Source organism: Rhodococcus sp. C1 (assembly GCF_020809065.1).
Lineage (GTDB): Bacteria > Actinomycetota > Actinomycetes > Mycobacteriales > Mycobacteriaceae > Rhodococcus_F > Rhodococcus_F qingshengii.
Window position 1 is genome coordinate 5,402,886 of record NZ_CP078080.1, and the last position, 54,519, is coordinate 5,457,404.

Below are 54,519 nucleotides of genomic sequence, written 5' to 3' on the forward strand. Positions count from 1 at the left end.
TGCGAATGCTTCCTGCGCTTCATCGTGAGCAACCGAACTCCCGGTGCGTGCTCCTCGATCCGAACAGTCATCCGTACCTCCGTCGTGGCCGAGAGTCTCGATTCAAGCTACTCGGTCGGGAGTTCAGCGTTCATAGCCCTTGCGCATATCGTCGACGATGCGTGGCCGGTCGAGCGTCGAGGGTTCCAACTCCCGCCTCGGGCGATCGCGAGGAAACACCGAGGCCGACGCCAGCGTCGGCTCGTCGAGGAACCGTAGTTCCGGCACATCAGCGGGCAGACGAAGCTCGGGCGGCGTGGAACCTCTTTGCGCGAGCACATATCCCCAGTCACCGAAGCTCGGCACGAAAACGTGATAGGGCGAGACGCTCAGTCCGACAGCCGATACCGTCGACACCGTTCTCCAGTACGCATCCGGTGTCGAGTACGGGCTGCCGGACTGGACGACCATCAGCCCGCCCGGATTCATCGCGGCAGCGGCAAGTCCGTAGAACTCCATCGAATACAAGCGGCCGAGTGCGGGGGTGTCGGGATCTGGGAGGTCGACGATCACCGCATCGAAACCCGGTTCCGGACGCTCTCGCAGCCACCGAAACGCGTCGTCGAGTACGACGTCCACCCGTGGATCCTCGAGCGCTCCCTCGTTCAGATCACGAAGACGCGTGTTGGCCAACTCGATGACTGCCGGATCGAGTTCCACTTGAACGATCTGCTCGACGCTGTTCATTCGCAGCACTTCCCGTGCAGCGAGGCCGTCACCGCCGCCCAGAATCAGCACGCGCCGGGGGTCGTTCACCAGGGCCGGATACACCAGCGACTCCGTGTACCGATGCTCGTCGACACTGGAGAACTGCAGGTCTCCGTCGAGGAACAGGCGCACGTCGTTCCCCCGCTCGGTGACGACGATTTCCTGGTACACCGATCGCTCGGCGGCCACCACGGGATCGGTGTAGAGCCGCTGCCTCGACGTGGTCTCGATGTCCGACGCTGCGATCAGCAACCATCCGATCAAACTTGCTGCCAACAGCATTGCGACGACGGCGATCGATCGTGCGCGCAGGCTGAGCTGCCACCGAAGGAGTATCAGCGCGACCACTGCCGCAGCCACGAGATTGATCATGCCGGTGAGTGCGGCACCGCGAATCATTCCCGCCCACGGCAACAGTACGAACGGCCACAGCAGACCACCGATCAATGCGCCGAGGTAGTCGGCGGCATTGAGGTTGGCCAGTACCTTTCCGGTGCTCTGTGCGTCGTTGTCGCTGCGACCGGACTGCAAGAGCGTCATCAGCAGAGGCACTTCGGCACCGACGAGGATGCCGATCAGCGCGGTCGCCGCCACCAGAACTGCTGCGCTGGAACCGAAGAACGTGAAGGTCACGTACAGCGTGACGGCACTGAATCCGCCGATCAGCCCGAGCAGTATCTCGACCGTCACGAACGAAACGGCAGCGTGTCCCAGCAGAGGTTTGGCGGCCAGCGCTCCGATACCCAGAGCCGCAACAAATCCCGCGACGATCAACGACGTCTGGGTGATGCCGCCGCCGGTCAGACTCACGCTGAGTGTCAACAGGGCCAGCTCGTAGATCAGGCCACACGCAGCGCACGCCGCAACAGCCGCAAGGAGAAGGACGCGTGCGCGCGGGCCGAGCATCGTCGAACGCTCGTCAACTGTCACATCGGGATCAGCGGCAACCATCAGGTGAGCGCTGCGGCGTTCACCAAACCGATGGACAGCAAGCTCACACCCACAGCCCACGCGGCGCCACACATCTTCGGATCCTGCACCAGCGCAACCAACTTGCCGGGAAGGAATGCGTTCATCAATCGCAGCGCGATCGCTTGCAACACGATCGCGAACAGTCCGTACACCGCGGAGTCGGCGAGTCCCTGAGCAAAGCCGTCCGAACTGGTCAGGATTGCCGTCACCACGATGATCGCCAGCGCAAGATGATTGGAGGCCAACAGAATCGCAGCGTTCGGGTTCTTGTCGACGTAAACCTGGTGGCGGAGATTTCCGGGTGTCATGAGGTCGAGGACCAGGAATCCCGTCGCCAGAACCGCTGCACCGACGACGAAGTAGGCGAGGGTGCCGAGAACGCCCCCGACGAGCAATGCCGGATCCACCGTTCCGATCTCGACGGAAGTGGATGCAAAGATGTTCGTCACGCCGTTCTCCTTCTCATTGAGCATTACCGTCATTTGGCACTACCCGAGCCGCCGCTGCCACTGCTTCCACCCGCCGGGGATCCCGGGTTGAAGCCCGGTCCCAGGTACGCGTATCCGCCGCTGCGATACGTGCCGTCGATGTCCTCTACCTTGATGGTGCTGCCACCGCCCGAAGCCGAACTGACAGTGACGATGTCGTCGTCGTAGCGCAGGTATTCGTTGCCGCCGTCAGCACTTCGCGCCGCTGGTTCGTCCGCGTCGACAATCCGTGAGACGGTCGTGCCCACTGGATCTTTCGACGAGTACAACACGACGTCGCCATCCTGGGACGTCTTGGAATAGTTGTCCGCGATGAAGTCTTTGGCTCCACCACCGCACGCCGACAACATAATTGCGGCCGCCAGCATCACCGGAGCAAACCACGTCCGCCCCCTCACGGGCGCCACCTACTGCGCGTCTTCACGATCACTCCTGTCCCCTCCCCCGGGTACAAATGCCAACTCTGCCAACTCCACCCCTGGCGGTCTCGCACGCCACACAACGCGGTCAACGCTGTGTCGTCGCCGGGAAAGGATCCGCAGATCCAACCGTCCTGGCCGGCGGACTCTCTCAACGATGCAGCTTCCGAATCGAATTCGACTCGGTCCAGGATCAGCGAGGAAGACTCGAACCGGTAGTTTTCCGTGGACTCCACTGCCGGCAAGGGTTCACCGCCGGCGGCAAGAGCATCGCACGAAACCTGCTCGGTCAGTTCCTTTCCCGACGCCCAGGCCGTCACCACGTGCGAAGCCCCGAGCACTCCGAGTGTCAGCGTCGCGTCGGAAGTTCCGATCACCAACTCGGCGAGGGTCGGTGGCGCAGGAGCTCCCAGTACCAACCCCAGTGCCGAGGCATCCACGTCGGTCGGCTCCACGTCGAGTAGATACAGGCTCATTCCGGGGGGCCCGAGTGGATGACAGTGAGTTCGCTGCGAGTGACCGCCCGTCCCGTGGAAACCTCCCACGACTGTCCGCGCGCCCACTTCTCGAATGCAATCAGGCCGGTCTTGTCGGCGGTCGCATAGTCCGCGTATTCCATCGAGCCGGAAGGGGCCGTACCCGTCGTACCCTCGGCCGTGAACTTCGCCGTTCCACTTTCGATCTTGCGGTGAACCTTGTCGTCGAGAATGACGTCGCCGTTCGGGACCAGGTTGGTTCCTTCTCGACGCATCCAGAGAGTCATCTCCAATTCGCCCTCGTCGTCCTCGACCGTCAACCAACGACGACCGGTCGAACCGTCGAGAAGGTGCTCACGCCAGATGTACCCCTCTTCGTCGAGCGTGATGGTCCCTCGAACAACATGGTCGATACCCGCGTACGTGATGATGTCGCCGACCCCGATCTTGTGGGGGTCGTACACCTCGGGATAGTCGGCGAGCGGGTCGACGCGAGCATTCGGCTTACCCTGGCGTCCACGCAGGACCACAAACACGACGGCAGCGATCACTACGAGTATCAGGACAACTATCAGCACGTTGGTCAACGGTTTCTCCGAAATCGTCTCGGCAGGGTTGCCGCGGGCCATACCCTACCGATCCGTTCTCAGCCTTTTCGGATGAGACTGCCGGCAATCCGGCCTGTCGCCGACCGGACAGGTCTCCAGCGCCGCGGGCAGATCGAAAGACTGCCCCGGCGCACCTTTGCGTTTACGCTCAGCCCGAGGAACTCCGCGCGAACGAAAGCCGGTCGACTGACGATGAGCAAGAACACGGAGCCGTCTGCCCGCACCGTCATGCACACACCACGATTCTGGTTGACACCATTGATAGTGGTCACCCTGTTGATGTCTGCGCTGGCAGCGTTGTACATGGGCGGAATACTCGACCCCAAGAAACACCTGGACCAGTTCCCGATCGCCCTGGTCAACCAGGACGAGGGCGACACCCTCCCCGGTGGCGACCCCGCCGACCGCAAGAACTTCGGAAACGACATCGTCGCCGGCCTCGAAAGCGGAATCGACCACCAGAAGATCGACCTGCAGCAGATCGGTATCGCCGAAGCCCAATCGCGGTTGAACTCCGGCACGCTGTACGGCGCGATCGTGATTCCCAGTGATTTCACGAAGAGGACGATCATCCTGGCGGAGGCCAGCGTCGTCGCCGGTGAAGTAGAGCAACCGATCATCACGATCTACACCAATCCTCGCGCCGGTTCCGTCTCGGCATCGCTGGTCCAGTCGATCGGAACCACAGCCCTCGCCTCGGTCAACAAGAACATGGGCGAGCAACTCACCGCCCTTGTCACCGCGCAGTTGGAAGCGGGAGGCACCGGAACCCAGATCTCCGGAGCGAGCCGCCTGCTGCTCGAAAACCCGGTGAACGTACTCACGGTTGCCCACGATCCGCTTCCCGACGGAACCGGATTCGGTTTGGTGGCATTCTATTTCGCGCTGCTGTTGGTCCTTGCGGGATTCACCGGAGCAACCGTGGTCAATTCCTTGGTGGACGGCATGCTCGGATACGCGCCTACCGAATTCGGTCCACTCTTCGTTCAGAACGACGTTGTGGGTATCAACAGGTTTCGAACGCTGCTCGTCAAATGGGCATTCATGATCGTGTTGTCCGGCATAGTCTCCGCGTTGTTCCAGTGGATCAGTCGCGCCCTCGGAATGCCGGTCACTCACGGGCTTGCATTGTGGGAGTACGGCGCGCTGGTCATCACAGCGGTGGGCATCACGGCGATGTCGGTGATGGCCGCGTTCGGCTCGTTGGGCATGTTGATCAACCTGTTCGTGTTCGTCATTCTCGCGCTGCCCTCGTCCGGTGGCACCATCCCCCTCGAAGCCAGCCCCAGGTTGTATGCCTGGCTGGCGCAATTCGAGCCGATGCACCAGATCTACATGGGCACGCGATCGATCCTGTTCTTCGGCGCACGCGGTGAGGCAGGCCTGCTGCATGCCGTCTGGATGACGTTGGTGGGTCTACTGATCGGCGTCGTACTCGGCATCGTGACCACCCGTTTCTACGACCGCAAGGGCTACGAGCGCACCCATCGCCGCAAGGTGGCGTGACATAGTACCCAGCCGGGATTTGATCGAAACCTGTTGAGCCGATTCAATGTGATTGCGCGTTTCGGGAATCTTCGAGCCCCTTCCGCACGTTGTACAACTATGGCTAATTACAAAACAGTCAATCCCGCGACAGGTGAAACCGTCAGGGAATTCGATACTTTGGATGACGCCGGAGTTGAAGCCGCACTTGCGAACACGCATCGCGGCTACTTGACCTGGCGCAACAGTGCGCCACAGCAGCGTGCGGCAGTCCTGAGCAAGACCGCCGAACTGTACACAGAGCGCGCAGACGAACTGGCCCGAATGATCTCCTTGGAGATGGGTAAGCCGGTCCGCGAGGCCAAGGGCGAAGTACAACTCTCGGCCGCGATCTATCAGTGGTATGCAGACCACGGTCCGGCACTGCTCGAGGAAGAACGACTCGACGTTCCCGGGGCCGAGGAGTCGGTTGTGTACCGGCGACCGATCGGCGCTCTCATCGGCGTCATGCCGTGGAACTTCCCGTACTACCAGGTCGCCCGCTTCGCGGCACCGAATCTGATGCTCGGTAACACGATCATTCTCAAGCACGCATCGAACTGTCCGCAGTCGGCGCTGCTGATGGAAGAGATTCTGCGACAAGCCGGATTGCCGGACGACGCCTACGTCAACGTCTTCGCGACCAACGAGCAGATCGCGGACATGATCGCCGATCCCCGAGTTCAAGGTGTGTCACTGACCGGCAGCGAACGCGCCGGAACCAGCGTCGCCGAAACTGCCGGACGCAATCTCAAGAAGGTCGTCCTCGAACTCGGCGGATCAGACGTGTTCATCGTCCTCGATTCCGACGACATGGATGCCACCGTCAAGTCCGCAACCAAGGCACGTCTGTCCAATGCCGGCCAGGCCTGCAACGCGGCCAAGCGTTTCATCGTCACCGAAGATTTCTACGACGACTTCACCGACAAGTTGGCGACGTCCTTCGAATCCGTCACTGCCGGTGACCCGTTGGACGAATCCACAGTCTTGGGTCCGCTCTCTTCGCAGGGCGCGGCAGACACTCTGATCGAGCAGATCGACGACGCTGTGTCCAAGGGTGCCACGCTGCTGACCGGTGGAAAGAAGATCGACGGCCCGGGCGCCTACGTTCAACCGACATTGCTCGCAGACGTGACACCGGACATGCGGGCCTACAGCGAAGAACTGTTCGGACCTGCCGGAGTCGTCTACAAGGTCAAGTCGGCCAGCGAGGCTGTGGAACTTGCCAATTCGTCGGTCTACGGTCTGAGCGGATCCGTCTGGAGCAGCGATCTCGATTCCGCCCGGTCGGTCGCTGCAGATCTCGACGTGGGAATGGCGTTCGTCAACGAGCACGGAACGACGTTGCCCGGTCTGCCCTTCGGCGGAGTCAAGCGCTCCGGAGTCGGCCGCGAGCTGGGTCCGTGGGGAATGGACGAGTTCGTCAACAAGAAGCTGCTCCGCGTCTCGAAGAAGTAGTTCGACACAGAAGTAGCGCAATACAAAGGAAGGCCCTGATCTCTGTTGAGGTCGGGGCCTTTCCTCATATCCCACGAACCAGCAAGAGCAATGCCCTGGTCACTCGCTTGCCGGAGTGACACTCCCACGAGTGAGGCTCCACCCGAACCTCGTCGCGATGACAGCTGACAGCCAGCCCAACAGCGCACCCACCAGTGGAGCAGCGATCGCGGTGTAGATCGCCTCGTTGGAAACACCAACCGACACGGCGGAGTCACCGACGAAGGCGAAATCGGTTCGGGAGGCGAAGGACGCCCACTCGATCAGGCCGGAGACAACAATAATCAGGAACCCCAGCAGGAAGCCGAAGCCGGCCAGCAGAACGTGAAGTGCGCGCATCCGGTCAGTCTGCCTGTAACACCCACCCAGATAAAACCGACCTGCTGGTATGACACTTTCACGTATCGCTCGCACTTCCGTGATCGCCGCCGCCCTCTGCGCGGGCGCAGCCATCTGTTCCGCGACGTCAGCTTCCGCGGACGTAGTCGACGTCACGATCCTTCCGGGTCTCAGCAGCGGACCGACGACGCCGTACGGAGCGGGCTGCACGTATCTGGTGGTTGCCAGGACAGCAGCGTTGAACGAGCCGAACGTCTCGATTGTCGACATGAACCGGGCGTCGACCATGTTCCCGCAGGAACTGATCTGGGACACCGTCAATCCCTACTTCACCTTGCCGGTTGTACTCGGCCACGCCATCACGCTGTGGACTCCGACTGCACCGGGCGAACACTCTCTGATGGCCTACCAGACGTCCGCGGGCGGGCCGGTCACAACGGTCGATGTCAATCCGGCGACACCGATCGGTCCGGGGTGCGTCGTCGCACCCTGATCCGCTAGCCCTCCAAGAAGTCGACGAGCACCCGGTTGATTTCATCGGCGGGAACCATCGGAATGCTGTGATGCGAAGAAGCTTTCAGAACCTCGACACGCGCTGCGGGAAACCTCTCCCGCACTGACTTCGACACGGTTTCCGCATCATGCACCCGCCCGTCTTGTGCGAGGACCACCAGCAACTCGACATCCAGTGCGCTCAAGGCATCCTTCGAAGGACGTCGAGGCACTACGAGATCGGGTCGCGGTAGATCCGAAGTGCCCACTTCCACAAGAGACAGCCAGTCGGAGTCGATACTCAACTCGCCTGTCTCCCATTCCAACAGTCGGCGTCGGCGTGCTCGCGACGGGGAGAGCAACAGCGGAAGCGCACGCAGAAGGTAGCCCGCCTTCATGCCGGAGAAACTCGAATTGGGGTCGAGCAGAACAAGTTTGCCGAGACGATCCGGTCGATGCAGCGCAAAGGCCAACGCAATCATCGCGCCGTAGGAATGTCCGATCACATCGACGGTGTCGGCCCCGGTGCAATCGACTATCGAATCCATCCACTCGATCAGATCGTCGACGGACTTCATCCGATCGCCATTCGGAACGCTGAGTCCGGCATCACCCAGCGTGTCGACGGCAAAAACACGCCGGGATTTCGACAGCGCCCCAACGTTGTCGAACCACACCGTCGAAGTGGCACCTCCCCCGGGCAGAAGGATCAACGGCCGCGAGTCTGCAGGTCCACAGACGTTCACGTGAGTGCTACCGAACCGCCCCGCGAGATCCACACCCAGCGGTTTCTGCGGCCATTTGGTCAGTACAGCGTCGTATGCGCGATTGAAGTCCATCCCCTACCCCCATTTCTCTCGATTATCGAGATAGTAGACAATCAAGAGACAACACATCAGGGCTGGAGGCATCCTTGAGCGTCGGCGATGCAGAAGACGAAGCGATGGCGATCGTCCACTCGCTTCGCGCACTTACCGTCGACTTGAACGTGGCGGTTTCCGGCTTTGCGAACAAGTACAAAATGCACTCCACCGACGTGCGCGCGTTGATCTGCCTTCTCGATGCCGAGCGCTCGGACACACCGGCGACACCAGGCTGGCTCGGCGCACAGCTGGGTATCAACTCGGCGTCGGTGACCGCGCTCGTCGACCGGATGGTCAAAGCGGGCCACGTAGCTCGGGAGCGGGACTCAGCAGACCGCAGGCGGGTGCTCTTGCAGGTCACACCAACCGCAGCCGCACTCGGCGAGAGTTACTTCGGCCCACTCATTTCACGGGCGGTGAGCACCCTCGGCAATTACACCGCCACAGAGCGAGCCACCATCGCGAGTTTCATCGCCGCGATGCGAGCGGACGTGGAGCGGACTCGAGTCGATAGGGAGCCCTCCCTGTGACTCGCATACTTCCCGCGGGAGAACGCGCATTGCTCGTGGACTTCGATTCCGAAGCTGGCGTTCTCGCGTTCACCGAAGCACTGACGCGTAACACCCCGGTCGGGGTCGAAGACTTCCTCCCCGCAGCTCGCACGGTCCTGGTCACGTGCACCCCGGCGGCAGATCTCACGTACGTCCGGAAGCGCTTGAACGATCTCGAGCAGACCGATTCTGCCGCGACCACAGACGAACATTTCGAGACGGATGCACTCACCATCGCCGTCAGGTACGACGGGCCCGACCTCGACGACGTCGCACAGTCACTTGGTATGAGCCGATCCGAGGTGGTTGCGGCCCACACCGGGGCAATGTGGCGTTGCGCCTTCATCGGATTCGCACCCGGCTTCGCCTACCTGACTTCAGGCGACACTCGGCTCGACGTTCCGCGTCGAACGCAATCACGAACCGCTGTGCCTGCCGGTTCCGTCGCCCTGGCCGCTGGATACAGCGCGGTCTACCCGCGTGCATCACCGGGTGGCTGGCAGATCATCGGGAGCACCGATGCCGTGATGTGGGATCTGAACGCCACACCACCGGCCACCGTTCATCCCGGCAGACGCGTGCGCTTCGTGAACGAGGAACAACGATGAACAGTCTGGAGATACTCGACACCGGGCCGCTGAGCCTGATCCAGGACCTCGGACGGATAGGTCATCTTCGCTCGGGTGTCGGGGTTTCCGGTGCGGCGGACAGGCGATCTCTCAGGCTTGGCAATCGGCTCGTCGGCAACAACGAGGGCGCAGCCGGTGTCGAGGTCCTCCTGGGTGGGCTGAGTCTTCGGGCGCAGCAACCGACAACGATCGCGTTCACCGGTGCGCCGGCACAGGCCTACCGCGACGGCATTCCGGTCGGGCATTCGAGCGTGATCGATCTGCGGGCTGGCCAGACCGTCCGCCTGGACTACGCACCGAGCGGACTGCGGACGTATTTGACCGTCCGAGGCGGCATTGTGGTTCCCGAGATCCTGGGATCGCGCAGCACCGACACGATGTCCGGGATCGGTCCGGCGCCTCTCGAGCCTGGTGTTTTTCTCCCGATCGGGCCATCGCCGACCACGTTCTCAGCCGTCGACCTCGCACCGGTGCCGCCGATGGCAAACGAGACTCTCGCCATTCGAGTGGTGTTCGGTCCTCGCGCAGATCGATTCACCAACCCCGAAACACTCCTCCATGGCCGATGGGCGATCTCGACCGACTCGGACCGAATCGGCGCACGCGTCGATCGCGTCGGCGCCGACGAACTACTTCGAAGAACAGACGACACCGAACTGCCCACCGAAGGCGTAGCACTCGGATCGATCCAGGTCCCACCCAGCGGCCAACCTGTCGTGTTCCTCGCCGATCACCCCATCACCGGCGGCTATCCGGTGGTGGGAGTGGTCGCGGACGCAGATATCGACCGACTCGGCCAAGCCCGCCCGGGTCAACACATCCGGTTCGTCAGGGCCTGAGCACGCCGAGCGATGGCGTGTCGGCCCCAGCCGTCACACTGATGTCGTGCGAGTTGTCCTGGTCCCCGGTAGTACGACGTCCACGGGAGGTGTGACGGCAACTGTCCTACGGACCGATCCCGCTGGAACGCCGCTCGCCGATCCCGTCGAATACCCCGACCTGATCGCAGCGGTACGCACCATCGAGGAAGCCGAGCACCCGCGGTGGGTGTGGCCGAGTACGGCGACCGTGTACCCACCTCTACTGCGGGCAGGCGTACGGGTTCAGCGGTGCCACGACATCTCACTGACCCGCGCGATACTCGGAATGCGCGCCGGCAAACCGTCACCGCCCGCCGAGGAGTTCGACGACGATCGACTCGGACTCTTCGACACTGCACCCGTTCTCGATCCCCTCGCCGTCGTCACCGAATTCGCCGAGCAGCGCGCAACCATCGGCGCGGACGCTCGACTGGACTTGTTGATCGCAGCAGAATCGGCCGGCGCTCTCAGCGCCGCCGAGATGACGCACACGGGCCTTCCGTTCTCGACGCAGAAGCATCGCGAACTCCTCGAAGAACGGCTGGGGCCGCGGCCGACGGGATACGACCTCCCCGCTCGTATGCAGGAACTTGCCGCACAGATCAGTGAGGTCTTCGGGCGCACCGTCAATCCTTCGTCTTCGGTGGAGATCACCGAGGCGTTCGGTCGTCAGGGCATCGAACTTCCGTCGACGCGCAAGTGGTTTCTGCAGGAGATCGATCATCCGGCTGTGCCGCTACTCCTTCGTCATCGCGAACTCGCCAAGCTGTACAGCACCAACGGTTGGCAGTGGATGGACAGTTGGGTGCGGGGAGATCGATTCCGTCCGATCTACGTTCCCGGTGGTGTCGTGTCCGGCAGGTGGGCGAGTCGAGGCGGCGGGGCCCTCCAGATTCCGAAGACAATGCGCTCGAGCGTCGTCGCCGATCCGGGCCACGTGTTCGTCGTCGCCGACGCCGGTCAGCTCGAACCCCGAATTCTGGCCGCCATGTCCGGCGACCGCCGCATGATGGCTGCCGCCGGCGACGACGATCTGTACGCACTTGTCGGTGCAGAAGCCTTCGGCGGGGATCGCGCAAAAGCCAAGGTCGCAATCCTCGGAGTCCTGTACGGGGCGACGGCGGGTGAAGCCAAAGCACTGCTCATCTTGTTGCGGAAGCGATTCCCGGTCGCCGTCGAGTACGTCGAGCAAGCTGCCAAGGCAGGTGAGCGCGGCGAGGTGGTGAAGTCACTGCTCGGCCGGGCCTGTCCCCCACCGTCTCCCGACTTCTACTCCCACGGCGACGCTCACGCCCGCGGTCGTTTCACGCGCAACTTCGTCGTGCAGGCGACTGCGTCCGAGTGGGCGCTGTGCCTCCTGGCCGACCTCAGGCGCCGCCTCGCCGAAGATCCGGACGGCGAGTTGGTCTTCTTCCAGCACGACGAGGTAGTCGTGCATACCCGCAACCCCGAAACCGGTACCGCGCACGTGCTGGCCGCCGCTGCTTCGGCAACTCGATTGTTGTTCGGCGACACAGTCGTCCGTTTTCCCATGGACGTCGCAGCCCGCGAGACATACGGCAAAGGCACTTCGTAGCGTCGTCAATTCCACGCCAAGTGGTTCCACCGCGCCCGTATTGCGTGTTCTACTGGAAAACGTTGCTTTGTTGGTGCTGGTCGACTGCGTTCGAGGAGAACCATGACCAAGCTGGACACAACTGACGCAGAACGGAACGACAGCGGAGCCGTGAAGCGCCTTCGCGTGCCGATCTTCACCGTGATCGCCCTTGCGATCTTCGCCTTCGTCGCAGGCGGATTCGGCGGTTCTTTCCAGGGCAAACTCGCCGAGGTTCAAAAGAACGACAACGCCTCGTACCTCCCGAGTTCCGCCGAATCGACAATCGTCAGCAACCAATCCGCGAACTTCCTCGCAGTCGAGACGATCCCTGGATTTGTTCTGTTCCATAGAGATTCGGCCCTCACCGAGGCGGACAAATCTGCAATCAACTCGGCCTACGGCGCCATTGTCGGCATCTCCGGGGTAGACGCCGACGGTATGCAGCCCACTCAGTACTCCGCCGACGGCACAACTGCGTCGATCTTCGTGCCACTCGTCGCCAAGGACGGAGACACATCCGTGGCAGGCGATGTCCTGGCGACCACCGAGCAGAACGTCATCGACGCAGCAAAACAAGCAGCTGGTGATGTCGAGGTACTCCCAGCCGGGCCAGGTGGGCTACTCGTTGCGTTCATCGACGCCTTTGCCGGTCTGGACGGAGCGCTCCTTGGCGCGGCACTCCTGGTCGTGATCCTCATCCTGCTTGTCGTGTACCGATCGCCGGTGTTGTGGTTCTTCCCGCTGTTCTCCGCGCTCCTCGCCATCGGCTTGTCGTCGATGGTGATCTATTTTCTCGCGAAAGCCGAATTACTCACTCTGACCGGACAATCTCAAGGCATCCTTTTCGTGTTGGTGATCGGTGCCGGTACCGACTACGCCCTACTCTTGATTTCTCGCTACCGCGAAGAACTGCACACGTATCCCAACCGCTTCGACGCGATGATCAAGGCCTGGCGCGAGTCTGCGCCGGCCATCACCGCTTCGGCTGTCACCGTGATTCTCGGTCTGCTTTGCCTGACGTTCTCTCAACTCAACTCCAACAAGAGCCTCGGACCCGTCGCCGCCATCGGGATCGCCTGCACCTATCTGGTGATGATGACGTTCATGCCGGTCGCTCTGGCCGCCACCGGACGGTGGGTCTTCTGGCCGCGCAAGCCCAAGGTCGATCACGCCGCAGACCTTACGACGCACGGGATGTGGGGCAAGATCGCCGAGGCCGTCGGTAGCAAGGACCGCCCACTGTGGATCGGCGCCACAGTGTTGTTGATCATCCTGTTCGCGGCCGGGATCGGCAGTCTCAAAACCGATGGCCTGACATCCACCGAAAGCTTCACCAATCGTCCCGACGCCGTTGTCGGACAAGAACTCTACGACTCGAAGTTCGATCCCGGAGCCGGCGCACCGGCCGTGATCACCGCAAACGCCGACCAGGCCGACGCCGTCATCAAAGCAGCCAGCGGCGTCGAAGGTATCTCGCAGGATCCCGGCGCCGTCTGCACCCAGGTGGACGTCGCGAAGGTCAGCGATTTGATCAAGACCAACCCCGCTGCCGTCGCACAAGCCGCCGCTGCGGGTTGCGCCCCTGCGGCTTTCACCGTTGCACCGATCGACGGCCGAACCATGATCAATGCAACCCTCGCCGACTCCTACGATTCGCCGCAGGCACTCGAAACTGTCAAGCGACTGCGGACTGCCGTCCACGACGTGCCCGGCGCCGACGCGCTCGTCGGCGGCAGCACGGCCACCACCCTTGATGTCCAGGCGGCCTCGGTCCGCGACAGAAACCTGATCATCCCGATCGTGCTGGTGGTGATCTTCCTGGTTCTGGCCGCTTTGCTCCGCGCTCTGCTGATCCCGGTGATTCTCATTGTCACCGTGGTGCTTTCATTCGCGGCGACCCTCGGTGTGAGCGGATTCTTCTTCACACACGTATTCGGGTTCGCCGGGGCGGATCAATCGTTCCCGCTGTTCGCCTTCGTCTTCCTCGTCGCGCTGGGTATCGACTACAACATCTTCCTGATGACCAGAGTCCGGGAGGAGACCGGAGAATTCGGCACCCGTGCAGGTGTACTGCGCGGTCTTGCGGTGACGGGCGGTGTGATCACGTCAGCCGGAATCGTCTTGGCCGCAACATTTGCCGTACTGGGCATCCTGCCACTGGTCTTCCTCGCCGAGATCGGATTTGCCGTGGCCTTCGGCGTGCTGCTCGATACGATCATCGTGCGCAGCGTCCTGGTGCCGGCACTCTCTCACGACATCGGGAAACGTATTTGGTGGCCGTCCGAACTGGCGCGCGCGAAAGACTGACCGACTACAGAAACGCTTCCTTGGTCCACAGATGAAAGAGCGCGTAGGCTCGCCAGGGTCGCCAGCGCTCGGACAACGCTGCGGCTTCTTTGGCCGTCGAGACCCCCAGCGCACGTTTCAACACCAGATCATCGGGCACGAATGCGTCGCGATCACCGAGAATCCGGACGGTGAGATAGTCAGCGGTCCACGGTCCGATCCCCTTTAGCGCCAACAGCTCTCGCCGAAATTGGACAGGATCCGCATTCCAGGAGAGGTCGAGGCCGTTCGCTGCCGCAGTTGCCAGCGTGTGCACTGTTCTTGCGCGCGCTGTGGTCAATCCGACGGCTTTCTGTATGCCCTCGGTTGATTGCGCTGCAACCACGTCCGGATCAGGGAAGGCAAGAAAATCCCCTTGCACCGGCGCTCCGAATGCGCTGACAAAACGACCACCGAACGTCCTCGCCGCGCCGAGCGAAACCTGTTGTCCCAGAACAGTGAGCACTGCGGTCTCGAACCCGTCCACCGAACCGAGCACACGCAATCCTGGACGGGCGGCAACAAGTGGGGCCAACAACTCATCACTACCGAACGCCGCTTCGACAGCAGTGTGATCGGCGTCGAGGTCGAGCCAACGGCGCACGATCACCTCCAGCACTGCGGAACCCGCTACCGGCACATCGGAATCCACGACGACACCGTCGTCGGTCCACGACACCGACACGACAACGGGTCCGGAAGGCAACGGTACGACTCTGGTGTGAACACCGTCGTCGTGACGCTCGAGGCCTGCGACGCAGTGAGCCCGCAGGGCACCGGTGAGCGGTTCGACTGCATAGGGCGCCTGAAAGCGCAGCGTCACTGCGCTCACCGGCCGGCTTCCAGATCCAGCAGAATCGCTTTCAGTTCGGGGCCACCCGCGTACTGCCCGAGGCTGCCGTCGCTGCGCACCACCCGGTGACACGGGACCACCAACGGCAGCGGGTTCTTTGCACATGCGGTCCCTACGGCACGCACCGCACGTGGGCTTCCCGATGCTGCCGCGACCACCGAATAGCTTGCAGTGTGGCCGTATTCGATCTCGGGAAGATGACGCAACACTTCGCGTCGGAACCCCTTCGCGAGTTGGAAGTCCAAGCGCAGATCGAATTCTCGACGCGCACCGGCAAAGTACTCGTCCAACTCGCGAGCGACAGTGTCCAGCCTGCGCGGGTAATGAAGCACACGGGGGCTGACGGTGTCCGCCAAACGTTCCAGAACGAGGTCGTGCCCTTCGACGGCAAAGGCAACCCGCACCAGGCCGACATCAGTTGCCGCCAGCAGCAGCTTTCCGACCGGCGAATCGACGGTTCGATATGCCACGTCGATCAATTCGGCTTCGGACGCCTGCGCAGCCAGGCGCGCCCGTAGGCGGATCATGGCGTCGGCGTCAACGGCTGGAAGTGCCTCGAACACATCGTTACTCATGAGTGACTCCCTTCCGCAGCGGTAGCGGACAAGTAGGTTCTTCGTAGGGTGGCGATACCGTCCGCACCCGCGCGTCTGGCGGCTGCCGGCGTGTTGCCGAGGATGTCCGCGATCTCTGCGTACGGCAGCCCACACAGAAAGTGATAGGCGACCGCCGCACGTTGTTTGAGTGGTAGTTGTTCGAGTGCGTCCCAGAGTTCGTGATCCCACGTGCCCGGCACGCCGATTCGCGTCGGCAACTCCGGAACGTCGTCTGTCGGCACGGCCACGCGGGCACGCACTCGGGTGATGTCGATCGCCTTGCGGTGCGCGATGGTGACCAGCCAGGCTTCGATGTTCGCGTCCGGGTTCAGATCCGGGTATGCCCGCATCGCCGCGATGAACGTCTCGGACCACGCGTCCTCGGCGTCGACGGGCCCGACCACCGCGCGGCAGACACGGAGGACCACTGCACCGTATTCGGTCACGACGTCTTCGAACGGTTTGAGTGTCACGACCGGTAGACGTTCCCGATCACCGAATTGTGAGCCGAGCGCATCAGAAGAGGACATCCGATTCGCCGCCGTGCTCGCGGTCGAGCAGGAACCGCTTACGTTCGAGGCCGCCGGCGAAACCGGTCAGACTTCCGTCGCTACCGACCACGCGATGACAGGGAACGATGATGCTGATCGGATTCTTGCCGTTTGCCGCGGCGGCAGCACGGATCGCAAGCGGGTTACCCAAAGTTTGCGCGAGCTCCATGTAGGTCCAGGTTTCGCCGTACGGGATCGTTCGCAAGGTGTCCCACACCCGCTTCTGGAACTCGGTACCCACGGGCGCCAGCGGCACGGAGAACTCCGTGCGATCACCCTCGAAGTACTCGGTGAGCTGCGATTCGACTTCACCGAAGACCGCCGAGGAACGATCACCGAACGTGGACTCGTCCGGCTTGTGGCGATGCTCCGCCATGTACAGACCGCAGAGGTCGTCACCTGCTGCTACCAGCGTCAACGCTCCGATCGGCGAGTCGATCACAGTGTGCGTACGGATAGCCGTCATGTCTCGATCCTTCCAGGTTGCGCGGTGCGGCAGGCAGCGGGTGAATTGATTGTCCGCGCCGGCACCGACACCTCGAAGACGCCGCGGGCCTCGTGAATGTGAGATTTACCTGTACTTTGACGTCACATCAGGCAGTATCGAGGGATGGCTCTAGTTTTGCCCGGCAGCTCCACCGTCGTCCGCTCCGTCGGCGACGTGGTGCACTGGTCCCTGTCCACGGTCGCTTTTGCGGTCACCCTGCCCACTCGACTCGAGGCGCTCCTCTTCTCGGTCGAGAGGTTGGTGGCACGCATCAACCAGATCGCCGACAACGCCGACCGCGTCGTCATCGGAGCTGCCGCCGTGACCGTTCGCGCTGAGACACTGGTCGAGGCCGTCGAGCAGACGTCGGACATCGCGGGTCAACTCCTCGAGATCTACGAGCCCATCGCCCTACAGCTCGCGCCGCTGGCCGCCAGGTTCGCCGACGACCTTTCCGAGGCAGAGGTCAGCGCCGCGATCAAGCTGATCGACCAACTACCGGAGCTCACCGACCGGGTGGCCGCGGTGTTGCCCATCCTCGGAACCTTGGACTCCGTCTCGCCCGAGATCCACGAACTCCTCGGAGTGGTCAAGGACCTGCGGCAGGCGATCGTCGGGGTGCCTGGCTTTCACTTCTTTCGCAAGCGGGGCGAAGCCAAGCTGGATTGAAATTTCAGGCGGAGTAGCCGTTGGTCCCGGCCCGCGCCATGACGACCTTCGGAACGACCGCTCGAGACGAGAGCTTGAGCAGACCGTCCACCAACTCCACGATGTCGTCGACCTTGATCATGGTGTCCGGTGTGATCCGATCGTGTGTCCATGCCGACATGTCGGTGTCGACGTAACCGGGAGCGATGGCCGTCGCACTGACGCCGTTTCCGGATTCCTCGGCGTTGAGTGCCTCGACCATCGAAATCAGCGCAGCTTTGGTGGCTCCGTAGACGGCCAGGCCGCTCTCGGCATACACACCGGCCATCGAGGCGAGAGCGATCACCTTTGCTCCGCCGGCGAGGTCCGCGTCCGCCGCTGTACGCAGGAGCGGCAGCGACGCTTGCAATAGCGCGAACGGTGTCCGGAGATTGACGGCAACGGTCTTGTCGAAACGTCGCATCGGGTAATCCGCCACTCGCCCACTGGTTCCCACTCCGGCGTTGAGGACGAGAGCCCTCATGGAGCCGAATCGCTCACTGTGTGTGGCGACGAGTGCTGCGGCGAAGTTCTCGTCCGCCATGTCGCCGGCCGAGACGACGACGTCCGGCGATCCGGCGCGGGTAAGTTCTTCGGCGACAACGGCGAGCCGCTCGGTATCACGCGCCGTGATGGTCAGCCCGTACCCTTGCGAAGCCAAGCGTGTTGCGATGCCGAGCCCGATTCCCTTGGAGGCGCCGGTGACCAGTGCTGATCGAGTCATTCGAATTTCCCTTGCAGTGCGTTGAGTCCGGCCGAGATCAGTTCCGGCACAGAAGATCCAGCCTTGTCGAATCCCCCGCCGACGGTGGCTCCTGCTCGGAATCGGTGATCGATGCCCTGCGCCACGACGGCGAGTTTGAAGAACCCGAGCGCCATGTAGAAGTTCCAATGCGCCAGTTCACGACCCGAAACGGACGAATACCGTTGCGCCAGATCGACAACGGACGGTAGCGACGGGCTCGTCCACGCAGCAGGCTCACCCAGAACCAGATCCAGCGCGGGATGCCGATAGACGCACATCATCGCGATGTCCGCCAGCGGATCTCCCAGCGTCGACAGTTCCCAGTCCACCACTGCGGCAACCTTGGTGACGTCGTTCGCCGCGAGAATCGTGTTGTCGATCCGGTAGTCGCCGTGCACGATCGACGAGGCTGATTCCGCCGGAATCAATTCCGCGAGGCTCGACGCCAACCTGTCCACGTCGGCCGAGTCCTCGGTCTTGACGCGTGACCATTGACCGGCCCACAACTTCACCTGGCGGGCTACGTAACCGTCTGGTCTGCCGAGTTCGCCGAGACCCACTGCGGTGTAGTCGACGTCGTGCAGTGCAGCGAGAACACGCACCAACTCGTCGGTGCACTGCGTGACCTGCGCTGCCGGAACAGCTTCCAACTCGGTTTTGGTCCGGATCACTTGACCGGTGACGAACTCGACCACCGTGAACGACGCACCCATCACCGAGGCGTCCTCGCACAGCACGACGGTCGGCGCGACCGGCACGGCGGTGTTCTGCAACGCCGAGGTGATTCGGAACTCGCGCGCAACATCGTGCGCCGACGGCGTGAGGCCGGCCGTGGGTGGACGACGGAGAATCCACTTCGAGTTGTCGTCGAAGATACCGTAGGTGAGATTGGATTTGCCGCCTGAAATCAGTTCGGCTCGCAACTCACCGCTCACCTCGACGCCAGCGGCTTGCAGATACTTGTGGAGCGCCGCGAGATCGAGTCCTGGAAAGTCCGTCACTTCGACTCCTCCCGAGCAGCGCGCTTCGCAGCTCCGACAACACGTTTCGCAATTGCCCAGCGATGAACCTCGGACGGGCCGTCGTAGACGCGGAAGGGACGCACTTCGCGGGACAAGCGTGCCAGCGGCAGATCGCCGGACACGCCCATTCCGCCACACATCTGAATGGAGCGGTCCACGATCCGGAAGATCGCCTCGGCAGCGTAGGTCTTGGCGATGGACGTCGCGTTGCTCGCGTGCCCGCCCTGATCGAGTTCGAAGCAGGCCTGCACCAGAAGTGCGCGGCTGGCTGCGATGTCGATCTCGTTGTCGGCGACCATCTTCTGGATCATTCCGAGATCACCGAGTTTCGAGCCGAAGCCTTCTCGTTCGGCAACTCTGGCCACGGCGACGTCGTGGCCGCGGCGCGCTGCACCGAGCCAGCGCATCACGTGCGTCATGCGGGCGGGACCGAGGCGAACCTGCGCGTAGGCGAAACCTTGATCGACCTCACCGAGAACGGCCTCGTCGGGTACGAAGAGATCCTCGAACGTGACCTCGCAGTGCCCACCGATCATGGCCTTGTCGAGGGTGTCGATGTGTCGACCCACTACCAGGCCGGGAGTGTCCGTCGGCGCCAAGAACATGGTCGCTCCGCCGCGCTGCCCGGGCTCGCCGGACGTGCGCGCCATGATGATGAAGAACCCGGCGCCGTCGGCGCCGGTGATGAACCATTTCTTACCGTTGATCTTCCAGCCACCGGGGACTTTTTCGGCGCGGGTGTTCAAAGCCGAGGGATCGGATCCCGCTCCGGGCGCGGGTTCGGTCATGGCGAATGCCGACCGCATGTCCCCGCTTGCGAGCGGCGCGAGGAACTGCTGCTTCTGTGCTTCGTTCGCCACGTGGGCCAGCATGTGAACGTTGCCCTCGTCCGGCGCCGCGATGTTGAGCGCCGTCGGCCCGAAGAGGGAGTAGCCGGCTTCCTCGAAGACCGGCGCGCGATCACTCATGTTGAGTCCGTGTCCGCCGTACTCGATCGGCGCATGCGGGGCGAAGACACCGGCTTCTTTTGCTGCCGACTGCATCTCGATGCGGATTGCATCGCCACCCGCTACAGCGATGTCACCGGCGTGTTCGTCTTCGATGGGGAGCACTACGTTGCGCGTGAAGTCGCGCGTCTTCTCGATCAGCGCCACCACCTCGGGCGCGTACGTCAGATCGATTGCCACCAGCCACCTCCGAAAGAACATCCCGACCGAGCGATCGCTCGGTATCAGCACTCTCGCACACGCCGACGCGTCGGGTCAACAATCCTCGAGCATTGCCTCGCCCTGATCGAGCCGGCCGGCAACCACCATGTCGCGGTACAGATCGTCCTTGTCCATGAGCTCGTCATGGTTGCCGATGTTGCGGATCCGACCGTCTTCCATGACCACGATCCAGTCGGCGTCACGCACCGTCGAGAGCCGGTGAGCGATAGTCACCACGGCCCCGGTGCGCGCACGTTCGTTGATCGCGTCGACAATCGCGGCTTCGGTGAGCGTGTCGACCTGGGCAGTGGCTTCGTCGAGCAGAAGCAAAGCACTCGGCCGCAGAACTGCGCGCGCCATCGCGATCCGCTGACGTTGGCCGCCCGACAGCGAAGTGGCCGTCAGAGCGGTGTCGAGTCCGTTGGGCAGGGCCTCGATCGCGTCGTCGAGCCGGAGCAAGCGCAGAACGGCCTGGACTTCTTCGTCCGTCGCATCGGGATGGCTGAAGACGACGTTCTCCCGAATCGTTCCGGGCACCACCGGTGTCTCCTGCTCCACGTATGCGAGACTCTCGCGCACAGCGCGGTGATCGAGCGCGTCGTAACCGACTCCATGCAGGAGAACCTCACCCGATCGCGGTTCGACAAATCGCAGCACGGTCGAGAGCAAGGTCGTCTTTCCTGCACCCGACGGGCCGACGATGGCCATGTGCCCACGCGTCGGAATGACCAGCGAGACATCGCGCAACGCCGGCTGGTTCGATCCGTGGTAGCTCACGGTGACGTCGCGCAACTCGATCAGCGGCGCGGCAGCGTTTGTTTTCGCGACCACGTCCACGACCTCGTCGTACTGCTCGGTGGGCAACGACTGCATCTCGCGAATCCGGATAGCTGCCGCGATTCCCGACTGAACGGAGGTCACGTTCTGCGCAAGCTCCGACACCGGCCCCATCAGGGTGAAGGCGTAGAGCAGAAACGCGATGAGCGTCGAGACTGCCATTTCGCCGTCGGCGACTCGCCAGGCACCGAAGCCGAGGATGGCAATGATCGATCCTTGAATGGCGGTCCACGCGACAGTCCACGCGGTTGCCGACACTCGAACTGCCGTGATCGCATGCTTTTTCGCCTCGGACGCATTGTTCGTCACCAGAGCGCCGACGCGATCCTCGGCGAGGGAAACTTTGACCGTCCGGATCGCACGCAAGCCACCCTCGAGTACGCCGCCGAGCTGACCGAGCGATTCCTGGGTTCGCGCTTCGGCTGCGGAAATCCGAGGCATCAGAACGGCAAAGAGTATGGAGGCGAACACGATTGCCACCATGGTGACGCCCAACAACGGCAGATCCAGTACGCCCATCAGAACAATCGTTCCGATGGTCAACGCGGCTGCGTTCAGAATATTCACCGCGGCCGACGACGCAGCCTCCCGCAGCAGCAAGGTGTCAGACGTGACCCGGGTGACCAATTCACCCACGGATCGCGATTGCAGCGAAGGTACGGTCGCCGCCAGGAATCGCTTCACCAGCGACGACCTGGCGTCGAAGACAACCTTCTCGGCGGCGGTTCCGAGAACGATCCACTGAGCACAACCGAGCACGGCACCGACGATCAGAAGGACGACGAGCGTGAGGATAGGTCCTTTCAGCGACGCACCGGTATCGAGGGTGTCGAGAACCCACTTGGTGACCATGGGCGTTGCCAGCGTCGCCGCGGAGCCGCACAGCGCCAGTACCAATCCGAGGAGGAGCGACGGCAGATGCGGTCGAGCGAACTCCGAGAGGACGCGGAGATTGCTCCATTTCGGTGCGGGCTGAGAAGCGTCGGATTCAAGCATGAATTTATGGAACACGAATGTTCCATAAAGGGCAAGAGAAATTCCGATTCGGAAACACTGGATACCGAAACCGGACACGGCTACGCTTCGAATTCGTGACAACGATCCACAGCGCACCAGAACAAAGCGCGACCCGCGAGCGCACACGGAAGGCCATCCTCGATGCTGCCGTTTCGGTGTTCGCATCCAAGCCTGCTGCGACCCTCAGCGAGATCGCTTCGGCCGCAAAGGTCGGCCGGACCACTTTGCACCGCTACTTTCCCGAACGGTCAGACCTGGTCGACGCAGTCGCGGCCGAGGCCACCCGCGCCGTCGGAGAGGCAGCAGCAGCAGCTCGACTCGGCGAGGGTACGGGAGCCGAAGCGCTGGTTCGCCTGTGCCATGAATACTTCGAACTGGCCGACCTCTTGACGGTCCTGTTCTTCACTCCCGGTGTGTATCAAGAAGATTCGTTTGCCGAGTCCGCGTCGAACGACGACTCAGTCACCGATGCCATCGAGCGCGGACACTCCGACGGTTCCATCGACCCCGACATGGGTTCGGACTGGGTGCAGAACCTGCTGTGGTCACTGCTCTACACGTCGATGGACTACGTGAACCGCGGTTCCGGGACGCGCCTACAAGCCTTGGACCTGACGGTTCGCAGCCTCCGCCGCGGAATCGCCCCCGATCCCGCGGTCTAGGTTGTCGGCTGCTTGAACAGCGGCACGCCGTTTGGTCACGCCTAGTTTGCGGTAGATCGAGCGAATGTGAGTCTTCACAGTGGGATAGGCGATGCCGAGGTGCGCAGCGATCTCGTCTGCAGTCATCGTAGTTCGCAGAAAAGTGAGGATCTCTTTCTCACGTTCCGTCAGGACTCCGGCGAGTTTGGCAGAGAGCTGGCCCCGTTTTTCCAGAATCGTGCGCAGGAGCTCCTGGTGTCTCGACCCCCGGACCGCGTGCGCTGTCAGGAGGTCGACAACTACCGGATCGCCGCTCAGAAATGGGGCGAGAATGCGCTCGGGGATTGCTTCCGCCAGCGCACGATCCAACTGCTCGTGTGCCTGCGGTCCACGCCCGGCGACGGAGCTCAGGGCGGCAGACGTGACAAGGGTGCTCACCAGCGCATATCGCGGCAGCGCGGCCGAGGTTGCCAAGCGAAGCGCTTGAGCCGACGGTTCCGGATCCCCCATGACTCGGTAGAGCTCCGCGAGAAGCGCGTGAGCGACCGCAGCACCTGTTCTGGTCAGCGTGGGCATTGCGATGCGGCGAGCTTGCTCGTCCTGTCCTTGAGTGTGGGCGAGCCAGGCCGTGGTGACGCGCCGCAGCGTATCCCAAGGAATGCCGTGCTTGTCCGCAGTGCTCACGCCTCGCAGCAGACGAGCGGCGTTGTGGTACCGGTCTTCCCGGTTCAGAGCGATCAGGCTCATCACCAGGTACAGACGGGCGAGCGCCTCGAAATTGGTTCCGGGACTGCCCTCCACGATGATCGAGTCGAACTGAGCGATCGCCTCCTCGAAGTCGCCACGCCAGTAAGCGATGCACCCTCGATTCGACTGTGGGAGACCACCTTCGAAGCGTTCCCAATCGGACGCCACATCTCGCGCAGGAAGGCCGTCGAGGATCTGTTCGGCTTCGGTGAATGCTCCCGCGTGGGTCAGCGCAAAGGCCAAGTTGGACTGTGCAAGACGCAATGTCTCCGTGCGCGACTGCAACTGCGCCTCGTCGCCGGCGGAGCGAAGTAGCGCGATGGCACGAGGAAGGTCACGACGAAGCCTGACCTCGGTCCATCCGAGGAGGAAAAGCGCGGAGGGGTAATCGTCCTCGGGCTCGCACTGGGCGAGCGCGTGACGCGCGCGATCGGCGATGACGGCCTTGGTCGAGGTGTCCGGAGCGAGCAGCAGGTCGGTGAAGCAGACGACAAAATCGTCGGACGCCACCCGCAGACCCTGCCCGCGGAGAAACTCAGCGCCGTACGGATCACCGCTGAGATCGCGGCAGCACGCCCGTATCAGCAGGATGTGCGGATCGTGGGGATCGGGATGAGCAAGGCAGAGCTGCTCGAGTTCCCTGGTGTGAGATTCGAGAATCAAACGAAGCCAGTTTTTCCGCAGGACTCGTCGAGCCTGCTCCGCCTCACCAGAGGCGAGTGCGTCACGCACGGCTTCGATCATGTGTCGAAGATACTCGAGACGTTCGATGTCCGTGGAAATCCGGTCTCATCCGCTTCGGATGAGACCGCGATCGAAGCCTGCGGAAACCAGTGAGAATTGCCGGAATCAACCGAAATGCGCTAGTCGGCGGAATCCCGGTGCGCAGGCCTGACACGAAACGGATAAGACACATGAGCTTCTGGGAAAGCCTCGGCTGGATGCTGTGGGCAACCGTCTTCATCGGATATCTCTTCGCGCTGTTCGCGATCATCGCCGACCTGTTCCGCGACCACAAGCTCAGCGGTTGGTTGAAGGCCGTCTGGGTGTTCTTCCTACTCTTCCTGCCCATCCTCACCGCGCTCGTCTATCTCGTCGCCCGCGGCGAAGGGATGACGGAACGCAGCAACAAGGCCGCACGCGACGCCGAGAAGGCCGCCGAATCGTATATCCGCGAGGTCGCGGGGAAGAGCCCCAGCGAGGAGATCGCCGCAGCCGCAGCACTGCTCGAAGCCGGAGCGATCAGCGAGGACGAGTTCGCCGCACTCAAGCTGAAGGTCCTCTCGTGAGTGCCGCGCGTTTCGGCCCCGTCGACTTCTACCTTCTCGGCCTGCCTGGGCAGAGCCTCGACCCGGCCGCGCTCTCCGCACTGACCGACCTTACGGATACCGGCCTGGTGCGGCTGCTCGATCTGATCGTCATCTCCAAGTCCGAGGACGATGAACTCACCCTCATCGAAGTCGAGGAGTTGCCGAACGGCTTCGAGATCAACGTCGAGATGCTCGGCGCGTCCGGTCTGCTCGGGCATGAGGACATCACCGAACTCGCGGCAGCCATTCCCACCGGTGCCACAGCGCTGCTGGTCGCGCTCGAGCTGGTCTATCAGCGCGAACTCGCCGCACGCACCGCTGCGTCAGGCGCGGTGCTACTGGGTTACGAGCGGATACCCGCACCCGTCGTCAATGCCCTCATGGACACGATCATCCCGAGATTGGAGGTCTGACATGCCGTACATCCCGAGACGAGGCCGCCCCGGACTGCTGGGCCTCGCCGCCCGCACCGCGGTCGTCACCGGTACCGCGACCGCCGTCAGCGACGGTATGGCCACCCGCCGGCAAAGGAGAGCTCAGGCCGACTACGAGCAGGCGCAGTACGAATTTGCCCAGCAGCATGCCGCACTCCCGATGCCCACACCCGCACCCGCGGCCCCGGTCGATCTCGTCGCCGAGTTGCAGAAACTCGGCGACCTCAAATCACAAGGCCTGCTGAGCGACGCCGAGTTCCAAGCCGCGAAAGCGCGACTGCTCGGCTGATTCACCCCGACGGGCCATGGATTACCGCGCCCGCTTCCGTACCCCGACACCGATTGGAACCCACTATGTCCACGATCGCCGTCAACGTCCTGAACTTCAATCGGGCAGAGTCCGATCTCATGTTCGCTCGCCTGGCCGCGGGCGTCGGCCTGGGCACGTGGAACCACACTCGTGATCTCGGGTCACTCGACAACCAGCCGATCATCCGCCAGAACCGCGACACTCTGTACAGCAGCGCGATCATCGACGTGCGCGAGAACGTCACCATCACGGTGCCCGATACCGGCGAGCGCTACATCTCCGTGTGGGTGGTCAGTCAAGATCACTTCGGTCCCGTCATCCTGCGCGACCCGGGAGAGCACCTGCTCACGCGTGAATTGGTCGGGACCGACTACGCCGCACTGATCGTGCGCATCCTCGTCGATCCGAACAGCCCCGAAGACGTCGCCGAGGTGAACCGGTTGCAAGACGCCCTCAACATCGACGGCGGCGGAACGGGAGAGTTCCCGTTGCCCGACTACGACGAGCAATCGCAGACCGAGACCCGCGACGCACTCCTCGCACTCGCGCGAGGCATCACCACGTACGACCATTCATTCGGTACCGCTGCGGAAGTCGATCCGATCAGGCACCTGCTCGGTACCGCATCCGGCTGGGGTGGCCTTCCCGAGTACGAGGCCACCTACGTCAACTTCGACGAACGTCTCCCGGTCGGGGAATACCGTCTCCGCCTGAACGATGTTCCCGTGGATGCGTTCTGGTCGGTCTCGCTGTACAACGCGGCCGGATACTTCGAAGAGAACGCCCTGGGCGTCAACAGCATCAACAGCCTCACGGCCACCCCAGACTCCGACGGCAGCACCACCATCCGCTTCGGGGTCCATCTCGACGGCGTCGCGAACGCACTGCCCATCATGCCCGGGTGGAACTACGTACTGCGCCTGTACCGCCCCCGTCCCTCCGTGCTCGACGGCACCTGGACGGCGCCTCGTCCCGAAGCCCTGCAGCAAAGCGTTCCCCACGCACACACCACTCTCGGGTGACTCGACCTGATCACGGAGGTACAAGCCATGCGTCTGTTATTTCAGCTCGTTTCGCAATGTGTTCTCGGCGCGATCGCGCTGATCGTCGTGCATTTTGCTCTTCCTGGGGTCAGCCTGAGCGTGAACGGCTTCTTGGCCGCTATCGGTGTATTCACCCTCGCACACATGATTCTCGGCCCATTCGTGCTCAGCGTGGCACTGCACTACGCAGCTCCGCTCGCGGGTGGTGTCGGCTTGGTCGCCACACTGCTCGCGCTCTGGGTTGCGACCCTGGTCCCCGACGGTATCGAGATCAGCGGCGTCGGGTCCTGGATCCTCGCCCCGATCATCGTGTGGGTGATCACGGCATTGGGAGGGTGGATCTTCATGGCTCTCGTCATCGACAAGTGGATCAAGAGACGCAATGCCGAAAAGCTCGTGCGCAGTGTGCAGAAGGCATGAATGATCAGTTCGGAAACGGAACCCACAAGGAGTCAGCCATGCCAACTCACCCGCTCGATCGCCGCGTTCTCCTGAAGACCGCTCCGAACTTCCGGGACCTCGGTGGCATTCCTGTTGCAGACGGCACCGTCCGCGCGGGCGCGCTCTACCGTTCAGCGACTCTGGCGAAACTCGACGGCGACGACCTTGCCGCGGTCGCCGACTTGGACGTCCGGACGGTATACGACCTGAGGACCGCCGCCGAGCGCGACGGCGCACTCGACAATCTCCCTGACTCGACGCGCACAGTCTGGCTCGACGTACTTGCCGACAATGCCCAAAACGCCGCGGCCACTGGACTACTCATGACGGACCCGGTCGCATACGCCGAGACCATCAGCGACGGACGTGGGATCGCACAGATGGAGGAAGCCAACCGCAACTTCGTCAGCCTGCCGTCCGCTCTCGACGCCTATCGCACGTTCTACCTCGACCTCATCGACGAAAAACGCACCGGGGCAGCACTTTTCCACTGCACCACCGGCAAGGATCGAACCGGGTGGGCCGCGACCTCTTTCCTACTCCTCCTCGGGGCCGACGAAGCCGATGTACGCGCCGACTACCTGGAGACGAACACCGATCTGGCTCCCATGACAGAACCGATCCTCGACTTCGCCGCGAGCAAAGGCGTTGACGCAGAAGTGCTACGACCCCTCCTCGGAGTCCGTGACAGCTATTTCGACGCAGCTCTCGACGAAATGCGCACGCACTTCGGCACCGTCGAGGACTACGCAATCAACGGACTGAAGCTCACCGCAGAGCAACTCACCGCGCTCCGCGAGCGGTTCACATCCAGGTCGGGAGTCATCAGCGCGAAGTGATCGGAGCCCTTACCGAACAGGCATTTTGGCCCTCTCCCCGCTTTTTCTGGTGATTGTCCGCCCGGGTGACCACGACGACGGCGAGGATCCCCACCGCCAAGCCGAGCGCGGTGAACGCAGTGAACGATTCTCCGAACATCAACGCGCCCCAGACCGCGGTGACGGGGGCGATCAAGAACATCAAGGTGTTGACGGACGTGATGCCGATGCGACGGAGCAGTAACCAGTACAGCCCGTAACCACCGAACGTGGACAGCACGACTGACCAGAGCAATGCGATCCAGAATGTGTTGACGCTTGGTGGTACGGCGACACCTGAGGCCACCGCCAGTGTCGTGAAAACTATTGCGCTGGTAGAGCAGTGGATGGCCAGAGCCTGCAGAGGTGGCGTGGACGTGTGAGCGCGTTGTTGGACGAAGGTGGATGCAACCAGGCTGAGCATCCCCAGGAACGGAATCGCGTACGCCCACCACGGCGCCGATGTACCGGCCCCGGCATCGGCTGCCGTGACCATCGCGACGCCGCCCATTCCGATCGCCAACCCGATCCACTGCATACGCGGGACTGCGACACCGAGGACCGGACCGAGCAGCGCGGCAGCCACCAGCGGCTGAATACCGTCGATCAGCGCAGTTGTTCCGGTGTTCACGCCGAGATCGACTGCCCAGTACACCGACAACAGGTAGCCACTCTGGGAGAGCATCCCGATCACCACCTGCCTGCCGAGAGCCCGTGGTGTCGGCATCGTGTTCTGGCGCCGGGCGGAGAACCAGACAATCGGGAGCAGTACCACCGCGAGCGGGAGAAAACGCCACATCAGCAGCGTGGGGACCCCGGCACTGTCGGCGCCTAGTTTGGCTCCGATGAATCCCGAACTCCAGCACGCGACGAACAGGACCGACAAGGTAGCCGTCACGGCAGATCTCGAGGTCACGATCCGAGGTATACCGATCTGTTTACTCATGAGCCCGACTATACAGATCGGTATACTTTTGTCCATGGCAGAGGAATCCACACCCGAATTGACTCCGAAAGCGCGTCGCATTCTGGAGTCTGCGTCGAAGCTGTTCTACGAAAAGGGGATTCATGCCGTAGGCGTGGATACCGTCGCACTGGACGCCGGGGTCACGAAGAAGACTTTGTACGAACGGTTCGGCTCGAAAGACGGTCTCGTCGTTGAATACCTGAGGGCTCGAGATCGGCGGTGGCGAATCTTTCGCGACGAGAAGCTCGCATCAGCCGGAGCTAGCCGCGCCGAACAGTTGAGTGCGGTATTCGACGCTTCCGCCTCCTGGTCCAAGGCGAGCGGAGGCAAAGGGTGCAGCATGATCAACGCGCACGCCGAGTTCAGCGATCACTCACATCCGGTGTTCGCTGTCATCGCCGAACAAAAGCGGGAGATGTCAGACCTTTTCCGGCGCGTTCTGGCGACGGACGGACTAGCCGACGAACGTCTCGTCGAGGCAATCATGCTGCTTCACGAAGGTGCCCTCGTCGCAGACGGGATCGGTATCGGCACCGACCCCTTCGGCGCCGGCCGGGACGCGGCGCTCGAATTGCTCAAAAATTCAGACTGATTCGCGCAGTTGCCCCCACAGTCACTCCCCCACCCGCTTCGCCCCCACAGTCACTCCCCCACCCGCTTCGCCCCCACAGTCACTCCCCCACCCGCTTCGCCCCCACCATGCGCCTCGCTATCTCCAAATACCTCTCCACCAACTCGTCCGGAGACAACTCACCGTCCGGTCGGTACCAGACCGCGACGGCGACGCACATCGTCACCACGGCTCTGCTGGCGTCCTCGGGATGGTCGGCTTCGAACACGCCCGAGGCGACGCCGTCGAGGACGATCCGGTCCACCTGCTTCTGCTGTTCGTCGCGCTGGGCGATGTAACCAGCCCGGCTGTCGGGCTCCATGCTGCGGATCTCGGAGGAGGCGACGAACGACTGCTCGCGTCGAAACATGTGGAACCGCAACAGAGATTCGATCACCGCGTCGAAGCGATCGGAGGGATCGTCCCCGGCATCGAGTTCGGCGGCGCGGCTTCGCTCCAACAACTCCGTCATCACAACGGTCGCCAGACCGATCAGCAGAGCTTGCTTGGACGGGTAGTGGTGGTAGAGCCCCGGCACCGACAGCCCGGACCGCGACGCGACGTCACGGATCGAAGTCCCGTGATAGCCCTGCTCGACGAACGCCTCCAACGCCGCAGCGAGCGGTTTCGGTAGTCCCAGGTCTTCGTAATCGCGCCAGGACCCGCGTACCGGAAGCTCGTTCGTCATACCGATACCGTAGATCGCTCTTGCGCCGCCGCCGAACACGTCGGAGCCATTGGTTAGAGTCGGTGTTCACCGAAAGACAGGGACCAGTCATGATCCATGTTCGCCACACCGCGGTTGCTGCCGTGCCGGTTGATGTCGCCTTCGACTACATCGACAACTACCGCAATGTCCCGACGTGGATGTTCGGTGTTTCCGAGTTCACCCCGTTCGGAGAGTTCGATCAGGGACTCGGCGCCACGTTCGACGCGGCCATGCAGATCGGGCCGAGCACGTTGCGCTCCAAACTCGAGGTCACCGAGTGGGAGAAGAATCGGATCATCAAGCTGTCTTCGCTCGGCGGTGTATCCAACTCGTCCACGTGGGAGTTCGCTGCGATCGACGATTCCAAGACCGAGCTTTCCGTCGACTTCGCCTACAAACTGCCCGGCGGCATTGCCGGCAAGGCACTCGGCCGATTGATCGGGCCGTTCGTCGAAAACGCTGTCAAGAACAGCGAGGAAACACTGCGCCACAGCCTCGAGGAGCAGTTCGCGGCCCGCGGCGAAGGCTGAAACTACCCGCGGTCGCCTTCGAGTCCCAGCGCGTTGGCCCACACCTGAGTAGCCGTCTTGACGACGTCCTCGAACGGGACGGGGTTGCCGTCGGCGCCAGGTTCCTCGGAGACGAATGAACTGTAGGCAAGACGGCTCACCATCGCCGACAGTGCTCGGGAAGCCAACAGCGGGTCCAACGAGGCGTCTGCCTTGCCAGCTGCTTGCAAGCGTTCGATGGCTCGGGCATTGCGAGAAATGAAGGTCTCGGCTCGGTCCCGACGCAGTTTCGCGAAGGCCGGGTCGATGTGCGATACCTGCTCGAGTAGGCCCATGAGTTTGGCGTTGCGGCGAAAAGCCGTCAGGTAGGCACGGTTGCTCGATTCGAGGACCGCATACGGATTGTCGACGTCGCGGACCCGTCCCATGCCTGGGTGCAGCATGTCTTCCTGCGCGACGTCGAGAACTGCGGCGAAGATCTGCTCTTTGTTGTCGAAGTAGGTGTAGAACGTGCCGGTGGAGCAGTTCGCTTCCTTGGTGATGTCCGTGAGACGGGCGTCGAGATACCCTGCGCGCTCGAACACCGTTCGAGCCGCTGCGACCAGAGAAGCCCTGGTCCGGACGCCGCGGGCAGTCACCGGCAGGTCACGCAGAAGCTCCGTCGCAGCCATGGATGGTGGCGGACGGTCTTCCCAGTTCTCCTGAGGTTCGGCGCGAGAGGTCACCAGCTACTTATACGGCAAAGCCGGCGACATCTCGGCATCGGCGTCAGGTGATGGTGATTCCTCCGTCGACGGCGATGGTCTGACCGGTGACGTATCCGCCGGCCTCGGACGCGAGCCACACCATGGTGGCCGCGAGCTCTTCAGGATCGCCCATGCGGCCGAGGATCAGGCGCGGAGCCATCGCGTCCAAGTAACCGTCGTTGTATTGGTCCGTCATTTCCGACTTGAAGAAGCCGGGCGCGATCGCGTTGACGCGAATGCCCTTGCGCGTTCCCCACTGCTGTGCGAGGTCGCGGGTCAATCCGACGACGCCTGCCTTGCTCGCCGCATAGGCGGCCTGCGGGAGTCCGGCGGTCGTCAATCCGAGAATGCTCGAGATGTTGACGATGGAGCTGCCCGGGAGCATGACGCGGCCGCAGGCCTGCGCTGCCCAGTAGGACCCATTGAGGTTGATGTCGATGACGGCGCGGAACTGGTCCGGGGTCTCGCGGGTCGCCGGAACGGCAGTTCCGACGCCGGCATTGTTGACCAGCACGTCCACGCGGCCGAACTTCTCCATCGCGGCGTCGACCATGTTCTGAGCCTGAGCCGGATCGACGATGTCGGTGGCCACGCACAATGCTTCGCGGCCTGCGTCACGCACGAGCTTGGCCGTGTCTTCGAGCTTGTCGACGCGGCGAGCAGCGAGGACGACGTCCGCGCCGGCCTCTGCTGCGGCTTTCGCAAACGCCACCCCGAGGCCCGACGACGCACCGGTCACGATGACCACTCGATCGGTCAGAGAGAACTTGTCGAGAACAGACATGCGCGGTGATGCTCCTGTGTCGTCGGGTTCGGGAAGTGGCGGTTGCAGTGACGTATCGACTGCAGTTGCGAAATTACAGGCCGAGATCGCGGCCGATGAGTTCCTTCATGATCTCGTTGGATCCGGCCCAGATCTTGGTGACGCGGGCGTCCATCCACGCGCGAGCGGCGCGGTACTCGGTCATGAAGCCGTAGCCACCGTGCAACTGAACGCAGTGATCGAGGACCTCGTTCTGCACCTGCGCGGTCCACCACTTAGCCTTGGCGGCGTCGATGGCGGTCAGCTCGCCGGCAGCGTGTGCCGCGACGCAGTTGTCGACGTAGGCCTGGGTGACCTCGATGCGGGTGACGAGATCCGCGAGAAGGAATTTGTTCCACTGCAACGAGCCGATCGGCTGACCGAAAGCCTTGCGGTCCTTGGCATATTGCAGCGTCTCTTCGAGGATCGGAGCGGCGTGCGCGATGTTGGACACCGCAGCGCCGACGCGCTCCTGCGGCAGCATTTCCATCATGTGGATGAAGCCGCGGTCGATCTCACCGATGATGTTGGTGGACGGCACGCGAACGTTCTCGAAGAACAGTTCGGCGGTATCGGACTCGTGCTGGCCGACCTTGTCGAGCTTGCGTCCGCGCTCGAAGCCTTCCATGCCGGTCTCGACGGCAAAGAGGGTGATGCCCTTGGACTTCTTCTCGGGACTGGTCCGAGCCGCCACGATCACAAGGTCGGCGTTGTAGCCGTTGGTGATGAAGGTCTTGGAGCCGTTGATGATCCAGTCGTCGCCGTCCTTGACCGCAGTGGTCTTGAGCGAGGCGAGGTCGGATCCACCGGAAGGCTCGGTCATGCCGATGGCCGTCAGCATCTCACCGGTGCAGAACTTGGGCAGCCAACGCTGCTTCTGCTCTTCGGTGGTGAGCTGAACGAGGTAGGGAGCAACGACGTCGGCGTGAATGCCGAAGCTCGAGGCAACAGCTGCACTGGCGCGCGAGAGCTCTTCGGCCAGAACCGCGTTGAAGCGGTAGTCGCCGGCTTCGCTTCCGCCGTACGCCTCCGGAACCTCGAGTCCGAGGAAGCCGTTGCGTCCCGCTTCGAGCCAGATTTCACGATCGATGAAGCGCTGGTCGATCAGCTTCTCTGCGACCGGAAGGATGTTCCGGTTGACGAATTCGCGAGCAGATTCGCGAAATGCCTCGTGATCGGGTCCGTACAGAGTGCGACGCATGACGAGTTGCTTCCTTTCGGCGTGGCAAAGCCACACGTAACGATGTTCCTAAGCATTCGCTTAGAATCTAAGCACCTGCTTATAGTGAATCGAGAGCGGGATATTGTCAACATCGAAATCCGTCACACCTGGAGGAAACCGTGAGCGATTCACCTGACGTGGTGATCAGCCCCTCCAAAGCTGCGGCCCGTATCCGCGCGGCAGCCGTGGACGCTTTTGCCTCTGCCGGCTACGGCGGCACCACCACCCGTGACATCGCCGCGCGACTCGACATGAGTCCCGCCGCCATGTACCCGCACTACCGCTCGAAAGAAGAGCTGCTTTTCGCGATCAGCTTCGAAGGCCACACCGAAGCGTTGAAAGTGGTCGAGGGCGCCGACCGCCCGGGTGAAGAACCGTCCGTTCGTTTGCAGGAACTGATCAGCACCTTCGCCAGTTGGCAGGCCGGGCACCATTCACTCGCTCGCGTTGTCCAGTACGAACTCACTGCCCTCACACCAGAGCACTACCGAACCGTCGTCGCTCTTCGCCGCAACACGACGCGGGTGGTCCGGGAGGTTGTCGACGCCGGCGTGCAGTCGGGCGACTTCACGATCCCCGATGCCGAAGGCGTCACCCTCGCCTTGATGTCCCTGTGCGTCGACGTGTGCCGCTGGTTCCCAGCCGGCAATTACACGAATCCGGAAGACATCGGAAAACTGTACGGAGACCTGGCATTGAGGATGGTGGGCGCCGCCTGAATCAGGTGACACCGACCGCAGAAAGGACTCGGCCAGTGGCCAACCGCACCTATCTCTACTCGACCCCTGTTGCCCCGCATGAGAATCCGGCTGCCGCTCGCACCCGTGGACTCAAAGGAATCTCGGAGTGGTCGTACGCGATACCGCTGGTCCCGAGGATCCTTGTGTCCGTGAATCCCTTCGCCCAACAGTCGATCATCTGGGACGACACCCCCGACCTGATCGCGGTCACCGCGCCCTGTGGTCCTGGTATCGCCCGGTTCGAAGACTTCCTCGGCCGCATCGATCACCCCGCACTCGGCACGATGGCCGGCGATGCGCTGCGTTTCCTGCACAGCCACACCGAACCCGACCACTACTTCGTCCTCGAGTGCGGCGAGATCTTCGACATGGACGACGAACCGTTCGCCGAACAGGGCACGGCCCTGATGACCGGTCTGGCGGACATCGACGCCGAGATGGAGGCGGCGCTGGCCACGCTCGCACCCGTCAAGCCAAGCTTCTGGGAGCGACTGTTCACGCCGACTCAGGAGAGCGTCGAGGAACCGCTACGCGAGCTCGGCCTCGGTTACTGGTCCGAGACCCTGTACTTCGATCTCGACGTCCCTCGATAGGAGCCGATCAGTCCGAGATCTCACCCAACCGACGCTCCAGGTAGGCCCGCTCCGGTTCCGTACCAACGAGTTTCAGAGCTTGTCGGTACGCGGATGCCGCTGCGTCGGTGCGCCCCAACCGAGCAAGTAGTTCGGCTCGTGCAAGGTGATACGGATGGTAGTCGGCAAGTTTGGGCTCCGCTGCCAGTTCCTCCAGCGCAGTCAGCCCGACTTCCTCGCCGTCGCGCATCGCCAGCGCCACTGCCCTGTTGACTGCGACGACGGGCGAAGGCGTCAACGTGAGAAGCACTCCGTAGAGCGCGCAGATCTGCGGCCAGTCGGTGCTCTCCACATCTGCGGCCTCGTCATGCAATGCGGCGATGGCGGCCTGCACCCCGTACGGCCCCGGCGCTCCCCCGGTCAACGCGACTACGACGAGGTCGCTGCCTTCCTCGATCATCGGCTGGTCCCAACACCCGCGATCCTGGTCTTCGAGGAGCACGATCCCGCCACCGGCGTCGGTACGGGCATCCCGGCGCGCATGGACGAGAAGCATCAACGCGAGCAACCCGGCGATCTCGCGCTCCTCGGGAAGCAAAGCGCGCAAGATCCTCGCCAGCCTGATCGCCTCTACTGCCAGGTCGACGCGTTGCAGATCTGGACCCGAACTCGCTGCATACCCCTCGGTGAACACCGAATAGATCACCCGCAGAACACCGGGCAGACGCTCCGGGAGTTCTTCGGCGCTGGGAGTTCGGAAGGGAATCCGAGCCTGACGTATCTTCTTCTTCGCACGCACGATCCGCTGCGCCATGGTCGCAGAAGGCACGAGGAAGGCCCGAGCAACCTCGGGCGTCGTCAACCCTCCGAGGCAACGCAAGGTGAGTGCGATTCGGTCGTCCTCGGCCAGCGCTGGGTGCGAGCAGGTGAAGAACAGCTGCAACCGCTCGTCGGGAAGTTCTCCGTCGACCGTGGGCGGCGCCGGGTCGGCACGATCGGCGTCCACCTGCATCACCGCCAATCGCGCCGCATAGGCCTGATCACGACGAAGCCTGTCGACGGCTTTACGACGCGCCGTGGTCAGCAGCCAGGCGCCGGGTTTAGCCGGCACTCCGTCCACGGCCCAGTGCACCAACGCGGCCTCGACGGCTTCGGAGGTGACTTCCTCGGCCAGATCCAGATCACCGAAGCGGCGGACGAGCGAGGCCAAGAGTCGTCCGCGTTCCTCCCGGAACACTGACTCGATGGAGTTCTCGGCCTGCTCGTCCACGGCGAATCAGTCCCCGAACCCGGCCAGTGGACGCACCTCGACGCTGCCGCCGTCGCGCGCGCCGGGGCACCGCGCGGCCCATGAAAGCGCCGCATCCAGATCGGGAACGTCGATGACGTCGTAGCCGCCGAGGATTTCACGGGTTTCTGCGAAGGGTCCGTCGGTGACGGTCTTTTCTCCGGACTGCGAGACCCGAACCGTCGTCGTAGTCGTCAGGTCGGCGAGGGCATCGCCGGACACCCAGATCCCGGCATCCTTCATTTCCTTGTCGTATTGCTGCCAGTCCTCGAACGTGCACTGGGGTTCGTTGTCTCCGCCGGGCGCGGTGTAGATGAGCAACATGTACTTCATGACTGACTCCTTGGTCTGTTGTTTCTCTTCCGGCTTTCTTGCCTTACAACATGACGACGAACGGTTCTCCCCGGAATCGACAGGCGACTCGAAAAAACTTTTGGCGGGTTCGTCCGAGGTGCTGCCGTTAGGCTGAGTGTATGACCGAACGCGACCGGGACGCCGCTGGGAAACCCCTCAATTCGCGGCCCCGTGACGGACTCGGCCGTCCACTGCCACGCGACGCGCCGGGCGGCGTTCCGCGCATTCCGGACGATGTACGCCTGCCACCAGACGAGTCCATCACCGAGGCTCAGCGCCTCCTCGACCACGGCATGCCTTTTCACGCACACGAGATTCTCGAAGGAACGTGGAAAAGCGCGCCGCCCGAGGAACGTGACCTGTGGCAGGGACTGGCTCAGTTGGCCGTCGGGCTCACCCATCTGCTTCGGGGCAACAACACCGGCGCCGTCTCACTCCTCGGCCAGGGTCACGACCGCATCAGGCACTACGAGGTCGAGAGTCCGCACGGCCTCGATATCCCCGGTCTACTGACGTGGTCCGAGCACCTGCTCGCCGAAATCGATCGCCCCGGCGATTTCCCCGCCCCTCCGATTCCGAGGTTGAGAATCCCCTGATGCCCATCTTCCCCATGTTTCCGCTCGGCTCCGCTTTGCTACCGGGTGAGGTGTTGCCCCTGAACATCTTCGAACCTCGGTATCGCGCACTGGTCGAGAACGTTCTCGAAGCTGCCGACGGCCCACTGTTCGGAGTAGTGCTCATCGCTCGTGGCCACGAGGTCGGTGGCGGCGAATCACGTCACGACGTCGGCACTCTGGCTCGGATCGAGTCTCATGTCGCCATGGGTGCCGGGCGGTATCAGTTGTATTGCCGGACCGAAGACCGCATCCGGGTCAATCGATGGCTGCCGGACGATCCCTACCCACTTGCCGAGGTCGAATTGTGGCCTGACGAGAACAACGGAACACCAGTCACTGCTTACGAATACGACTCGCTCCTCGAGCGCATCGAGTTCATGTACGGAATGTTGGGAAAGCTCGCACTTCGGGCCGGCGAACAGACTCCGCGAATGCCCGTCCCACCGGATCCCTTGGATCCGCTGGGTTCTCGGCTGTATGCCCTCGCCAGGAGCATTCCGATGGGTGACGCCGATCGCCTGGCGATTTTGACCGCGCCAGGCGCCGACGAACGTATTCGGACACTCTCGGAGGCAGTCGAGAACACCATCGAGGTCGCGCAGTTCAATCTCCTCTGAGCGCAACTACGCCATCGTCTGACCCATGTCGATGACGATCTTCGTCCCGGTGACCGCGCGGGAGAGGTCCGTCGCGAGGTAGACGACGGCGTTGGAGATGTCCTCGACGGTGGTGCGCGGGACGGACGTGAGCGGCCACTTGTACGAGTTCATGTACTCCGGATGAGTAGTGAGTACCTTACCGACGTTGGGATCGTTGCCCATCTCGGTCTCCACCGCGCCAGGGTGGATGCTGTTGACTCGAATGTCGAAGCTTCCCAATTCCGTTGCAGCAGTGCGAGCCAAACCCACGAGGCCGTGCTTGGCCGCCGAGTAGTGCGCGCAGCCGGGCGCTTCGGCGACGCCGGCAGCACTGCTCACAATCACGATGGAACCACCGTTGCCGGCTTCGATCATTGCAGGAACCGCAGCTGTCATCGCGCGCCAGACACCATTGAGATTGATGTCCACCAGCGTCGACCACTGCTCTTCAGGCATCTCCCAGAAACGGTTCCACGTAGCGATGCCCGCATTGGCAATCACGACGTCGAGGCGATCGAACTTGTCGACGCCCGACGCCACCGCCGCACGCAGTGCCTCGAGGTCACGGACGTCCGCTACAGCGGTGACGATCTCGCGCCCCTCCGCTCGCACGAGACGAGCCGTTTCTTCGAGGTCGGCTTCAGTCGCGGCCGCGTAACCCACGTCTTCGGACACCGACGCGCACACGTCGACAGCGATGACGTCTGCACCTTCCTGCGCGAGTCGAATCGCGTGATTGCGTCCCTGACCCCGCGCTGCACCGGTGATGAAAACGACCTTGCCTGCCAACAGTTGTGTCATGGCCGGGACGTTAGACGCTGATGTGGCCCGCTGCCTCCGAGTTCCCGCTCGACGGGAATCAACCGTCGACGATGACGACGTGAAGATTCCTCGGACCATGGACACCTTCGACGCGCTCGAGTTCGATGTCGGAGGTCGCCGACGGGCCGCTGATCATGGTGGTGGGGCGCTCCGGTGTCAGATTCGCAATCGCCTCCGGCACTCCCACTTCCACACTGCTGCGATACACGACGCAGATGTGTGTGTCCGGTACCAGCGTCAACGCACGGCGTCCCTGCGATGGACCGGCGTCGAGGAAGATCGTGCCGGTTTCGGCACACGATACCTTCGAGCCGGTGACAACGGCGTCGAGGTTCTCGAGTTCAGGAGCCGGTACGTCCGGGCTGTCCACCACCAGCGTTCCGTCGAATCCGGCTACCCATGATCGGTCGAGGCCGGCGGGGATCCCCAGAGTGTGTAGTCCGCGCCCTTTCAGTATTCCGGCGACGGCCTCGGCGATTTCTGTTGCAGCGCAATGGTGAACGTGCGCCTTGTAGTCCACCAGACGGTCGACGAACAAATCGATGAGTTCCTCGTCGGACATGGTTCTGCCAGTCCGGTAGTTTCGCGGTATCTCGCCTTCGCGGGCGGGCGCCAAGGTGATGGCATCACGAATGCGTCCGAGCACCACTTCACGTGAATTCATCTGTCCGCCTTCCCGTCACGACGAGCCTCGTCCAATGCCGCGCGGCCTTCGTCGGAGTCCCACCAGGATCGGAAGGTCTGCTTGGGCGGTGCGGGAATGTCTCTGGCAGCTGTCCAACCGTTCAATGGAGGTGGCAACGTAGAGATCTTCCCTTTCCTGCCGGCCACGACGCGTCCGAGCCCGGCAGCTTTCTGAGCCAACGTCCACCGGCCCTCGGTCGACATCGCCAGAGAGGCGGCTTTCATCGCCAAAGACTCTGCCGTGACACCGGATTGCTCGACCTTCTGGTGCCGCAATTCGACGAGCAGCGAGGGTATGTCGATCTTGACCGGGCAGGCGTCGAAGCACGCACCGCACAGACTCGAGGCAAAGGGAAGCGTCGAGTTGGGATCATCTTTGCCATGCATGCCCGCGAGCTGCGGAGTCAGCACCGCGCCGATCGGTCCCGGATAGGTCGATCCGTAGGCGTGACCGCCGGTGCGCTCGTAGACCGGGCACACGTTCAGACACGCCGAGCACCGTATGCAGCTCAGGGCTTCCCTCCCGATCTTGTCGGCAAGCGCGGCAGTCCGACCGTTGTCGAGGAGGACCAGGTGGAACTCCTGTGGACCGTCGTCGGGCGTGACGCCGGTCCACATGGAGGTGTACGGGTTCATCCGCTCCCCCGTCGAGGACCGCGGCAGCAGTTGCAGGAAGACCTCCAGATCCTGATACGTCGGCAGAATCTTCTCGATGCCCATCACGGTGATCAGTGTTTTCGGCAGCGTCAGGCACATTCGCCCGTTGCCCTCCGACTCCACGACGGTCAGAGTGCCCGTGTCCGCGATGCCGAAATTGGCGCCGGAGACGGCGACCGGCGTCGTCATGAACTTGTGGCGCAGAAACTTTCGTGCAGCAGCGGCAAGTTCGGCCGGGTTCTCCCCGAGGTTGGGGTCGACATCTGGCATCTCACGAAGGAATATCTCCCGAATCTCGGACCTGTTGCGATGGATCGCGGGAACCAGGATGTGCGACGGTTTGTCGTGGCCGAGTTGGACGATCAATTCCGCGAGATCGGTCTCGTAGGCGGTGATTCCGTGGGCTTCGAGATGCTCGTTGAGACCGATCTCCTGCGTGGCCATCGACTTGACCTTGATGACCTCGTCGGAGCCGGTGGCTTTGACAAGTTCGGTCACAATGGCGTTGGCCTCGTTGGCATCCGCCGCCCAATGCACATGCCCACCGCGCGCGATGACTGCAGCCTCGAACTGTTCGAGCAGTTCCGGCAACCGCGCCATGACGTCGGCCTTGATCGCCGAACCCGCGTCACGCAGCTCTTCCCAATCGGGCAGCTCTCCAGTCACGTTGATGCGCTTGGCACGGATGGTGTGCGTCGCCTTGCCGATATTGCGTCGCAGTTGCGCGTTGGCCAGCTCGTGATGTGCTGCGACGGGGAATTTCTCAGTACCTCGCAGGAACCCTGCACCCTCGGGCGACCTCGGCGGGAAGCTGGGCAGACCCAGCGTCACAGCGCTCATGCGTGCACCCGGCTTTCCACCGACGCCAGAATCTCCGCGAGGTGAATGGTCTTGGCGCCCATCTGCAGTCGTGACATACCGCCGCCGATGTGCATGAGGCAGGACGAGTCTCCGGCGCTGCAGAATTCGGCGCCGGTGTCCGCAACGTGGCGAATTTTGTCCGCCAGCATGGCCGTCGAAGTCTCCGCATTCTTGATGGCGAAGGTGCCGCCGAATCCACAGCAGGAATCTGCTTCGGGGAGTTCGACCAGATCGATGTCGCGGACGTTGCGCAGCAACTGAAGTGGCTTGTCCCCTACCCTCAGCATGCGCAGTGAGTGACAGGTCGGGTGATAGGTGACCCGGTGCGGGAAGTACGCGCCCACATCGGTGACCCCGAGAACGTCCACGAGGAATTCGGAAAGCTCGTACGTCTTTGCCTTCACGGTCTGCACCTGTCCACACAGCGACGCGGTGCCGTAGCGCTCGGCGACGATCTCGTGTTGATGACGGACCGAGCCGACGCACGACCCCGATGGTGCGACAACGGCGTCGATCGACGCATCACCGAAGGTATCGGCGTAGTTCGCGACCAGCGGTAGTGCGCCCGGCTGATAGCCGGTATTGACGTGCATCTGCCCGCAGCAGGTCTGCCCGGACGGAAACACGACGTCGTGCCCGAGACGGGTGAGCAGGAGGGCGGTGGCCTTGACGGCGTCGGGAAACATCGTGTCCCCGATGCAGGTGGCGAACAGCGCTACTCGCATGTGGTTCCCCGCAATCTGTCAGTGTGGTCTGACCACAGTAATACATCCCCGTACAGGCCACCCCATAAACGGCGTCCACCCGGTTATGCTCTTGCCTCATGCCGACCGAGCCGAGCCCGCGAGCGTGGGAACAAGTACTGAGCCACCTCGAACGTCGGCTCGTTTCAGGCGAGGTGTCTCCTGGCCAGCGCCTGCCGGGAGAGAGAATTCTGGCAGCAGAGTTGGGCGTCGGACGGTCATCGGTCCGAGAAGCGTTGCGGGTCATGGAAGCACTCGGCCTCCTCAAGGCGCAGACTGGCTCCGGCCCGACGTCCGGCGCGATGATCGTGGCCAAACCGACCGGCGGTATGACCATGCTGATGCGGATGCAGGTTGCAGCACAAGGCTTTCCGGTCTCGGATGTGGTGAAGACACGACTCGTTCTCGAATCCGAGGTGATGCAGTCCCTGGCATCGCGGACCCCGACACCCGACCTCCGCGCGGCCGTCGAACTGCTCGACTCGATGGAGGACGCAGCTCTCTCGGCCGAGGAATTCTTGCTACTCGACGCACAGTTCCACGTGGCGCTCGCCGACGCGGCGGGCAATCAGGTGATCGCAGCCATGATGACCGGCCTGCGCGAGTCCATCGAGGCCTACGTTCTCGCGGGCGTCCAGATCGACAGCTGGCCGAGCACCTGCATGCGACTGCGTGACGAACACCGAGGATTGGTGGATGCGGTCAACGCGGGTGACGGCGAACTCGCACGTCAGCGCATAGTCGGCCACATCCGCGGTTACTACTCGGAAAGCGCCCACTCCGGCCGGTGACAGGGGGTGGTAATTGCGCCTCCAGAAGTCGTGTACTGTTGGTTTCACACCGACGCGGGGTGGAGCAGCTCGGTAGCTCGCTGGGCTCATAACCCAGAGGTCGCAGGTTCAAATCCTGTCCCCGCTACAAAGAAGAGGCCCGTAGGTTGCGAAAGCGACCTACGGGCCTTTTGCTGTGCGCCTTTATTAACCGCCGGGGGTTAATAAAGGCGCACAGCAGTAGCTCACACCACCACGTTGTGAAAATCGATCTCTGCGGCCAGCATGCCCGAGAACCACCGATCCAGGTCCTCGTCGCTCACTGACTTCGGCATGGCGTCCACTTCGCACGCCAGCACCGCCACCTGAGACACGAACGGCGGAGCGACATGCATGTCCACCCAGTCCTGCAACGCTGGTTCGCGATCTACCTTCACTGCCGCCGCCTCCCGGCACCACGACAGATACAGGGTTTCCGCGGCGTACATGCCCACCAGCGCCGCCGCCCTGCCCTCTTCGCGAGCGAGGGCCAAGGCGTGCGTGGACAGCACGGCCGACTCCTCGACCAGCGCCGCTGCGTCACCCTCGTACGGGAAGCGGGAACGCAAGTGCGCGAAATACTCGCGCTGCTCGCCCACCAGGTTCGACATCGACGTCACGTGGTCGAGCGCGTCGTCGAGCGTCGGGGATTCGGCGACCACCAACCCCAACACCTTGACGGCCGTCAGTACAAATGCCTCTTCGATCACGAGGTACCGGCGGAATCCCTCATCACTCAACGTCCCGCCGATGGTGTCCTCGATGAATGGAACCGCCCGCGCGGCAGCGAGATTACTCTGCTGCCGCGCGAGCAGGTCTGAGGAGCGACTCATTCGCCGGCGACCCAACTGATCAAGCCGTCGAACAGGTCGGTGTATCCGGGCCACTGCTCACAGAACTCCGGCGGAGCCCAGTGCGGCGAGCAGTCCGAGGTGAAGACGATCGACCGTCCGGCGCCGTATTCACCGGCAGCGACAAGCGGATCGCCGTTGATGGTGGCGGGAACCACGGCACCGTCCTTCGCGACGACGCGGTTGTATCCCAGGAGCGCCGGCCAGGAATCGCCGGCACCACCGAGAGCCGGGTGAGCAGCATCGACGACGGTGGGAACGATCCCAGCCGGTGTCTCGACGCGATCGTCTTCGGCCAGCATCGTCACGGGCAGTACCTCGGCGATCGCGGTCTGGCGGAAAGCTGCTCGCGCCTGGAACCCGGAGAACGAGAGGTAACCACCGATCATCATCAGTGAGCCGCCGGCGTTCACCCAGTCACGAAGCGCGACAAGGCGATCCTCGCCGGCGCGGAACTGGTCGAACACGCCGGGAGCCAGCTGCAGCGAGTTCGCTCCGATGTCGGAGAGAACGACGACGTCGAACTGCGACAGTGCTTCTGCGGTACCGGGGAACTGCGTCGGCACCAGGTGTGCGGGCATGTGTGTCACGTCGTGGCCACGTGAGGTGAGCGCATCCCGAAGCGGGCCGACTCCCTCGACGTAGGAATGGACACTGAACTCGTCGACGCCCTTGACGTGCGTCGACGTCGTCATCCAGCTCTCGCCGGCGATCAGTACTCGTTTACCCATGACTGCTTCTGTTTCCTTTCGCGGCCTGCTCGAAGAGCGACCTCGGGTTGTCTCGCATCAATGCGGACACTTGCTGGGGATCTACGCCTGCGCGCACCAATCGGGCGGCGAAGGCGAGTGGTACGTAGGAGAATCCGTTTCCGCCGTGCTTTCTGAGCATTGATTTGAGGAAGAGGTCGTGACTGAGCAGGAGCTGTGATGCGTGACCGGAGGTGACCAATCCGGCTACCGCAGTGGCTGTTTCCGCCGGATGCGGAGAAAGACCCTCGCCGGGGAAATCGAAAGGCATCCCGATCATGTCGAACTCGAGAAAGACACCGCGGTCGGCGAGCGATCGTTGGTAGTCGGCGTCGTGTCCGGACGGGTCCATGTGGCACAGGACCATTGCTTGCGGATCGACGCCCATCTCGTCGACCACGATGTCGACGACGTGATGTCCCACGCGCTGCCAGCCCGGAAGGTGGACGAACAGGGGCACGTCCACCTCGCGCTGGGCGATGCATGCCGCCCGCAACGCTTTCGCCTCGTTCTGAGTGAAGAGCGGGGAGACTCCGATCTCCCCGATCACGCCAGGAGCCAATTCCTTTGCCGGATCGAACTCCTCGACGAGCGAACCTGCCAGATCGTCGACACCGAGTTCGTGGACCTCGACCGGATGGGTCGTCTCGAGGTACCACCCTGAACCCATGATCACTCGCACGTCTGACTTTCGCGAGAACTCCGCCAGCTTCTCCGGTGCCCGGCCCAGTCCCGGCGGTGTCAGATCGACGATCGTCCGACCACCGAGGCGGGCGAAGTCCGCAAGGTCTTCCACCACGGCCGATCCGTCGTCGACTCGACAATTGTCGAGACTGTAATACGGATTGTCGTGAAGAAGCCAGGCATCCTCGGCGCGTACCGGACCGGCCAACCGCTGTGCCACAACCGGATCCGGGGCCTCGGTGTACGCACCGGTGACGTCGTTGTGCAGATGTTCGTGTGGGAGAACCAGTCCGAGTTCCGAGCTGTCCACAGTTCCCGTGACAGTACGAACCTTGCTCATGAGCGTGCGGGCCCCGACGGTGCGGACTGCAGGTGTCGCCACAGCGCGCTCAGCGTGTGTCCGCGCATGTTGATCCAGATGGCCAGTAGCAGAACGACACCGGTGATGATCGGCGTCAGGAACGGGCTCACGCCGAGCAGGGTCAATCCGTTGGCGATGATTCCGGTCAGGACGGCGCCGATGACGGTACCGATCACGGTGCCGCGACCGCCGAAGAGATTGGTGCCACCGAGAACCACCGCGGTGATCACGGTGAGCTCGAATCCCGTTGCGGAGTTGGCCGAACCCGAGCCCAGTCGAGCCGCGATCAGCAGTCCCGCGATGCCGGCAGCCAGGCCGGTGAAGACGAGCGTCATCATGAGCACACGACGCGTGTTGACACCGGACCGTCGTACGGATTCGACGTTGGAACCGATACCGGTGACGTAGCGCCCGAAGCGCATGCGGTTGAGCGCAATTGCTCCGATGACCACGACGACGAGAGCAATCCAGGCGCTGGCGGAGAACCCGAGGAATTCCGAAGTTCCGAGCTTCGCGAAGTAGGTGTCGGCCGGAACCGGAACGGAGAATCCTTCGGTCCGATACAGCGCGATACCGCGAATGACGGACATCGTCGCCAGGGTCACGATGAACGGCGGAATACCCTGATAGGCAGCGAGCCATCCGTTGACCAGGCCCCAGGCCGCACCCATCACCGGGGCGGCGACGAAGACCAGGGACGAATCGACGCCGGCCTGGATAAGCTCGGCACTCATCGCCGCGACGAACGCGACGATCGCACCGACGGACAGGTCGATCTGACCTGCCGTGATCACGAAAGTCATCGCCACCGCGATGATCAGAACCGGAGCGATCTGGGTTGCCAGGTTCGACAGGTTCGTAAATGTCAGGAACGACGACGTGGTCGCCGAGAAGACGGCTGCGACAGCAACTGTCACCGCCAGCATCGCGAGGGTGGGCTTGTTGACGCTGTCCCACAAGGAGGGTTTCGCGGCGAGCTTGCGCTCGATCGGCGCCTGGGTCTTCTCGAGAGTGGTCATGCCGTGGCTCCCTGTGTTGCTGCCGATGTCCGTTGCGGCACCGGAGTTCGAGTGATGAGTCCGACGAGGGACTCGATGTTGAGGTCGCCGATCGGAACGTCGTCGACACTCTGCCCCTCGTACATGACCGTGATTCGGTCACACACGCGGAACAGGTCCTGCAGGCGGTGTGTCACGAGAATGACGCCCACGCCGGCCGCTGCGACGTCCGTGATCAGCTTGAGCACCGACTCGACCTCGGCGACGGCAAGCGCTGCGGTGGGCTCGTCGAGGATCAGTACGTCTGGGCGGAAGGAGACTGCGCGGGCGATCGCGACGGTTTGCCGCTGTCCGCCGGACAGTTGCCCGATCTCCTGGTAGGTCGACTTCACCTTGACATGCAGGTCGGCAAGAATGTGAGCCGCCTTCTCGTGCATGGCATGCCGGTCGAGGAAGGGGCCTTTTCGCGGTTCTCTGCCGAGGAACAGGTTGCTGGCGACGTCCAGCGTGTCGCACAGAGCCAGATCCTGGTAGACGATTCCGATCTTTTTCTGCTGCGCGTCGAGAGGCGTCGAAAAGCGCACTGGTTCACCGTTGACGCGCATTTCGCCGCCGTCGTGCTGAACCGCACCGGCGAGAATCTTCATCAGAGTGGACTTACCGGCGCCGTTGTCGCCGACCACTCCGAGTACTTCACCCTTCGCCAGCCGAAGGTCCACTCCTTGAAGGGACTTCACCGGTCCGTACGACTTGGTGATGCCCGAGAGTTCGATCAGTGGAGGTGCCATGATTACTTCTCCAAGTAGTACATGTAGTCGGCCACGTTCTCCGGGGTCACGATCTGGGTGGGAACCGGGATGTTTGCCGGAGCGCCGCGTCCGCAAGCCAGGTCGATTGCCGAATTCATTGCCTCATGGCCGAATTCGAAGGTGTTCTGCTGGACCACGCCTTTAAGCCAACCGGCTTTGAGTCCGCCTACCGCCTGATCCGAAAGATCCCAACCGACTGCTTCGATGCGATCCTGCGCCTTCTGACTGTTGACCGCCGCGACGAGACCGATCAGTGCCGGCTCACCGGTTGCGTAGACGTACTTCATGTCGCCACCGCCGGTCAGCAGGTTCTCCGCTGCGGTCTGTGCGTTCTCCTGAATGTTACGTCCGTCCACGACGGTGCCGACGGTCATTCCGCGGCCGGTCACGGTCTCCGTGAAGCCCTTCTGCCGCTCCAACTGGACAGTGCTGTTGAGCGCGCCGACGATACCGACCGTTCCGGTGTTGTTCGCGACGTCGGCCAAGGTGTTTCCGATCTTGGCACCGCCCTCGGCGTTGGCCGTACCGACCTGAGTCGACAGTGCCGGATCGTCGATGGTCGCGTCGACCGCGACGACGGGGATGCCCGCGTTCTTGGCCTTGACCACCGACGGCTTGATTCCGTCCGTGTCGATTGCATCGACGATGATCGCGTCGACTCCGGCGGCGATCAGATTGTCGAAGGCGTTGGCCTGCGCGACGGAATCGTCGTTGCCGCTGATGATCTGCAGGTCGACGCCTGCCTTGTCCGCGACGTTCTTCGCGGCATTGTTGATCTGGTTGAAGTACAGCGCCTGGAGGTTGATGGTCACCAGACCGACCTTGAGCTTGCCGTTCGTCCCGTCACAGCTTTCGGCGACCCGGGTCGGCTGCGGGATGGACGAGCCCCCCGATGCGTCCTTCGAGTCACTCGACGAAGCCGAGTCACAAGCGGTGAGCGTGAGCGCGACTGCAGCTCCCAGAGCCAGAGGCAATGCACGTTTCATCATCGAGTCTCCAAAAGGGTATGAGGGGTCAATGTTGCTGTGAAGCTGTCCAATTCATCTCGGGTTGGGCATCCGCGGGGGCCTGCGGTGGCGCAAGCCAATGCAGCCGATGCCCCGGCGAGTCGTGCGGCGTCCACCGGTGAGCGCCCGGCGTCGACAAAAGCGATGTACGTACCGCCGAAGCAATCACCGGCCCCGACTGCATCGACGACGTCGACCGCGACTGCCGGTTCGCTCGTCACCTCGCCGTCCGGTGTGGCCAGTGTCCAACCTCGCGAGCCGTCGGTCACCAGCAGGTGGGTGTGGTGCTCGGCGGCCAGAGTCTGCCACTGGTCGAAACCGATCCCGAACTCGCCTTCCCACAGGGCACGCCCTACGACGACGTGGTCGGCCAGAGCGAACGCGCGCAGTGCCGCGGCTTTGTTTTCACAACCGTCCAGATCGATTACCAGACTTACGCTTCCCGGTAATTCATCCGGGAGGAAGACCGCACGGTATCCGTCGAGGAACAGCCGTCCACCGCCGGCAGCCGCCAATCGGGTGACGACAACTCCGATGCGTTCGGCATCGTTCGGGTCGTCCTGGCTGATGATGGAGCGATCGCCGTCCTGCGCGATGAGAACAACTGCCGTCGACAGGAACGCATCTCGCGGCGACCAACTGGTGTCGACGCCATCTGCCTCGAGGGCTTCGAGAAACTCGGTGGACCGCGCGTCCGGGCCCACGGCACCGGCAAAGATCACTTGCGCGCCCATTCTGGCCGCGGATACCGCAGCATTTGCATTCATTCCACCGTCGATCTGACTGATGGCCGTTGCCTGAACGCGCTCACCGAGTACCGGTACGTGTGGGACATGTACCGTCACATCGTTGTTGGCGTATCCACAAAAGACAATCATGGTTACTTTCCTGCGGCCCGGGACAGTTCGCGGACCTTCTCGCCTGCGACCCGTCCCCACCAGCGTCCATTGTCCTTCACCGAGGATGCAACTATCGCGCCGTCGCATTCCTTCATCAGCGCTGCGACATTGGCAGCCGTGATGCCGGAGCCGATGATCACCGGAAGAACGGTGTTGTCTCGGATCACGGAAACCTCGTCGACCGAAGCGGCGTCACCGGTGCGCGAACCCGTCGCGATCAGAACATCTGCGTCGAAGAACTCGGCGTCTTCGGTCTGTTCCGCGACAGTGCGGTCCGCGACAATGGCATGCGCACCGTGTTTGACGTGCACGTCAGCGAAGATCCGGACCGGGTCGGCGCCGATGCGATGGCGGAAGCGCGTCGTCTTGGCCGCCTGACCCTCGATGAATCCCTCATTGGCAATGTAGGCATTTGCCCACTGATTGACACGCACAAAACTCGCGCCTGCCGCCCACGCTGCGGCCACTCCGCACTCGCCGGCGTTGGACAGGATGCTGACGCCGACCGCCTTGCCGAACTCACCGACCACCGCTGCCGTGATGACTCCCATGCTGGCGGCGGTTTCGTATCCGTGTTCGCCGGGCTTGAGGAACGGTATGTCCCAGTGATTTTCGACGATCACACCGTCGAAACCGTTGTCGACATACGCGTGTGCTTCCTCGACGGCGAAGCGAGCAATTTCCGAAACCGGCTGCCCGGTGTAGTGCGGGCTGCCCGGCAGGGCCGGGAGGTGAATGGCCCCGATGAGAGCTGGCGTGCCGGTGAACATCTCTGCCAGCGCCGAGGGCTTGGGCGGAAAGACTCCGAGCGGTGATGCGGTCACTTCAGCTACCCCATTCCATGCGCAAGATTTGCGCTGTATGTCGATGCACAAGATCTGCACACGATGTAATCGATTGCCGTGATGAATTAGCAGGTTATGCGATCAACACCGGGTTGTGTCAAGGATTTCACAATTCGAATTTGTAAACGATTGCCTCAATCGCGTTACATGCGGGACACTGGACCGTGCGGTTCGATAACCTCGGACCCGAATCGAGCAGAAAACGGGGGACGCATGCGCAAGGCGACCATTCGCGATGTCGCGGAACTGGCCGGGGTGTCGACGGCCACCGTGTCGCGGGCACTGTCCGGATCCCGCCCTGTCTCGGACGAGCTTGCAGCGACGATCAAACGAGCCGCGGACTCTCTCGGATACTCGGGAAACATCATCGCCAGCTCACTGCGTCGTAATCGGACGGACACTGTCGGAATGGTGGTTCCGAGTATCGCGAACCCCTTCTTCACTTCGCTGGTGGTCAACGTCGAACACGTCCTCGCTCGGCGCGGACTACAACTGTTCCTGTGCGATTCTCGTTCCGATCCCGACGTGGAAGCGCAGCGACTCAAGTCGCTCGTCTCCCGGCAAGTGGACGGAATCATCATCAGCCCGTGCCACGGCGAACTGAGTGCCGAGGCCGTCCGAGCCAGCGCGGCAACGCTTCCGGTCGTTCAACTGGACCGGTTTGCAATGGATACCCAGACGGACTGGGTCGGCGTCGACGACGACGCCGCTCAATCCCTGGTGATGGAGCATCTGTCGGAGCGTGGCGCGCAATCAGCCGCCTTCATCAGTTCCGAGCTGACCAATTCGTCAACAGAACTTCGCCGGGCCGGCTTCTTCCGCCACGCGGATCGAATGGGCATCGAAACTCGTGACGAGTGGACACAACTCGGCGAGTACTCGATCGAGTGGGGGCGCACGGCATCCAACATCATCCTGACCGGCAAAACTCGCCCCGACGCCCTGGTCTGCGCCGACGACTTGATCGCACTTGGCGTGTTGCAGACGTGTCACACATTGGGCATCGACGTTCCCGGCGACGTTCTGGTCACCGGTTTCGACAACATCCCATTCTCCGAATTGTGCAACCCGCCGTTGACCACCGTCGGGCAGCCGCAGGAAAGAATCGCGGAAGAAGCTGTGCGACTTCTGGATCAGGCGATGAACAACTCTTCCGAGTCGACAGCCCACATCGCGCTTGCTCCTGAACTGATTGTCCGTCAGTCCACCGTCGGCCAAGCGGCGGCAACCGCACCGTAAGCAGCGATCGCATCGTCCAGTTCGGAAACCTTGACGCTTTCGTTGGCCGCATGCATCAGCGAGGGAGTGCCAGGGCCCCAGATCACGACGGGAGCACCAGGGGCGGCGGCGGCCAGTACCGAAGCGTCGGTGAAGTACGAAACCGGTTCGGTTGCAACAGGGATAGGCAGGGTGGCCAACCACGGATCCGACGCGTCGGTACGCACACCTCCCAGATGAATCGACGTCTCCACCGAGTCGACTTCTGGTTGGGCTCGCCACCACGCGAGCAGGTCGGCGCCGTCTCCCACCGTGCGGTGATCGATCACCGCACGTGCACTGTCCGGCACGATGTTCGGAGCCGAACCCCCGCCGACCAAGCCGAGGTTCCAGGTTTCGGCACCCAGAAACGCGTCGGACGACAGCGGAAGCTCACGCCGGGCTCGGTCGACGACGTCAAGCAGTTTGAGGACGGCGTTGGTTCCTCGCTGCGGCGTACTCCCGTGCGCGGCTTTTCCTTTGACGGACACTTCGAGCCACAGTGCGCCGCGGTGCCCCAGGTTGATGCGATTGCCGGTCGCCTCGGGAACGATGACGGCCCCGACCTCGAGATTCGCAACGGCGTCGGCCGAACGAACAGCCCCGAGCGATCCGATTTCCTCGTCGCTCGTCAGCAACAGCGCGACCGGGACTCCACGTTCGAAAGCGTCGACAACCGCGGCAGTAGCGGCAACAAGGCCGGCCTTCATATCCGATGTCCCTCTGCCGAGGAACAATTCGCCGTCGACCTGTGCGGCATACGGATCGAACTCCCAGTCGGAGACAGTGCCCACCGGCACCGTGTCCACGTGGCAGGCGAACAGGAGTCTGGCTGCCGAGGGTGCAGCTTCGTTGGTGATCAAGGCCCAGGGATGATTGCCGGTCAGGTCTGACTCCACCTTCGCCTGTGGCGCACGTGAGAGAACCAACGAGACAATCGAATCCATCGCCCGCCGTTGAGGAGCGGCCTCCCCCGAGACCGTGTCGAGAGCTACCAGTTCCGAGAGAAGTCCGAGGGAATCCATGTACCTATTCTTGCACTGCCACGGGATCAGTGCGCTGCCAGCTGGGCGATGACGACGTAATTGTCGTCGGTCGACTCTCCCTCGACGACATCACAATTGGCGAGGATCAGCCGTCCCGGAACCGATTCGCGCAACTCGTGAGCGCCCAGCAGCGAACCTTTGTGCAGCGGCCCGACTGTTTCGACGTCGTACTCGAGTGCGCCGTTCGGTGTACCCAGGAGAATTCGATCGCCCGGCTCCACTACCCGGAGCGCCCGGAACGGTGCTTCGCGAGTGGTGTAGTTGTGGCCGACCACGACAACTGTTTGTGTGGTCGATGTTCCCGGCATTCCGCTTTCACCCCACCACACCGGCAGTTCGTCGACAGGATTCAGTTGCTGCCCACTCTCGCCGCCGCGCATCAGCTTCTCCGAGTGCAACGGACTGCTCAGGTACGTGACCCCGGACGCAGACCTCAACTCGATCCGCTCGGGTTCTGCCGGATCGACGGTCACCGAAGCCGGTGCAGCCGCGATATGCGACTGCACCGGCGAGCGGTCTGGTAGCGATCCTGCGTTCTCGCCCGAACATCCGGATGCGAGGAGGGCGAGGATCGCTACCGCCGAGAGGCCGGCGCTACGCAGACGTGTTGCCCGGGCCGTCATGACGCTTGCGACGAACAACCACCGTCGTAGCTGCTGCGGCGGCAGCGCCGACGACTCCGACGCCGATCAATACAGCCGGCAGGTTGGAGTTGCTGCTACCGCTGGTGCTGCTGCTTGCGGTGTCGCCGAGAGCAAGATCGACCGGGGGCAGGCTTCCAGCGAGTGCCGGATCGCCGTCGGCGTCGGTGACGTAGTAGTCGACGACGTCGAAGGCTCCCTTGTTGTTGTAGTAGCCGACCAGCTTGACGCCGGTCTTGTTCACTACAGCGGTGGTCTCGTCGACCTTCGTGACTCCGGAGCCGTCGTCGGTGTGCTCACCGATGATCACCTCACCGCCGACGCCTGTTCCGTTGTCGATCTCCTTCTCGCCCTTTGCCTTGAGCTCGTCGACGATCTTCTGCGCTGCATCCGCTTCAGCCTTTGCGGCAGCTGCGGCGGCCTGAGCTTCCTTGGCCTTTGCTGCTGCGGCGTCGGCCGCCGCCTTCGCGTCTTCGGCGGCCAGGTAGAGATCCTGCGCCTTCTTACTCGCTGCTTCGGCAGCTTCGGCCTTCTTGGCGGCTTCGGCAGCCTTTTCGTCGGCGATTGCTCGCTTGTCGGTGGCCGCCTCCCCTGCAGCATCGGCCTCGGCCTGCGCCGTCTCCGCGGCCTTCTGTGCAGCGGCAGCGTCCTTCTGTGCGGAAGCTGCGGTAGCTGCCGCTTCATCTGCGGCCTTACGGGCGGCGGTGGCAGCTTCTACCTCGGTGGCGGCTGCGGACTCGGCTGCCTTGGCGGTGGTTTCGGCGGCGGTGGCCACCTTCTGAGTTTCCTTGACGGTGATCGCGAGCTGCTTGGCATTCCAAGCTGCGGCCAACGCCTGAGCCTTAGCGACGGCTGCCTTCGCGAAATCCCAGTTCTTGAAGGCTTCCTCGGCTTCCTTGTTCTTGTCCGCTACCAGTTTGGCGTTTGCATCCGCGGCAGCCTTCGCCTCATCGGCCTTGGCCTGCAGAGCATTAGCCTCGGCGCGCGCCTTTGCTGCCTCTTCGGTCTTGGGCCCCGAACCGGCGGCCTTCGCAGCCTCCTCGAGTTCAGCAGCCTTGGCTGCAGCCGCGTCGGCTTCTGCCTGAGCTGTTTTTGCTACCTCTTTCGCATCGGCCGCCGCGGACTCCGCAACCTTGGCTGCCTCTTCGGCTTCCTTGGCAGACTGTTCCGCGGCCCCGGCCTCCGCCTTGGCCTTGGTCGATTCGACCGCCGCCTTGGTTGCCTCGACGCTCGCCTGGGTCATTGCCTCGGTCGCCTTCACCGAAGTGTCTGTCGCTGCGGACGAGTCGACCCCTGCCGTCGCGGCTGCTTCGGCGGCCTTCGCTGCCGCGTCGGCAGCTGCCTTGGCTTTTGCTTCGGCTTCCGCCAGTGCTGCAGCGTCCGTACCAGCGGTTTCGGCACTTCCCGTGCCCGCGACCCCGGCTTCAACCTTCTCCGGCGTGGTCTCGGTGCTCGTCGCCGCGTCGGCGTCGGTGGTGGCAGCTGCCTCTTCCTCGGCACAGGTCACCAGCGGATCAGCGCTCGGGGTACACACGGTTTCCGGCTCTGCCGATGCAATTCCCGTGCCGCCCACCGCCAATCCGAGAGCTAGTACGGCACCGGCGGCCGCAGAGCGGACCCTCCGAGAATGGGCGATGGACTTCTCCGACATAGCGCTCAACCTTTCGGCCTTCTTTACGAAGACGGCAATTCCGGCGTGGACAGCCTTTACTTCGTCGGCTGACTTCCAGACGTTACGACCGGTCGGTCCGAAAAATTGAGAGCTGCTGCTCTACCCGCAGGAATCAGGACCGCGGAACGCGCCCCATCAGGTAGAACTCCGGATTGGGCAGCATGCCGGAGAAACTCG

Annotated in this window: 63 protein-coding genes and 1 tRNA gene (1 of these 64 cut by a window edge); 25 read left to right on the forward strand and 39 right to left on the reverse strand. The window is 62.9% G+C overall.

The genetic code is table 11. The features are described from left to right. Positions 1-123: 123 nt before the first annotated feature. From KTR60_RS24855 to KTR60_RS24875, 5 genes are read right to left on the reverse strand one after another with little or no spacing between them, the layout of a single operon-like run. Positions 124-1,698 (reverse strand): polyamine aminopropyltransferase, encoded by a 1,575-nt coding sequence (locus tag KTR60_RS24855; RefSeq protein WP_064074246.1) that lies wholly within the window; start codon positions 1,696-1,698, stop codon positions 124-126. Further along, on the reverse strand, positions 1,698-2,201 hold the full coding sequence (locus tag KTR60_RS24860) for a DUF350 domain-containing protein (protein ID WP_042448576.1): 504 nt from the start codon (positions 2,199-2,201) through the stop codon (positions 1,698-1,700). Before KTR60_RS24860 ends, KTR60_RS24855 begins: the two co-directional genes overlap by 1 nt. Further along, entirely contained in the window at positions 2,198-2,575 is a 378-nt protein-coding gene (locus KTR60_RS24865) for a DUF4247 domain-containing protein (RefSeq protein WP_042448578.1), read from the reverse strand. Before KTR60_RS24865 ends, KTR60_RS24860 begins: the two co-directional genes overlap by 4 nt. A gap of 26 nt (positions 2,576-2,601) precedes the next feature. Beyond that, positions 2,602-3,102, reverse strand: a complete 501-nt coding sequence (locus KTR60_RS24870; protein WP_042448582.1) for a DUF2617 family protein — start codon at positions 3,100-3,102, stop codon at positions 2,602-2,604. Then, a complete protein-coding gene (locus KTR60_RS24875) occupies positions 3,099-3,731 on the reverse strand; it encodes a DUF4178 domain-containing protein (protein WP_050654601.1) in 633 nt (210 codons plus the stop codon). The genes KTR60_RS24870 and KTR60_RS24875 overlap by 4 nt, the downstream gene beginning before the upstream one ends. A gap of 171 nt (positions 3,732-3,902) precedes the next feature. Here KTR60_RS24875 and KTR60_RS24880 point away from each other — a divergent pair, with 171 nt between their 5' ends. Next, positions 3,903-5,216, forward strand: a complete 1,314-nt coding sequence (locus KTR60_RS24880) for a YhgE/Pip domain-containing protein (RefSeq protein WP_158170437.1) — start codon at positions 3,903-3,905, stop codon at positions 5,214-5,216. 99 nt (positions 5,217-5,315) lie between these two features. Next, entirely contained in the window at positions 5,316-6,692 is a 1,377-nt protein-coding gene (locus KTR60_RS24885) for an NAD-dependent succinate-semialdehyde dehydrogenase (RefSeq protein ID WP_065351444.1), read from the forward strand. A 99-nt stretch (positions 6,693-6,791) separates the two neighbouring features. Here KTR60_RS24885 and KTR60_RS24890 read toward each other — a convergent pair whose 3' ends face one another. Beyond that, positions 6,792-7,070, reverse strand: coding sequence for a hypothetical protein (locus KTR60_RS24890; RefSeq protein WP_030537212.1), 279 nt, complete (start codon positions 7,068-7,070; stop codon positions 6,792-6,794). Positions 7,071-7,119: 49 nt separating this feature from the next. Here KTR60_RS24890 and KTR60_RS24895 point away from each other — a divergent pair, with 49 nt between their 5' ends. Then, complete coding sequence (locus KTR60_RS24895; RefSeq protein ID WP_042448592.1) at positions 7,120-7,563, forward strand: hypothetical protein; 444 nt, start codon at positions 7,120-7,122, stop codon at positions 7,561-7,563. A 4-nt stretch (positions 7,564-7,567) separates the two neighbouring features. Here KTR60_RS24895 and KTR60_RS24900 read toward each other — a convergent pair whose 3' ends face one another. Then, entirely contained in the window at positions 7,568-8,401 is an 834-nt protein-coding gene (locus KTR60_RS24900; protein WP_047272085.1) for an alpha/beta fold hydrolase, read from the reverse strand. Between the two features lie 74 nt (positions 8,402-8,475). Between KTR60_RS24900 and KTR60_RS24905 the strand changes: the two genes are divergently transcribed. The 5 genes from KTR60_RS24905 to KTR60_RS24925 all read left to right on the forward strand — a co-directional run bounded on the left by KTR60_RS24905 (position 8,476) and on the right by KTR60_RS24925 (position 14,369). After that, positions 8,476-8,955 carry a MarR family winged helix-turn-helix transcriptional regulator gene (locus tag KTR60_RS24905; RefSeq protein WP_075834447.1) on the forward strand — a complete coding sequence of 160 codons (480 nt, stop codon included), beginning with the start codon at positions 8,476-8,478 and terminating at the stop codon, positions 8,953-8,955. After that, a complete protein-coding gene (locus KTR60_RS24910; protein ID WP_007729588.1) occupies positions 8,952-9,584 on the forward strand; it encodes a 5-oxoprolinase subunit B family protein in 633 nt (210 codons plus the stop codon). Before KTR60_RS24905 ends, KTR60_RS24910 begins: the two co-directional genes overlap by 4 nt. Next, positions 9,581-10,444, forward strand: a complete 864-nt coding sequence (locus KTR60_RS24915) for a biotin-dependent carboxyltransferase family protein (protein ID WP_007729591.1) — start codon at positions 9,581-9,583, stop codon at positions 10,442-10,444. Before KTR60_RS24910 ends, KTR60_RS24915 begins: the two co-directional genes overlap by 4 nt. Before the next feature lie 46 nt (positions 10,445-10,490). After that, positions 10,491-12,041 carry a bifunctional 3'-5' exonuclease/DNA polymerase gene (locus tag KTR60_RS24920; RefSeq protein ID WP_075834451.1) on the forward strand — a complete coding sequence of 517 codons (1,551 nt, stop codon included), beginning with the start codon at positions 10,491-10,493 and terminating at the stop codon, positions 12,039-12,041. Between the two features lie 102 nt (positions 12,042-12,143). Further along, entirely contained in the window at positions 12,144-14,369 is a 2,226-nt protein-coding gene (locus KTR60_RS24925; protein ID WP_228401351.1) for an MMPL family transporter, read from the forward strand. 4 nt (positions 14,370-14,373) lie between these two features. Here the strand turns inward: KTR60_RS24925 and KTR60_RS24930 are convergent, their stop codons facing one another. From KTR60_RS24930 to KTR60_RS24945, 4 genes are read right to left on the reverse strand one after another with little or no spacing between them, the layout of a single operon-like run. After that, complete coding sequence (locus KTR60_RS24930; protein ID WP_228401352.1) at positions 14,374-15,219, reverse strand: DNA-3-methyladenine glycosylase family protein; 846 nt, start codon at positions 15,217-15,219, stop codon at positions 14,374-14,376. Beyond that, positions 15,216-15,815: a methylated-DNA--[protein]-cysteine S-methyltransferase gene (locus tag KTR60_RS24935; protein WP_007729599.1), complete on the reverse strand. Its 600-nt coding sequence runs from the start codon at positions 15,813-15,815 to the stop codon at positions 15,216-15,218. Before KTR60_RS24935 ends, KTR60_RS24930 begins: the two co-directional genes overlap by 4 nt. Next, the gene (locus KTR60_RS24940) at positions 15,812-16,366 is read right to left on the reverse strand and encodes an RNA polymerase sigma factor (RefSeq protein ID WP_228401353.1); all 555 of its coding nucleotides are present in this window, start codon (positions 16,364-16,366) and stop codon (positions 15,812-15,814) included. Before KTR60_RS24940 ends, KTR60_RS24935 begins: the two co-directional genes overlap by 4 nt. Further along, on the reverse strand, positions 16,353-16,853 hold the full coding sequence (locus tag KTR60_RS24945; RefSeq protein ID WP_003940613.1) for a methylated-DNA--[protein]-cysteine S-methyltransferase: 501 nt from the start codon (positions 16,851-16,853) through the stop codon (positions 16,353-16,355). The genes KTR60_RS24940 and KTR60_RS24945 overlap by 14 nt, the downstream gene beginning before the upstream one ends. 144 nt (positions 16,854-16,997) lie before the next feature. Between KTR60_RS24945 and KTR60_RS24950 the strand changes: the two genes are divergently transcribed. Beyond that, positions 16,998-17,543, forward strand: coding sequence for a hypothetical protein (locus tag KTR60_RS24950; RefSeq protein ID WP_007729604.1), 546 nt, complete (start codon positions 16,998-17,000; stop codon positions 17,541-17,543). A gap of 4 nt (positions 17,544-17,547) precedes the next feature. On the opposite strand, the gene KTR60_RS24955 is transcribed toward KTR60_RS24950, so the two are convergent. From KTR60_RS24955 to KTR60_RS24970, 4 genes are all read right to left on the reverse strand, one after another. Next, complete coding sequence (locus tag KTR60_RS24955) at positions 17,548-18,285, reverse strand: SDR family NAD(P)-dependent oxidoreductase (RefSeq protein WP_192712190.1); 738 nt, start codon at positions 18,283-18,285, stop codon at positions 17,548-17,550. Further along, positions 18,282-19,307 carry a phosphotransferase family protein gene (locus tag KTR60_RS24960; RefSeq protein ID WP_007729609.1) on the reverse strand — a complete coding sequence of 342 codons (1,026 nt, stop codon included), beginning with the start codon at positions 19,305-19,307 and terminating at the stop codon, positions 18,282-18,284. Before KTR60_RS24960 ends, KTR60_RS24955 begins: the two co-directional genes overlap by 4 nt. Continuing rightward, complete coding sequence (locus KTR60_RS24965; RefSeq protein ID WP_003940162.1) at positions 19,304-20,515, reverse strand: acyl-CoA dehydrogenase family protein; 1,212 nt, start codon at positions 20,513-20,515, stop codon at positions 19,304-19,306. Before KTR60_RS24965 ends, KTR60_RS24960 begins: the two co-directional genes overlap by 4 nt. Positions 20,516-20,590: 75 nt before the next feature. Next, positions 20,591-22,369, reverse strand: coding sequence for an ABC transporter ATP-binding protein (locus tag KTR60_RS24970; RefSeq protein ID WP_050654632.1), 1,779 nt, complete (start codon positions 22,367-22,369; stop codon positions 20,591-20,593). Positions 22,370-22,464: 95 nt separating this feature from the next. Here KTR60_RS24970 and KTR60_RS24975 point away from each other — a divergent pair, with 95 nt between their 5' ends. After that, the gene (locus tag KTR60_RS24975) at positions 22,465-23,052 is read left to right on the forward strand and encodes a TetR/AcrR family transcriptional regulator (RefSeq protein WP_030537226.1); all 588 of its coding nucleotides are present in this window, start codon (positions 22,465-22,467) and stop codon (positions 23,050-23,052) included. Here KTR60_RS24975 and KTR60_RS24980 read toward each other — a convergent pair. Beyond that, positions 22,987-24,522, reverse strand: coding sequence for a helix-turn-helix transcriptional regulator (locus tag KTR60_RS24980; protein WP_228401354.1), 1,536 nt, complete (start codon positions 24,520-24,522; stop codon positions 22,987-22,989). The two genes, KTR60_RS24975 and KTR60_RS24980, sit on opposite strands and share 66 nt — an antisense overlap. A 170-nt stretch (positions 24,523-24,692) precedes the next feature. Here KTR60_RS24980 and KTR60_RS24985 point away from each other — a divergent pair, with 170 nt between their 5' ends. The 6 genes from KTR60_RS24985 (at position 24,693) to KTR60_RS25010 (ending at position 28,155) form a co-directional block, all read left to right on the forward strand. Next, positions 24,693-25,067 carry a PLDc N-terminal domain-containing protein gene (locus tag KTR60_RS24985; protein ID WP_030537228.1) on the forward strand — a complete coding sequence of 125 codons (375 nt, stop codon included), beginning with the start codon at positions 24,693-24,695 and terminating at the stop codon, positions 25,065-25,067. Continuing rightward, positions 25,064-25,501 (forward strand): DUF6325 family protein, encoded by a 438-nt coding sequence (locus tag KTR60_RS24990; protein ID WP_228401355.1) that lies wholly within the window; start codon positions 25,064-25,066, stop codon positions 25,499-25,501. Before KTR60_RS24985 ends, KTR60_RS24990 begins: the two co-directional genes overlap by 4 nt. A 1-nt stretch (position 25,502) precedes the next feature. Then, positions 25,503-25,811, forward strand: coding sequence for an SHOCT domain-containing protein (locus KTR60_RS24995; RefSeq protein ID WP_007729626.1), 309 nt, complete (start codon positions 25,503-25,505; stop codon positions 25,809-25,811). 65 nt (positions 25,812-25,876) lie between these two features. After that, positions 25,877-26,854 (forward strand): DUF1214 domain-containing protein, encoded by a 978-nt coding sequence (locus KTR60_RS25000; protein ID WP_003940299.1) that lies wholly within the window; start codon positions 25,877-25,879, stop codon positions 26,852-26,854. Between the two features lie 27 nt (positions 26,855-26,881). Beyond that, on the forward strand, positions 26,882-27,295 hold the full coding sequence (locus KTR60_RS25005; RefSeq protein WP_003940418.1) for a phage holin family protein: 414 nt from the start codon (positions 26,882-26,884) through the stop codon (positions 27,293-27,295). A gap of 38 nt (positions 27,296-27,333) precedes the next feature. Beyond that, positions 27,334-28,155, forward strand: coding sequence for a tyrosine-protein phosphatase (locus KTR60_RS25010; protein WP_228401356.1), 822 nt, complete (start codon positions 27,334-27,336; stop codon positions 28,153-28,155). Here KTR60_RS25010 and KTR60_RS25015 read toward each other — a convergent pair. After that, positions 28,142-29,071, reverse strand: a complete 930-nt coding sequence (locus tag KTR60_RS25015; protein WP_221742443.1) for a DMT family transporter — start codon at positions 29,069-29,071, stop codon at positions 28,142-28,144. The two genes, KTR60_RS25010 and KTR60_RS25015, sit on opposite strands and share 14 nt — an antisense overlap. 82 nt (positions 29,072-29,153) lie before the next feature. Here KTR60_RS25015 and KTR60_RS25020 point away from each other — a divergent pair, with 82 nt between their 5' ends. After that, positions 29,154-29,732, forward strand: a complete 579-nt coding sequence (locus KTR60_RS25020; RefSeq protein ID WP_221742391.1) for a TetR/AcrR family transcriptional regulator — start codon at positions 29,154-29,156, stop codon at positions 29,730-29,732. A 79-nt stretch (positions 29,733-29,811) separates the two neighbouring features. On the opposite strand, the gene KTR60_RS25025 is transcribed toward KTR60_RS25020, so the two are convergent. Further along, positions 29,812-30,438: a TetR/AcrR family transcriptional regulator gene (locus KTR60_RS25025; RefSeq protein ID WP_030536574.1), complete on the reverse strand. Its 627-nt coding sequence runs from the start codon at positions 30,436-30,438 to the stop codon at positions 29,812-29,814. An 89-nt stretch (positions 30,439-30,527) separates the two neighbouring features. On the opposite strand from KTR60_RS25025, the gene KTR60_RS25030 reads away from it, so the two are divergent. Next, on the forward strand, positions 30,528-30,989 hold the full coding sequence (locus KTR60_RS25030; RefSeq protein WP_003940411.1) for an SRPBCC family protein: 462 nt from the start codon (positions 30,528-30,530) through the stop codon (positions 30,987-30,989). 2 nt (positions 30,990-30,991) lie between these two features. Here KTR60_RS25030 and KTR60_RS25035 read toward each other — a convergent pair whose 3' ends face one another. From KTR60_RS25035 to KTR60_RS25045, 3 genes are all read right to left on the reverse strand, one after another. Beyond that, positions 30,992-31,639, reverse strand: a complete 648-nt coding sequence (locus tag KTR60_RS25035) for a TetR/AcrR family transcriptional regulator (protein ID WP_007730038.1) — start codon at positions 31,637-31,639, stop codon at positions 30,992-30,994. Positions 31,640-31,736: 97 nt separating this feature from the next. Then, complete coding sequence (locus KTR60_RS25040; RefSeq protein ID WP_003939707.1) at positions 31,737-32,498, reverse strand: SDR family NAD(P)-dependent oxidoreductase; 762 nt, start codon at positions 32,496-32,498, stop codon at positions 31,737-31,739. Positions 32,499-32,571: 73 nt separating this feature from the next. After that, on the reverse strand, positions 32,572-33,717 hold the full coding sequence (locus KTR60_RS25045) for an acyl-CoA dehydrogenase family protein (RefSeq protein ID WP_007730036.1): 1,146 nt from the start codon (positions 33,715-33,717) through the stop codon (positions 32,572-32,574). Between the two features lie 140 nt (positions 33,718-33,857). Here KTR60_RS25045 and KTR60_RS25050 point away from each other — a divergent pair, with 140 nt between their 5' ends. Beyond that, entirely contained in the window at positions 33,858-34,457 is a 600-nt protein-coding gene (locus KTR60_RS25050) for a TetR/AcrR family transcriptional regulator (protein WP_228401358.1), read from the forward strand. Positions 34,458-34,492: 35 nt separating this feature from the next. After that, entirely contained in the window at positions 34,493-35,071 is a 579-nt protein-coding gene (locus KTR60_RS25055) for a hypothetical protein (protein WP_228401359.1), read from the forward strand. Positions 35,072-35,078: 7 nt separating this feature from the next. On the opposite strand, the gene KTR60_RS25060 is transcribed toward KTR60_RS25055, so the two are convergent. After that, on the reverse strand, positions 35,079-36,320 hold the full coding sequence (locus KTR60_RS25060) for an RNA polymerase sigma factor (RefSeq protein ID WP_228401360.1): 1,242 nt from the start codon (positions 36,318-36,320) through the stop codon (positions 35,079-35,081). Between the two features lie 6 nt (positions 36,321-36,326). Further along, a complete protein-coding gene (locus tag KTR60_RS25065; protein WP_228401361.1) occupies positions 36,327-36,671 on the reverse strand; it encodes a YciI family protein in 345 nt (114 codons plus the stop codon). A gap of 140 nt (positions 36,672-36,811) precedes the next feature. On the opposite strand from KTR60_RS25065, the gene KTR60_RS25070 reads away from it, so the two are divergent. Together KTR60_RS25070 and KTR60_RS25075 are read left to right on the forward strand one after the other, a co-directional pair. Continuing rightward, complete coding sequence (locus KTR60_RS25070) at positions 36,812-37,288, forward strand: DUF309 domain-containing protein (protein WP_166809019.1); 477 nt, start codon at positions 36,812-36,814, stop codon at positions 37,286-37,288. Next, positions 37,288-37,926 (forward strand): LON peptidase substrate-binding domain-containing protein, encoded by a 639-nt coding sequence (locus KTR60_RS25075; protein WP_003940076.1) that lies wholly within the window; start codon positions 37,288-37,290, stop codon positions 37,924-37,926. Before KTR60_RS25070 ends, KTR60_RS25075 begins: the two co-directional genes overlap by 1 nt. A gap of 6 nt (positions 37,927-37,932) precedes the next feature. Here the strand turns inward: KTR60_RS25075 and KTR60_RS25080 are convergent, their stop codons facing one another. Genes KTR60_RS25080 through KTR60_RS25095 form a run of 4 tightly spaced genes read right to left on the reverse strand, consistent with a single transcriptional unit; the run spans position 37,933 to position 41,696 of the window. Continuing rightward, positions 37,933-38,748: a mycofactocin-coupled SDR family oxidoreductase gene (locus KTR60_RS25080; RefSeq protein ID WP_228401362.1), complete on the reverse strand. Its 816-nt coding sequence runs from the start codon at positions 38,746-38,748 to the stop codon at positions 37,933-37,935. Positions 38,749-38,806: 58 nt separating this feature from the next. Then, on the reverse strand, positions 38,807-39,433 hold the full coding sequence (locus KTR60_RS25085) for a LutC/YkgG family protein (protein WP_047272066.1): 627 nt from the start codon (positions 39,431-39,433) through the stop codon (positions 38,807-38,809). Continuing rightward, entirely contained in the window at positions 39,430-40,950 is a 1,521-nt protein-coding gene (locus KTR60_RS25090; RefSeq protein ID WP_047272064.1) for a LutB/LldF family L-lactate oxidation iron-sulfur protein, read from the reverse strand. Before KTR60_RS25090 ends, KTR60_RS25085 begins: the two co-directional genes overlap by 4 nt. Continuing rightward, complete coding sequence (locus tag KTR60_RS25095; protein ID WP_003940529.1) at positions 40,947-41,696, reverse strand: (Fe-S)-binding protein; 750 nt, start codon at positions 41,694-41,696, stop codon at positions 40,947-40,949. The genes KTR60_RS25090 and KTR60_RS25095 overlap by 4 nt, the downstream gene beginning before the upstream one ends. Before the next feature lie 98 nt (positions 41,697-41,794). Between KTR60_RS25095 and KTR60_RS25100 the strand changes: the two genes are divergently transcribed. Together KTR60_RS25100 and KTR60_RS25105 are read left to right on the forward strand one after the other, a co-directional pair. Further along, a complete protein-coding gene (locus tag KTR60_RS25100; protein ID WP_042446958.1) occupies positions 41,795-42,505 on the forward strand; it encodes a FadR/GntR family transcriptional regulator in 711 nt (236 codons plus the stop codon). Between the two features lie 53 nt (positions 42,506-42,558). After that, positions 42,559-42,632: transfer RNA gene (locus KTR60_RS25105), tRNA-Met, on the forward strand. Between the two features lie 97 nt (positions 42,633-42,729). Here the strand turns inward: KTR60_RS25105 and KTR60_RS25110 are convergent. The 8 genes from KTR60_RS25110 to KTR60_RS25145 are packed head-to-tail and all read right to left on the reverse strand — an operon-like array spanning position 42,730 to position 49,705. Beyond that, complete coding sequence (locus KTR60_RS25110) at positions 42,730-43,356, reverse strand: TenA family protein (protein WP_228401363.1); 627 nt, start codon at positions 43,354-43,356, stop codon at positions 42,730-42,732. Continuing rightward, entirely contained in the window at positions 43,353-44,105 is a 753-nt protein-coding gene (locus KTR60_RS25115) for a glutamine amidotransferase (protein WP_003939869.1), read from the reverse strand. Before KTR60_RS25115 ends, KTR60_RS25110 begins: the two co-directional genes overlap by 4 nt. Further along, positions 44,098-45,189 (reverse strand): phosphotriesterase family protein, encoded by a 1,092-nt coding sequence (locus KTR60_RS25120; protein ID WP_228401364.1) that lies wholly within the window; start codon positions 45,187-45,189, stop codon positions 44,098-44,100. The genes KTR60_RS25115 and KTR60_RS25120 overlap by 8 nt, the downstream gene beginning before the upstream one ends. Then, complete coding sequence (locus tag KTR60_RS25125; RefSeq protein WP_007730024.1) at positions 45,144-46,187, reverse strand: ABC transporter permease; 1,044 nt, start codon at positions 46,185-46,187, stop codon at positions 45,144-45,146. Before KTR60_RS25125 ends, KTR60_RS25120 begins: the two co-directional genes overlap by 46 nt. Next, positions 46,184-46,954 (reverse strand): ATP-binding cassette domain-containing protein, encoded by a 771-nt coding sequence (locus tag KTR60_RS25130; protein ID WP_003939830.1) that lies wholly within the window; start codon positions 46,952-46,954, stop codon positions 46,184-46,186. Before KTR60_RS25130 ends, KTR60_RS25125 begins: the two co-directional genes overlap by 4 nt. A 2-nt stretch (positions 46,955-46,956) precedes the next feature. Continuing rightward, on the reverse strand, positions 46,957-47,964 hold the full coding sequence (locus tag KTR60_RS25135) for a substrate-binding domain-containing protein (protein ID WP_019745494.1): 1,008 nt from the start codon (positions 47,962-47,964) through the stop codon (positions 46,957-46,959). Further along, on the reverse strand, positions 47,961-48,860 hold the full coding sequence (locus tag KTR60_RS25140; RefSeq protein ID WP_050654580.1) for a PfkB family carbohydrate kinase: 900 nt from the start codon (positions 48,858-48,860) through the stop codon (positions 47,961-47,963). The genes KTR60_RS25135 and KTR60_RS25140 overlap by 4 nt, the downstream gene beginning before the upstream one ends. Positions 48,861-48,862: 2 nt before the next feature. After that, on the reverse strand, positions 48,863-49,705 hold the full coding sequence (locus KTR60_RS25145) for a BtpA/SgcQ family protein (protein WP_228401366.1): 843 nt from the start codon (positions 49,703-49,705) through the stop codon (positions 48,863-48,865). A gap of 234 nt (positions 49,706-49,939) precedes the next feature. On the opposite strand from KTR60_RS25145, the gene KTR60_RS25150 reads away from it, so the two are divergent. Then, positions 49,940-50,965, forward strand: coding sequence for a LacI family DNA-binding transcriptional regulator (locus tag KTR60_RS25150; protein ID WP_003939717.1), 1,026 nt, complete (start codon positions 49,940-49,942; stop codon positions 50,963-50,965). Here the strand turns inward: KTR60_RS25150 and KTR60_RS25155 are convergent. The 4 genes from KTR60_RS25155 to KTR60_RS25170 form a co-directional block, all read right to left on the reverse strand. After that, the gene (locus KTR60_RS25155; protein ID WP_054828142.1) at positions 50,926-52,008 is read right to left on the reverse strand and encodes a M20/M25/M40 family metallo-hydrolase; all 1,083 of its coding nucleotides are present in this window, start codon (positions 52,006-52,008) and stop codon (positions 50,926-50,928) included. The genes KTR60_RS25150 and KTR60_RS25155 overlap by 40 nt on opposite strands. A gap of 26 nt (positions 52,009-52,034) precedes the next feature. Beyond that, a complete protein-coding gene (locus tag KTR60_RS25160; RefSeq protein ID WP_054828141.1) occupies positions 52,035-52,652 on the reverse strand; it encodes a sortase domain-bontaining protein in 618 nt (205 codons plus the stop codon). Continuing rightward, the gene (locus KTR60_RS25165; protein WP_064443676.1) at positions 52,624-54,321 is read right to left on the reverse strand and encodes a hypothetical protein; all 1,698 of its coding nucleotides are present in this window, start codon (positions 54,319-54,321) and stop codon (positions 52,624-52,626) included. Before KTR60_RS25165 ends, KTR60_RS25160 begins: the two co-directional genes overlap by 29 nt. Positions 54,322-54,454: 133 nt before the next feature. Beyond that, positions 54,455-54,519, reverse strand: the 3' portion of a protein-coding gene (locus tag KTR60_RS25170) for a peroxidase-related enzyme (RefSeq protein ID WP_228401367.1). 508 nt of this gene lie beyond the right edge of the window; only the last 65 of its 573 coding nucleotides appear in the window; its start codon lies beyond the right edge, outside the window; its stop codon occupies positions 54,455-54,457.

Coding starts and splice junctions, on each gene's coding strand:
- KTR60_RS24855 (WP_064074246.1), bottom strand. CDS start 1,698: ATGGTTGCCGCTGATCCCGATGTGACAGTTGACGAGCGTTCGACGATG.
- KTR60_RS24860 (WP_042448576.1), bottom strand. CDS start 2,201: ATGACGGTAATGCTCAATGAGAAGGAGAACGGCGTGACGAACATCTTT.
- KTR60_RS24865 (WP_042448578.1), bottom strand. CDS start 2,575: ATGCTGGCGGCCGCAATTATGTTGTCGGCGTGCGGTGGTGGAGCCAAA.
- KTR60_RS24870 (WP_042448582.1), bottom strand. CDS start 3,102: ATGAGCCTGTATCTACTCGACGTGGAGCCGACCGACGTGGATGCCTCG.
- KTR60_RS24875 (WP_050654601.1), bottom strand. CDS start 3,731: ATGGCCCGCGGCAACCCTGCCGAGACGATTTCGGAGAAACCGTTGACC.
- KTR60_RS24880 (WP_158170437.1), top strand. CDS start 3,903: ATGAGCAAGAACACGGAGCCGTCTGCCCGCACCGTCATGCACACACCA.
- KTR60_RS24885 (WP_065351444.1), top strand. CDS start 5,316: ATGGCTAATTACAAAACAGTCAATCCCGCGACAGGTGAAACCGTCAGG.
- KTR60_RS24890 (WP_030537212.1), bottom strand. CDS start 7,070: ATGCGCGCACTTCACGTTCTGCTGGCCGGCTTCGGCTTCCTGCTGGGG.
- KTR60_RS24895 (WP_042448592.1), top strand. CDS start 7,120: ATGACACTTTCACGTATCGCTCGCACTTCCGTGATCGCCGCCGCCCTC.
- KTR60_RS24900 (WP_047272085.1), bottom strand. CDS start 8,401: ATGGACTTCAATCGCGCATACGACGCTGTACTGACCAAATGGCCGCAG.
- KTR60_RS24915 (WP_007729591.1), top strand. CDS start 9,581: ATGAACAGTCTGGAGATACTCGACACCGGGCCGCTGAGCCTGATCCAG.
- KTR60_RS24925 (WP_228401351.1), top strand. CDS start 12,144: ATGACCAAGCTGGACACAACTGACGCAGAACGGAACGACAGCGGAGCC.
- KTR60_RS24935 (WP_007729599.1), bottom strand. CDS start 15,815: ATGAGTAACGATGTGTTCGAGGCACTTCCAGCCGTTGACGCCGACGCC.
- KTR60_RS24940 (WP_228401353.1), bottom strand. CDS start 16,366: ATGTCCTCTTCTGATGCGCTCGGCTCACAATTCGGTGATCGGGAACGT.
- KTR60_RS24945 (WP_003940613.1), bottom strand. CDS start 16,853: ATGACGGCTATCCGTACGCACACTGTGATCGACTCGCCGATCGGAGCG.
- KTR60_RS24950 (WP_007729604.1), top strand. CDS start 16,998: ATGGCTCTAGTTTTGCCCGGCAGCTCCACCGTCGTCCGCTCCGTCGGC.
- KTR60_RS24955 (WP_192712190.1), bottom strand. CDS start 18,285: ATGACTCGATCAGCACTGGTCACCGGCGCCTCCAAGGGAATCGGGCTC.
- KTR60_RS24970 (WP_050654632.1), bottom strand. CDS start 22,369: ATGCTTGAATCCGACGCTTCTCAGCCCGCACCGAAATGGAGCAATCTC.
- KTR60_RS24980 (WP_228401354.1), bottom strand. CDS start 24,522: ATGATCGAAGCCGTGCGTGACGCACTCGCCTCTGGTGAGGCGGAGCAG.
- KTR60_RS24985 (WP_030537228.1), top strand. CDS start 24,693: ATGAGCTTCTGGGAAAGCCTCGGCTGGATGCTGTGGGCAACCGTCTTC.
- KTR60_RS24995 (WP_007729626.1), top strand. CDS start 25,503: ATGCCGTACATCCCGAGACGAGGCCGCCCCGGACTGCTGGGCCTCGCC.
- KTR60_RS25000 (WP_003940299.1), top strand. CDS start 25,877: ATGTCCACGATCGCCGTCAACGTCCTGAACTTCAATCGGGCAGAGTCC.
- KTR60_RS25005 (WP_003940418.1), top strand. CDS start 26,882: ATGCGTCTGTTATTTCAGCTCGTTTCGCAATGTGTTCTCGGCGCGATC.
- KTR60_RS25010 (WP_228401356.1), top strand. CDS start 27,334: ATGCCAACTCACCCGCTCGATCGCCGCGTTCTCCTGAAGACCGCTCCG.
- KTR60_RS25020 (WP_221742391.1), top strand. CDS start 29,154: ATGGCAGAGGAATCCACACCCGAATTGACTCCGAAAGCGCGTCGCATT.
- KTR60_RS25025 (WP_030536574.1), bottom strand. CDS start 30,438: ATGACGAACGAGCTTCCGGTACGCGGGTCCTGGCGCGATTACGAAGAC.
- KTR60_RS25030 (WP_003940411.1), top strand. CDS start 30,528: ATGATCCATGTTCGCCACACCGCGGTTGCTGCCGTGCCGGTTGATGTC.
- KTR60_RS25035 (WP_007730038.1), bottom strand. CDS start 31,639: ATGGCTGCGACGGAGCTTCTGCGTGACCTGCCGGTGACTGCCCGCGGC.
- KTR60_RS25040 (WP_003939707.1), bottom strand. CDS start 32,498: ATGTCTGTTCTCGACAAGTTCTCTCTGACCGATCGAGTGGTCATCGTG.
- KTR60_RS25045 (WP_007730036.1), bottom strand. CDS start 33,717: ATGCGTCGCACTCTGTACGGACCCGATCACGAGGCATTTCGCGAATCT.
- KTR60_RS25065 (WP_228401361.1), bottom strand. CDS start 36,671: ATGAAGTACATGTTGCTCATCTACACCGCGCCCGGCGGAGACAACGAA.
- KTR60_RS25070 (WP_166809019.1), top strand. CDS start 36,812: ATGACCGAACGCGACCGGGACGCCGCTGGGAAACCCCTCAATTCGCGG.
- KTR60_RS25075 (WP_003940076.1), top strand. CDS start 37,288: ATGCCCATCTTCCCCATGTTTCCGCTCGGCTCCGCTTTGCTACCGGGT.
- KTR60_RS25080 (WP_228401362.1), bottom strand. CDS start 38,748: ATGACACAACTGTTGGCAGGCAAGGTCGTTTTCATCACCGGTGCAGCG.
- KTR60_RS25085 (WP_047272066.1), bottom strand. CDS start 39,433: ATGAATTCACGTGAAGTGGTGCTCGGACGCATTCGTGATGCCATCACC.
- KTR60_RS25090 (WP_047272064.1), bottom strand. CDS start 40,950: ATGAGCGCTGTGACGCTGGGTCTGCCCAGCTTCCCGCCGAGGTCGCCC.
- KTR60_RS25095 (WP_003940529.1), bottom strand. CDS start 41,696: ATGCGAGTAGCGCTGTTCGCCACCTGCATCGGGGACACGATGTTTCCC.
- KTR60_RS25100 (WP_042446958.1), top strand. CDS start 41,795: ATGCCGACCGAGCCGAGCCCGCGAGCGTGGGAACAAGTACTGAGCCAC.
- KTR60_RS25110 (WP_228401363.1), bottom strand. CDS start 43,356: ATGAGTCGCTCCTCAGACCTGCTCGCGCGGCAGCAGAGTAATCTCGCT.
- KTR60_RS25115 (WP_003939869.1), bottom strand. CDS start 44,105: ATGGGTAAACGAGTACTGATCGCCGGCGAGAGCTGGATGACGACGTCG.
- KTR60_RS25125 (WP_007730024.1), bottom strand. CDS start 46,187: ATGACCACTCTCGAGAAGACCCAGGCGCCGATCGAGCGCAAGCTCGCC.
- KTR60_RS25130 (WP_003939830.1), bottom strand. CDS start 46,954: ATGGCACCTCCACTGATCGAACTCTCGGGCATCACCAAGTCGTACGGA.
- KTR60_RS25135 (WP_019745494.1), bottom strand. CDS start 47,964: ATGATGAAACGTGCATTGCCTCTGGCTCTGGGAGCTGCAGTCGCGCTC.
- KTR60_RS25140 (WP_050654580.1), bottom strand. CDS start 48,860: ATGATTGTCTTTTGTGGATACGCCAACAACGATGTGACGGTACATGTC.
- KTR60_RS25150 (WP_003939717.1), top strand. CDS start 49,940: ATGCGCAAGGCGACCATTCGCGATGTCGCGGAACTGGCCGGGGTGTCG.
- KTR60_RS25155 (WP_054828142.1), bottom strand. CDS start 52,008: ATGGATTCCCTCGGACTTCTCTCGGAACTGGTAGCTCTCGACACGGTC.
- KTR60_RS25160 (WP_054828141.1), bottom strand. CDS start 52,652: ATGACGGCCCGGGCAACACGTCTGCGTAGCGCCGGCCTCTCGGCGGTA.
- KTR60_RS25165 (WP_064443676.1), bottom strand. CDS start 54,321: ATGTCGGAGAAGTCCATCGCCCATTCTCGGAGGGTCCGCTCTGCGGCC.